The sequence below is a fragment of the Paenibacillus caseinilyticus genome, assembly GCF_027533645.1.
In the GTDB taxonomy this organism is placed as follows: domain Bacteria; phylum Bacillota; class Bacilli; order Paenibacillales; family NBRC-103111; genus Paenibacillus_G; species Paenibacillus_G caseinilyticus.
Window position 1 is genome coordinate 1 of sequence record NZ_JAQAGY010000036.1, and the last position, 55,567, is coordinate 55,567.

Here is a 55,567-nt window from a genome sequence, read left to right on the forward strand (position 1 = left end):
CTGAGCCAGGATCAAACTCTCCATTAAAGAAAAGCTGACTTGCTCATTTTGAAGCATGGCAGAAACTCATTGCTGAGCTTCTATATTTAACACTCACTCGATGTTCAGTTTTCAAAGGGCAATCTTTTTCGCCGCATTTCGACTTGTTTTTCGCATAAGCTCAAAAGCGACTTTTGTAATTTACCACAGATCCAATTCTAAATGCAAGCTTTTTTTTGAAATCTTTTTGTTTTTTCAATTCACATTTCCTGACCTCATTTGGCCGGAAGAACAATATAGCATGTACCAAGCTATATTGCAAGCATGGAAAATAAAAACACAAGCCGGCAAGCTTGTGTTTGTACATTGATATCAGAAGCCGGTAGCCGATGCTTCGACCAGTTCTTTTTGGAGCTCATCATGAATGTGCCCGTTAGATGCTATCACATGACGGACACCCAGATGATACGGATTCCCCAAAGTGTCCGTCACTTTGCCCCCGGACTCTTCTATTAGCAGCGCTCCTGCAGCCATATCCCATGAATTCAAGCCAATCTCATAGAATCCGCTTAACCGGCCAGAAGCAACATAGGCCATATGCAGAGCCGCAGACCCGGCCACCCGGATATTCCTTACTTTGGGGCTGAGTGCCTGCACGCCCCGGAGGTTAGCTGGAAGAGACCCAAGACGATCTGCCGGGAAACCAGTGGCAATTAAACTTTCGCTTAAATTCTTCTCTGAAGAAACTTCCATCCGCTTCCCTTTCAGGTAGGCGCCTTTGCCCTTCTCGGCTACATACAATTCGTTATGGATCGGATTATAAACGACCCCGACGATGACTTCACCTTTGTGAGCCAAGGCAATGGATACGGAGAAGAAAGGAAACCCGTGCACAAAATTCGTCGTACCGTCAAGCGGATCGACGATCCACAAATATTCGGCCTCGCTGAACTGCTCCAATGCTAATCGGGAAGCCTCCGGTCCAGGTTCGACTCCCTCTTCGCCCAGAATCGAGTGATGGGGGAAATGTGTGAGAATCAGGTTGCGGATCATCTTCTCAGCACCTTTGTCTACTTCCGTGACCAGGTCCTGTGCGGAAAACTTCGTATGTAGACTAGTAAAGTCCCCCACCTTGCTTTGGATCCACTCACCGGCTTTGGAGGCCGTATTAATCGCTACCGCGGTAAAGCTCTTACTGCCTACGGCAAATGCCGGAATATTGGATGTAGACATAACTGTATCATTCCTTTTGTGGAATTGAATCAAACCATACTCTCAACCATCTCTGGCGCAAATCTTCTGCTATATAACTAGTATATTGAATATACGAACGATTGGCTATGGCGTTTCATCCAAATTGGTGTAGCGTCAGTGACAAAACCAATAAAAAAGACCATCCTGGCTGCAATAGACAGGGACGGTCCGGGATATGGCTATACTCCAACGATGTGATAGCCGCTGTCGACGTGTATTACTTCTCCGGTTACGCCCCGCGAGAGTGGGCTCATCAAGAATAATGCCGTGTCTCCGACTTCCGCTGTCTCGGTCGTCCGGCGCAGCGGCGCCTTTTCTTCAACGTTTCGCAGAATCTGATTAAAATCCTTAATGCCCTTCGCTGCCAGAGTCCGGATCGGTCCGGCAGATATCGCATTCACTCTAATATTGAATTGGCCGAGGTCGTTCGCCAAGTAACGGACGCTGGATTCAAGTGCCGCCTTGGCGATCCCCATAACGTTATAGTTCTTGAGTACTCTTTCGGCACCCAGATAAGTCATTGTCATAATGCTTCCGCCCTCAGTCATCAGCGGATAAAGTTTTTGTGCTACGCCGACAAGAGAGTATGCACTGACATCATGCGCTAAAGCAAACCCGTCTCGGGATGTATTCACGAACATGCCTTCCAGCTCTTCCGTCCGGGCAAAGGCAATACTGTGTACAATTCCGTGAAGTGCGCCGAACTGCTCTTTCAAGCTCCCCGCAAGACGCTCCAGATCCTCATCCACAGTCACATTGCATGGAAGGATAACGGATCCCGGGATGGTATCGGCCAGTTTACGAACCCTCTCCTCCACCCGTTCATTCTCGTACGTGAAAACCAGTCTTGCCCCTTGAGCTGCCAATGACTGGGCGATGGCCCATGCGATGCTGCGGTCATTCGCGACGCCCATCACTACAATATTTTTGCCGGCAACCAAACCCATAGCATAACGTCCCCCTGTCTTAAAGGCTCGTACCCTAATCTTTCCTCACGGTACCGCATTTTGCCAGAAGTTTCAAGAGAAGTTTGGTCACCTCCTGTTCTACAGTTCAAATGAGGCTTGAGACAACTGTGTAACGCCCGGTTCCTGCCCAAGGTCCTCCATCAGCTTGAAGAGGGACCCGTCTTTGGCCTTGGCCTCTAGCATGATGTCGAGCCTCGGGGTAAGCGGTGCGATCGCACGTAAAAACGACAGCAGCCTCCCTTTTTCGATATAGTCGGCGTGCCCTCTCGGGTCACTCTCGCTTTTGGGACTGGAGACATGGATTTTGGGCGGCAAATCCTGGGGTACAATGCCCTCTTCACTCTGCTCCTTCTGTCCCTCCCAGGTCTTCCTGATTCTCGGCCATAAGTCAGCAGCCGAACTCTCACCGGGGTTAACCGCATCATGATGTATATCGAGCACCATCGGAACCCCTACTTCTTCGCAGATCTCAAGCGTCTCTAGCATGTTGAACGTCTTGTCGTCATTCTCCAATGTGATCCTCTCCCGGACCCGTAAGGGCAGCTCGCTAAAATTGTCGATGAACCGGGCACGGGCAGCCTCCTTGTTGCCGTAAGTCCCGCCGACGTGAATATTGCACTTCGCGGAGGCATCCAGGCCCATGGCTTCCAACATGCGGACATGACGCTCAAGATCAGCTCTCGAACTGCGAAGGACATCCTGCCGCGGTGTACTCAGCACGGTAAAATGATCCGGATGAAAGGAGAGCCTCATCCGATTCTTGCGGGCATATTCACCCAACGCAGTAAAGTCGGCGGCTAACCGTTCGATCGGATCCCAATCTCCTAGTGCTTCATGTCCCAGTAACGGAACAAGCTTCGAGGATATCCGATACATTTCGATGTCATGCGCCCGGTTATGCTTAAGCAGCCGCAGCGTGTTATGGATATTCTCTGCAGAGATGCGTTCCAGTTTCCGGATGGCGGCCTCCCGGTCTCCCAGCTTTTCAAAATGCGTGTACGTCATCGTTTTTGAAGGTGAAGCATTCTTCACCACAACGGACATGGCTACATAACCCAACCGGACGATCAATTTCCCCACGCTCCTTGGCCGTTTTTTTGGCCTTAGGATGCCCAAAAACAAAAAGCAGGCCTCTCCTATTAGTCAGGAAAGGCCTGCTGCAGGTCTTGCTATAAAACCGAGCTGAATCGGCGACTACTCCTGCTCTCCGAAAAACATTTCGTGAGCTAAGGCCGTCTGGACCCTCGCTTCTTCCTCCGTCAACTTGCGCACAAGCTCCATCTCCACCTGGGTCACTTCTTCGCCCTGGAAGTTAATTTCCGCAATGGACGCCAGAATCTTCACGATGGCAATCGCTTGATTCTGCGGTGTGTATGCGACTACCTTCTGACCGGCGGGAAATACCCGAAAGCCGCTTTTGACCATTTTGCCCCGGCCGTATTCGAGAAGCTCGTACAGCTCCTGCTCCGATTTAAACTTGCAAACGGAATTGAATTCGGTTTGGAATCCCATAGACCGACGCCTCCCTCAAAATGGCATACTTTGTATTCCTAGCATAAGGGATGGGATGAAACGAAGCAAGCCGCAGCATAGAAGCGGCGGCCTGCAGCAAAGCTTAGGTGATATCGAATGAATATTGAAGACGCTGCTTCTCTTGGTGACGCTCGATCGCCAGCCGAATCAAATCATCGAGAAGTTCGCTGTAGGGCTTGCCGGTTGCCTTCCACAACAGCGGGTACATACTGAAAGGCGTGAACCCCGGCATGGTGTTGATCTCATTAATGTAGATATCACCGTTATCCCGGCGCAGGAAGAAATCGACGCGGGAGAGCCCCGTTCCGTCGATCGCTTGGAACGCCCGGACCGCCAAATCGCGGATTCGCGTGGATACCTCGCTTGCGACTTCTGCCGGGATGATCATCGAGGACTTCCCGTCGATGTACTTCGCCTTGTAGTCGTAGAATTCGCCCGACGATACCACCTCGCCGACGACCGAAGCCTGCGGCTCATCGTTGCCGAGCACGGCCACTTCCAGCTCGCGGGCTTCGATGAACTCTTCCACGATCACCTTCCGGTCATAACGGAGCGCTTCGCCGATGGCGCTAAGAAGCTCTTCGCGGTTGCGGGCTTTGTTGATTCCGACACTCGAACCCAGGTTCGCCGGTTTGACGAAGCAAGGATAACCGACGGCAATCTCGATCTCCATAATGAAGAAAGCATTATCCTTCTCCCACTGGCTTTTCGTAAAGTGACGGAATACGCACTGCGGCAAGCCTTCCTGGGCGAATACTTTTTTCATCATGACCTTATCCATGCCTACGGAAGAAGCAAGGACGCCTGTTCCTACATAGGCAATGTTCGCCATCTCCAGCAATCCCTGAATCGTACCATCCTCGCCAAAGGTTCCGTGCAGCAAAGGAAGTACGACGTCAAGCGGTGCGGCGGCGGATGAAGAAGCGTCCACGGAAGAAATAGTCGCCTGCGTGGCGGAAGCTGCCGAGGAAGAAGCGAACAAAGGCTGCAGGGCAAAAGAGCCGGGATCCGCGGAAGCCGTATCCGATCCGAAAGTAAGGGCGGCCACGGATTCGGCAGGTGCCGTCAGCTGCGGGCCCGAGCGCCACTGGCCCTCCTTGGTTATGTAAAAAGGCTGAACCTCGTATTTGGTTAAGTCAAAGGCCTTCGTGACGGCGAGTGCGGTCTGGAGCGAGACCTCATGCTCTCCGGATTTGCCTCCGTAAATCAGGCCCACGCGTATTTTGCTCATATATACCCTCCGGTTAGTGAAGTCGATTCCAATAACATTAATCCATAAAAGAGTGCATGGGCCCGCCCTTAATAGCGAACCCTACCTACGGTAAAGGGATGCTGGCGCTTCGTCGTCATTATAATGAGTCGGAAATATGAATAAAGCGGTATTGTGTCCGCGCCGTCCATGCATGTGAATCGGTATAATCCCAGTACCGGTGCTTGCTGCTGACCGTGTGGGCGTTGACGAGCGGCATGCCGTTCGCGTCCTTGGCCGTGACGATCGTGCTGTGCTGGAATCTGCCGTCTCCATCCCAGTCATATGCAATGACATCGCCCGGTACAAGTTCGGCCGCGGAGGACACCTCTTGTCCCCGTAGTCCGCTGCGGCTTGTTCTCAGGTGAAACTGCAGGCTCTCCGCAACGGACCAGGAAAAGCTCCACAGCTCCTGGCCGCCGAGCCTGCCTTTATACCACCAGCCCGAATCCCTTTTATCAGTATAGTTCATCGGCGCCCCCCCTGCAAAGAGGCATTGGGAGATATAGCTGGTGCAGTCCACTTCAAAGGCAATATAAACCGGATTGCTCCCATCCCACCAGCGGTTGGCGTAGCGGACAGCCTCTTCCCGGTTGTAGGGCCGGCGTACGGCTCCTCCAGCGTATGGCAGTACTCCCGGGCTGAGCAAGGGTACCGAGGGGGCGCGCATCAGGCCGGCTCCCTCGAATTCATCCTCGGCTTCCAGGAGGGCCCCCGGAGCCGTCTGCTTCAAGCGGAGTCTCTGCTCCCCCTGTATCGGCTCGATCCTGCGGATGATCCACTCCTCCCCATCAGAGGCGGGGACCAAAAAAATCCGTTCATGCTCAACCCGCTGTTCTTCGTAAGCGTCGCTGCGGATTTGCCCCACAGTCACCCGTCTTAGGATGCAATCGGCGGCCAGACCGTTCTGATATGGCGCGGTCTGCCGGATGGAAAGGCGCGTTTCGCTTTTGACGGGAAGCAGGCCTCTCTCCTTGTCACTGTCGCAGCGGCGGGCAAGCCTGGACTGCTGGGCGGCCAAATAGGACTCATCGTTCACAAACGGCAGCATCGGCTCTACGGCATTCTCAATGTCCATCCGGTTACGGTGATGTACATAATCGTAGAGAGTCGTTTTCCAAGTCAAAGGATTGCAGCCCCTTTCTTACATTATAGGAAGCGCCCGATCGGACGAGCCGGGCAGAAGAGAACAGACGGGCGGCTGTAGTCCCAGCGTATGCGCGGAGAGTTACAAAAATGAACGAATTCGATCTTTACGGGAAGGGTCTCCCATTGTATACTGTTAGTAAAGCTAATTTTGAAATCGTGTTTCACGTAGTGGAACGGGAGCAAAGCGGCTGATTCATATCATGAAGGAGGAACAAGCTACCATGTCTAACCAAGACCAATTCTCGGTCCGCAAGCAGCTGGAAGTAGGCGGCAAGACTTACAACTACTACAGCCTCCAGGCGTTCCAGGAACAGGGCAGCGAAGTATCCAATCTGCCTTTTTCGATTAAAGTTCTTCTCGAGGCGGCTCTCCGCCAATTCGACGGCAAAGCGATCACGGAAGAGCACGTCAAGCAAATCGCTAACTGGGCTTCCGACCGCGATCCGAATAAAGAAATTCCGTTCATTCCGGCACGTATCGTGCTTCAGGATTTCACCGGCGTACCTGTAGTCGTTGACCTGGCGGCAATGAGAGACACCATGAAGCGCGCAGGCGGCGATCCAAAGCGGATCAACCCGCTCGTACCGGTCGACCTCGTTATCGACCACTCCGTCATGGTAGATGCGTTCGGCTCCAGCGACGCTCTCGAATTCAATGAAAAAATCGAGTTCGAACGCAACGAAGAGCGCTACCGCTTCCTGCGCTGGGCTCAAACCGCGTTCGACAACTTCCGTGCGGTTCCGCCGGATACGGGTATCGTTCACCAAGTAAATCTCGAGTACCTCGCGTCCGTTGCGGCTACCCGTACAATCAACGGCGAAGAATTCGTATTCCCGGATTCCCTCGTAGGTACGGATTCCCATACCACCATGATCAACGGTCTCGGCATCGTAGGCTGGGGTGTCGGCGGCATCGAGGCGGAAGCCGGTATGCTTGGACAGCCGCTCTATTTCGTAACGCCTGAAGTTGTCGGCTTCAAACTGACCGGAACGCTGTCCGAAGGCGCTACGGCGACAGACCTGGCCCTGACGGTTACGCAAACGCTCCGTAAAAAAGGCGTGGTCGGCAAATTCGTCGAGTTCTTCGGCCCTGGCCTCAGCAACATCTCTCTTGCAGACCGTGCCACGGTAGCTAACATGGCACCGGAATACGGCGCAACGATCGGCTTCTTCCCGGTTGATGAAGAGTCCCTGTACTTCCTCCGCAATACAGGCCGCAGCGAAGAGCAAATCGCTCTTGTCGAAGCCTACTATAAAGCGCAAGGCATGTTCCGCACGAACGATACGCCGGATCCGGTATTCAGCGACGTGCTCGAGCTTGACCTCGGTTCGGTCGTACCAAGCTTGGCGGGTCCGAAACGTCCTCAAGACCGCGTAGAGCTGACGAACATGAAGGAATCGTTCAACAGCATTCTCCGCACGCCGATCGACAAAGGCGGCTACGGCCTGTCCGACGAGAAGATCGCCGAAGTCGTAGATGTGCCGCATGCGAACGGTGAAGTAAGCAAAATGGGCACAGGCGCGGTCGTGATCGCGGCGATCACATCCTGTACCAATACATCCAACCCAAGCGTAATGCTCGGAGCAGGCCTCGTGGCGAAGAAAGCCGTAGCCCGCGGTCTGCGCAAGCCAGGCTACGTGAAGAGCTCCCTGACGCCAGGCTCCCTGGTCGTAACGGAGTATCTGCGCAAAGCCGGCCTCCTCGAGTCCCTCGAAGCCCTCGGCTTCCACGTGGCAGGCTACGGCTGCGCAACGTGCATCGGGAACTCGGGTCCGCTGCCGGACGAAGTATCCCGCGCTATCGCCGACAACGACATGACGGTCGCTGCCGTTCTGTCCGGTAACCGGAACTTCGAAGGCCGTGTGCATGCTCAGGTCAAAGCCAACTACCTGGCATCGCCTCCGCTTGTCGTAGCCTACGCCCTCGCCGGCACAGTAGACATCGACCTTGCGAACGAGCCGATCGGCTATGACCAGAAGAACGAGCCAGTCTACCTGAAAGACATCTGGCCAACGGCCCAAGAAATCGCCGAAGCGTTCACACAGGGCATGAGCGCAGACCTGTACCGCGAAAAATACGCGAATGTATTCCGTTCCAACGAGCGCTTCAACGCGATCAACGTACCGGAAGGCGAACTGTATGCATGGGACGATGCGTCCACTTATATCGCTAACCCGCCGTTCTTCGCGAACCTCGGTCCGGATCTGAACGACATTGCCGACATCCGCGGCGCCAAAACGCTGCTCCTGCTGGGCGACTCCGTCACGACGGATCACATCTCGCCTGCAGGTAACATCAAGCCGGATTCCCCAGGAGGTAAATTCCTGATGGAGCACGGCGTGAAGAAAGAAGACTTCAACTCCTACGGTTCCCGCCGCGGTAACCACGATGTGATGATGCGCGGTACCTTCGCGAACATTCGGATTCGTAACCAAGTGGCCCCGGGCACCGAAGGCGGCGTAACGACTTACCTGCCAACCGGCGAAGTCATGTCCGTCTACGATGCTTCCATGAAGTATCAAGAACAGGGCACGAACCTCGTTGTTATCGCAGGCAAAGAGTACGGCACCGGCTCCTCCCGTGACTGGGCTGCCAAAGGTACGTTCCTCCTCGGCGTCAAAGCCGTCATCGCCGAAAGCTTCGAGCGGATCCACCGCTCCAACCTCGTCGGCATGGGCGTACTTCCGCTGCAGTTCCAAGACGGCCAAGGCTGGAGCACACTCGGCCTGACCGGTACCGAAACGTTCGATATCGTCGGTCTGAGCAACGATGTACAGCCGGGTCAAAAAGTAACGGTCAACGTAACCCGCGAAGACGGCACAAGCTTCTCCTTCGAAGTCATTGCCCGTCTCGACAGCTACGTGGATGTGGACTACTACCGTAACGGCGGTATCCTCCAAACCGTACTTCGCCAGATCATGGCTTAAGCTTAAGTTAACCACGATGGACGCCATACCAAAAAGCCTTGGGCTTCTCTTCCGACAGGAGAGAGCTCAAGGCTTTTTTGGTAAGTTCCCTTTTTATTTAATACATTCATTCGATGCGTTCATTCGGGGGAGAAGGAAAGCAAGGAAGACGCCAGCCGTGCCCCGTCGGTGGAAAGCCTGCCCGAAGGCAAGCATACCGCTCGCACACCGAATGGCCAAGGCCGCTCAGCGCAGCATCTTGCCCATGCGCCGGGCGGCTTCCGTGAGCACCGGCGCATGCTCTTTCATGAGCTCCACCGTCAGCCGGTTGGAGGGGCCGGACACCGCGAGCGCGGCGACCAGCTTCTCTGCCCGGTCAAAGACCGGCGCAGAGACGGCGGCAGCGCCGGGTTCGCGCTCTTCCACGCTGGTCGCGTAGCCCAGCGCGCGTACTTCCGCCAGCTGCTGCGCATAGGCGGCGGGGTCTACGGCGCGGGGCCAAGCCGGATCCTCGAGCAGCGCCTGCTGCTCGGCCGCCCCGGCGAAGGCCACGAGCACTTTGCTCGAGGCGCCGACGTAGAGCGGCAGCCGGGCTCCGATCGGGGCGACGCGGCGGATGGCCTGATTGCTCTGTACGGCCTGAACGCGTACGCGTTCAAAGCCGTCCCGCACGTAGAGCGAGACCGTCTCGCCGAGCTGGTCCCGCAGACGCTCCAGCTCCGGCAGCAGGATGACAGCCGGGTCGTCACTGTGGGTGAGGTTCGCAGACAGCTCCCAGATCCGGAAGCCGAGACGGTACCGTTCCGAAGCAGGATGCCGAATAATAAAGCCTTTGCCTTCCAGCGAAGCCAGGAGCCGATGCACCGTACTCTTGTGAAGACCGACCCGGGCAGAGATTTCCGTCAGGCTGAGATCGTCTGCATCCGTGAAGCAAAGCAGAATATCAAGGGCTCGTTCGACCGCCCGGACCGTTAATTTGCCATCTTCCATACTCTTTCACTCCCCGAAATAACGTTTCACTAGTTGAAATCTATTATAGCCCATATTTGTTCATTTTCCTATATCGTTTCCACTGCTATCTCCCTATACCCAAACCCTTTTTGTTCCTAACATACAGAATATTACGGAAAGATTACAGGTCGTTTACAATTTTCGACGAACATTGACGGGAAGCCCCCGTCCTTATACTATAGAAATAGAAGTAAATTATCTGATTATTCAGCCTTTATGTGTTACAAATTCCACCTCCAACCGATATATAGGAAAAAGAATCCGCGCCCGCTGCTTGTTTCCCGCAGGCGTTGTCCGAGCTCCCTTATGTCGCTCTCGTGGGAATCAGGATGGAGTCCTCCAACTGTTATTATCATGGAATGTTCCCAGCCGATTGCAACAGCCTCTCCCTTCCGGCCTACCGGACTGAAAGCTGCCAGGATCGAAGTGGATCAGGGCCCTACCTGCGTCGTCCGCCGCACTCAGTCATCTCAGCTCACTTCTTGGGAGGGATCCGCTTATGGAATCCAATTCGTATTCACCCGTACCTCTTACACCCACCACCACCGTTGAAACCGCTGTCAGACGAACGACTTTTGTCCGCCGGCATAAAGGCCTGCTGATTGCCCTGCTGTCCGTTATCCTGCTCTTATTCAGCCTCCTGATGGCATTTCACGCTTATATCGCCTGGACGCTGGCGCGTCCGCATATCGATCCTCTGCGCTCCACTCCGGCATTGTCGATCGGTACTGCATATGAAGATGTAACCTTCCCGAGTCTGAACGGTTCCTCCACCCTCTCCGGCTGGTATATCCCTGCCGAGCTGCAGGCCGCGAACAGCCGCAAAACCGTAGTCTTCTCTCACGGATACGGCGGCAACCGCGAAGAAATCTGGGTCCCGATCTATGAACTCGCCAAAGCCGCCCACCGGATGGGCTTCAATGTCGTCATGTTCGATTACGGCTACGTCCAGCCCGACTGGAACGTAACCGGCGGTCTCCGCGAGTCCCAGGAACTGCTCGGTGCCGTCAAATATGCCAAAGACCGCGGGGCCGAACGGGTCTATGTCTGGGGCTTCTCCATGGGAGCCGGCACCGCCCTGCAGGCTGCCCTGCAGACCAAGGACATCGACGGGATGATTCTGGACAGCACGTTCATTCTTGAACCCGAAACCTTGTATCATAATATGAAACAGGTAGCGAATCTTCCGAAATTCTCCCAGCCGCTCGTTCATATGTTCTTCCCCCTCCTGAACGGGGTGAGCCTGAATCAAGTGCCCTATCAGACGGTGAAGGAAACCAAGTACGAGATGCCGATCTTCTTCATTCACGGGAAAGAGGACTTGAAGGCTCCATGGAACATGGTAGAGAGCATCTATCAGCAGCAAAAGGACGCTTCCGGCTCCCAGTTGTGGCTGCTCGAGAAAGACGGACACGAGCTGATCTACCGGGCCCACAAAAAAGAATATCTGCAAATGACCACAGGGTTTCTGCAGACGCTCTCGACCACGACAGAGGAAGTCGTAAAGTACGGCCACAGCCGCTAATCCATGCCCCAAAGCCTCCCCGATTACGATGTTCCTGGAACTGGGGACCGGCGTTTCTTCCGCTTCACTGCTACGGAACTTACGGGGAGGTTTTGAGGTTCATGCTGTCTGTGTGCGGGGGCCTCAGGACGCTCGGACTCCCGAAGGAGATACGGAGGCGGAAGTGGTGCCCGTTGGGAGTACCGCTCCGCAGCGGACAAGATAAACGGCTTTGCCGTCCTTTAAGGACGGTGCGCGTTTATAAGATATATAAGCTTACAGGATCGCAGCCCTGGCGAGAGATAAATTCAAAAAAAGCGCAGAACCGCTCCCCAAAGGGAATGGCTCTGCGCTTCTGCTATACATGCCTCTTGATTGCTTACGGCCGGGCTAATCCTTAATCAAGGACAAGAACTCCGCCCGGGACGACGGATCCCTGCGGAATACGCCGCGTACGGCCGAACTGACCGTCTTGCTGCCCGGCTTCTTGACGCCCCGCGCGCACATACAAAGATGCTCGCCCTCGACGACGACCATGCAGCCGTGCGGCTCCAGTTCGCTCTCGATGATATCCGCGAGTTCCGAAGTAATGCGCTCCTGAACCTGCAGGCGCCGGGTGACCGCTTCGACCAGCCTCGCGAATTTGCTTAATCCGGCGATCTTGCCGCTGGGAATATAACCGATATGGATCTTGCCGAAGAACGGTGCCATATGGTGTTCGCATTGGCTGTAATAGACGATATCCTTCACAATGACAAGCTCTTCGTGCTTCTCGTCGAATGCCACACCCAGAATATCTTTCACGTCGGCTTCATAGCCTGCAAAAATTTCCTCATACATGCGGGTTACCCGTGCCGGGGTGTCCACCAATCCTTCACGGTCCACATCTTCACCGACCAGCCGAAGAATCTCGCGGACATGATGTTCGATCTGTTCGCGGTTCTCGGCTACGCGGGTATTCCTGTATTCTTTGGCCGGCATGGCCTGTCCCTCCTCATTCGCCCTTAGGCAGGAGATCCCCTATGACAAAGCATACCTTCATTGCGGGGGAGCCTCAGCCCTTATTATGGACGAAACTTCTGTTTCTTCATCATTTGCTGCATCTTCACCATCTGCTGCTTGTTGAGGTTATACCCCATCTGCTTGGCCATCTGCTGGAGCATCTCCGGATTGCTCTGCATCTTCTCCATCTGCTTGCGGAGGTACATAACCCCAATGTAAAATCCGGCCGCACCCCCGACTAGAAGAGCGACTACCGCGGTAACGACATATCCCCACATGACTGCTTCCTTCACCTCTACCGTTAAATTTAGATTTCCTTATCATAGCATGCCTTCCGGGCAAGGACAAATGGGTTCTTACAAGAGGACCGACTCAATAAAAACGGTTGTCAGTTTAGCCAGATCGACTTCCTTGACTTCCAAATCGTCCCCGCTCCCCTTCACCACCCGGACTACCGGACGCCCCGGGAGCCCACGGTGCTGGCCGACCACAACCCCGGTCTCCCGCGTCGTAAGCTTGACCGAAATGCCGGTCGGATACACGGACACCGTACGAAGAAACTGGATGACGATCTCCCGGTCCAGCTTCTGGCCGGCGAGCACCATCATCCGTTCACAAGCATCGTGAGGCATCACGCGCTTGCCGCTGCGCGCATCGTACAGCAGGTTGTCATACGTATTGGCGACCGCCACGATCCGTGCATAGACATGGATCTCCTCTCCGGGGATCTGGCGCGGCACACCCTCGCCGTCCATCGTCTCATGATGCTGGAAAGCAACGTGGGCGATGAGCAGACTGAGCTCCCGCTTGTTCTTCAACACTTCGAACCCCCGCCAAGTATGATGGCGGCGCTTATCCCTGTTCTCGTCATCCGTAATCAGCTCGAGCTTGCCCACGTCATGCAGCAGCGCTCCGATCGCAAGTTCCCTCAACTGAGCCGCCGACAAGCCCATCTGAATGCCGATGAGCACCGACATCATACAAACGTTCAACGCATGGACATACATCGCGTTATCCTCGGTACGGATATCCGTGAGCTGAACCATCACCTCTTTGTTCTGCATAACTTCTTCCAGCAGGGAGTCGATGCTGAGGTTGATGTGTTTTGTATTAAAATCCTTGCCGGAGCGGATCGATTGGAACGTATCGGTCATCCGCTTCATCACGGCCCGCTTCGTTTCCTCCGAAACCAGTTCGTTCAGCTCGATATCGTTGAACTGCTCATCCTTGATGTAGATCATCGTGACGCCGATGCGGATGAGCTGGTTAATCATAAATACGGTAAGCTGCACCCCTTCGGACAGAAGCACGGACCCATTGGCCGTAAAGATGGTCCTCCCGAGGTATTGGCCTGCTTCTACGCTCTCGATATGTACGTATCTCATATCAGCTCTCCTCCCGCCTCCGGCGCAAAACCTTCCAGGCCAAGGAGGAAGGTCTTGATGTCCAATCCGCCTCCGTAGCCCACCATCGCTCCGGCCGCCCCGATGACACGGTGGCAGGGCACGACAACCGGCACGGGATTGCGGTTGTTCGCTCCGCCCACAGCCCGTACCGCCTTAGGCGATCCGATGGCTTCGGCTACCCGCTTATACGAATGCGCCGCGCCGTAGGGAATCCCGGTCAGAGCCTGCCACACTTGGAGCTGGAACGGAGTGCCGCGGAGATCCAGCTCCAGATCGAAGGTACGCAGCTCCCCGGCGAAATAACGCTGCAGCTGATCTTCCACAGCGGCCAGCGCCCCTGGTTCCCTGCGCCATGCTTCTGTGCCGAAATATCGCCGGGACCAACCCAGCAGACGGTGTTCCTGGTCCCCATAAGCGCCGAATTCAATCTGGCACAGTCCCTTCTCGCTGCAGCCCAGCGTCAGGATCCCGATGGGGGACTCCATTTCATGATACCGGATGACCGTCATGTGCCTCTGTCTCCCCCTTATGGTGTCCCTGCGCCTTCATGATCTCACGCCGAGCCGATTCGTCGTTCTCCCGCATCAGAGCCTCCGCCAAGGCTTGCTCCGCCTCTGGGCCGCCAATTCGGCCGACCGACCAGGCAGCCGTGGCCCGAATCTCCGGCCGCTCATCGGTCCGAAGAACCCGAAGCAGCTCCGGCAGGGCCTCCCGGTCCCGGAAGTTGCCGAGGGCCAGAATGGCGTTGCGCTGCATCGGCTTGCGGCCTCTCCAGGATGCGGCGCTTGAGCCGAACTTCTCCTTGAACTCCCGGTTCGTCATCTGCAGCAGCGGTACCAGCAGCGGCTTGACCTGTTCAGCGTCCGGCTGCAGTTCGGGATGATGATCTGCATCCATGCCTTTATTCTTCGGGCATACGATCTGGCAGGTATCGCAGCCGTACAGCCGGTTGCCGATTTTGCGTTTCAATTCATCATCTTCAATGATGCCCTTGGTCTGGGTCAGATAGGATACGCAGCGCTGCGCATTGAGTTGGCCCGGACCCACCAGCGCATCCGTCGGACAGGCATCGATGCACAGCGTACAATCCCCGCAGCTGTCCAACACCGGCTGATCCGCCGGAAACGGTACATTCGTCACAATCTCGCCGAGATATACCCAGGACCCCCACTCCGGCGTGATGACCGAGCAGTTCTTGCCGACCCAACCGATCCCGGCCCGCTCCGCGACGGCACGGTCGACAAGGACGCCGGTATCGACCATGGAGACCGTCTGCGCTCCCGGCACCTCCGAGCGGATCCAAGCCTCCAGCCGCTGCAGACGGTCTCGCAGGACATGATGATAGTCGGTTCCCCAGGCGGAGCGGGAGAGGATCCCCCGGTAACGCCCTGGCTCGGAACGCGGCGGGTTCTTCAGCTTCGAAGGATAGGCGACCGCGATTGAGATGATCGAGCGGGGCGACTCCATCGTCAGCGACGGGTTCACCCGCTTGTCAATATCCCGCTCTTCGAAGCCGGACTCGTACCCTTGTTCCCGGTGCCGGACCAGGATGTCCTTCAGCTCCGCGAACGGCTCCGCCGAAGCGAAGCCGATCTTGTCGATGCCGAGTCCGGGGGCGGCGCTTCGCAGCTTCTCCCTCAGCCTCTTCCACGGATCCGAACTGACGGCCGGCAGGGAGGCTGGGGCGGCATGCGGCAGGTCTCTATGCTGATCTTCTTGAGGCTTCATGCGCCTACCTCTCCCTTCCTATGTATAAACCACTCACAGACGATGCCACTTCTCCAGCGGCCATACGATCCATTCGGCTTTGCCCACTACCTCGGTGAGAGGCACCTGTCCGAAGCTGCGGCTGTCATTGCTGGCGTAACGGCCGCGGTTATCTCCCATGACGAACAAATACCCCTCATCCACCGTATACGGTTCGAATTCGCCATCCACAATCGGAGAGCGGGTATAGGGCTCCGGCAAGGCTTCTCCGTTCACCAGAAGCTTCCCTTCGCGGATATGCACTTCATCCCCTGCGACAGCAACCACACGCTTCACAAGGAAGGACGGCTGCCCGGCCTCAGACAGGCGGCGGATTACGATGACATCCCCGCGCTGCAGGGAGCCTCCGAACCGGAGCGTCTTATTAATGAAGAGCCATTCGCCTTCTTCCAGGGTTGGCTCCATGGAGATCCCCCGCACCGTGGAGAAATGAAAAAAATATTCGTGAATAAAGACAACGATGAACAGAACCGCAATGGTCAGCTTCATCCATTTCCATATTTCACGAAGGGAACTCTCGCCGGTCGAAACAGCAGCCCTCTGCCGCTCCGCCCGCTCCCCTTTCCCGTCCTCGGCAGGAAGCAGCCCCATGCTACCCCTCCGCCCCATATTCTTTCCATCGTTCATAGTAAAACATAACAAGGTCATCCCTGAACGGGGCTTCACCCGCCCGGACTCTCGCAAGCAGCGCGTTCAGTCCCTGCTTGACCTTCCCGTCTACAATGGAAGAATAATGGTACAGCGTCTTATGCTGCTCGTATTCATCCTGGTCGACCACATGAATATCACCCGCCGGCATCCGGATGACATCCAGGTCATAATCAATATACGTGATAATGCTGTTGTTCACATAAGGCGGAGACGCCACATTGCAGTAATACCGGACGCCATGCTCTTCGATCAGCGCCACCACATTAAACCACATCTTCGGTATAAAAAAAGAAATTCCGGGTATCCGGCTGACCCATTCCTTGCCGTCGGCCTCCACGATCTTCGTCTGGCTGTTGATCAGCACGAGCATCGACTCGGCCCGATGGGTATCGTGCAGGAGATCGTCCGGAACGAGCCAGTTCTTGAGCCACATCCGGTGCAGGTGCCCATCGTGCTTGAAGCTCTTGATCAAATATGGATGAAATGCTCCCATGAGTGCCTGCCCTTCTGCATCGGACCGCCTTGGTGGCGAGTACGCTCTGCGTATGCTGAAATTCTATCGTTTTCGTTGGTACATGTAAGAATCTTGCTACTAGCATAAACTTATGTTGTTCCGCTTTCAAGGGAGAAGAGGGGAGCCCTCCAATAAAAACGCATTTCTAATAGAATAACAACAAAAAAAGCATTCCCGAAACAGCCGCAGCCTTCCGGTTATGCTTATATCGTCACTTTCATTGAAGTTCCGCAGGTGGGGGTTCTATCCGTTTACTATACTGAGCCGGTGAGGCGTACGGGAAAAATCCCCGTCTTGATAGCCGGCCTTCTCATACACCGGCAGCACCATTTCGTTATGCACATCTACGGTAACGAGAATGCGGCGAACCTTCCGCCCGATAAAGCGCTGGCGCAGGGATTCGATCAAAGACTGCCCGATGCCCCGGCGTTGATGCTCCGCTTCTACGGCTATCCGGTAATAGTATCCGTTGTGGTTATCAATCGTACCGACGATGATGCCGACGATCGCCCCTTCTTGTTCTGCGACCAAAACCAATTCACTGTCCCAAGACAGTTGTCTCGCAAATGCTTCCATCGTTTCTTCGTAACATTCTTCCGTCAGCACACTTTCAAGAAGGCGAGTCACCGTTACATAATCGGACAATTGAAACGAACGAACCTGGTAGGAACCCACAAGCATAAGTCGAACTCTCCCCGCCACTGAGATTGGTATCATAGTAAAATACGACAAATCCGTCCAAATTCCTGCCTAATCTTTTAAAAAACGCAAAAAATCTTCACATTATTTTGAATATCTTCTGAAAACGCTTTATTTGAAGCGTTTTCACGAACATTATCACTTTTTGACGCTGTACTGAGAGTTCTAAAACGAGCTCTGCAGGTTAGGTTACCTTTCTGTACACCGGACAAAAAGCCGCTTACGGGACTCCGGTCCCGGCAAGCGGCCTGCTTCATCTCTTCTATGACACATCCGGATCCAGCAAACGGTACAGCACCGTAACGGCCTGTGCCCTGGAGGCATAGAAGCCCGGTCTGAACGAACCATCCGGCATGCCTTCCAATAGGCCCGCACTAGACGCCTTCCTCACCGCTTCCGACGCCCAGGGGCTGACTTCCCCCATATCGCTGAACGACACGGTCTCCACCCCCGCCAATACCGCTCCGTTCCCCGGACGATCCCGATAGGCCTGTGCATTCGCCAGCATGACCGCCATCTGCTCGCGGGTGATCCGGGCATCAGGGGCGAATGTGGTATCGCTCATCCCGCTGATGAGCCCGGCGGCCAAGGCCTTCTGCAGCGCCGCCTTGTACCATGCATCTGCCGGTACGTCTCCAAAGGGAAGCTCCGCCCCTCCGGATTCCGGCAGCTGAAGCGTACGGGCGAGGAGCGCCGTAAACTGGGCCCTCGTCACTTCGGCATCGGGAGCGAACTCCGTATCGGTCATCCCGTCCGCTACGCCTCGGGCTGCCATCCGTTCGACGGCAGTACGCGCCCAATGCCCCTCCAGGTCGGCAAACTGCCGGTTCCACTGCATAATGGCAAACCGGCCAAAGCGCTGGAGCTCGACCCGGAACTGGCCTTCTTCCGATCTTCCCCCCGTATACTCCCATACTCCGCTTTCCGGTTGGTAGCGGTACGCTCCCGAACGTTTTGGATCAGTGATCTTCTCTTCTTCGAAATCGGTGGTAACCAGTACCGGCTTCTCGAAGGAAGCCAGCTCCTCACCGTCCGCCTCCAGCCGAATATCATAGACCGGGGAAGCCAGTACGGCATGCCCGGGTTTGCCCGGAACCTCGGGAACCGAAACCACACGGAGTCTCACCTTGGATTCATCCTTGACAGCATAGGCCCCGGGAGGAAAAACAAAGGAAAAACCATTCCCTTGTAAGATAAGCTTGGTGCCTGTCTGCTTGGCCAGGTTCCATACTTCTCCAGCCAATTCAAACACCCATCCGCTGGTTCCCTTATCCAGCACATCGACCGTCACCGGTGCGCCCTTGGCCGAAAGAATACGCTCCTTCAACTCTTCCTTGGGCGGTGCAATCGTAACCGGCACCGGGACGGGGACGCTTCCTTCCCCAGAGGCCGGAGTTCTGCCTGCGCTGGAGGATGAGCGGTTGCTGCTGCCGTCCGACGTCGAGCCCTCTCCGTTAATCGTATATTTGTAGCTTCGGGGCTCGCTCGAGATCCCATTCTTGACGGCATAGGCAACCAGGGTACGGCTCTCGTCCAATGTGACCGGTCCGGTGTAATCATACAGGGCGGTACTGCCCGCAAACCCGTAGACGAGTCTGGCACCCGCCGCCGCCGTCTTCAGCACGACACTTTGCTTACCCGTATAACTGCCCGCAGCGGGGAAAGCTTCCGGGGCACCCGGCCGCTTCGTGAGGACGAGGGGCGCTGCAGGGACGTACCGGTCAGCCCATTCCTCCGGCAGCTTCGCCTGCAGTTCAAGCTGGTAGACCTCCTCATCGGCCATCGGCTCTTCCAGTGTCCGGCCAAGATAGACGTCCCGCGTCACGGTCTCTCCCGAAACGGAACGGCCGGTAAGCACTACGCGGACCGGCTCCTTGGAATCGCTACCGGCCTCCGGGACGATTGCGCGGCCCCTGTCGTCCTCTGCCCACAGCCTCACTTCCAGAAGCGACTGCCCGGGGCTGCTGCCCGAAGAACGGGTTGCCGACAACCGCAAACGCGGCTTCAAAAACGCATTCTTGCCGTTAAGGAGCCCGCCGCCGTAGTAGGCTGAAGCAGCGTATGTACTTCCCCCTTTGGACTCCGGCATCTCGACACTCTTGCCCGTGTGGGCGAGAATCCGCTCTACATCAGCGGAAGTCAGTTCCGGGTTCTGCATCTTGAGCAGAGCGGCGAGCCCGGAAGCAAGCGGCGCCGAAAAGGAGGTGCCGTCGCCGATACCTATCGCATCCGCAGCCGTATGTAAGGTCGAGTAGATCGACGTGCCGGGAGCGGTGATGGTGACCTTGCCGATATTCGAGAAGTCGGCGATCGTAAGCCGGCTTCCTTCCAAGCGTGTCACAGAGCCCACCGCCACCACGCCCGGCATACTCGCCGGAAACAGGGTACGGTAGACTTTGCGGGGCAGCTCGGCACCTTCTGCCGCCTCTTCCTCACTCAGTACATTCCCCGCTTCGTTACCGACCCAGTGGTTGCTGTCATTACCTGTCGCTGCTACGACAACGACCTTTTTGCCCAGCGCATACTGGACCGCATCCTTGACCGCCTGCACTTCGGCCGACATGCCCAGGCTCAGGTTGATCACGTCCGCCCCGTTGTCCGCAGCCCAGTAGATGCCTTCGGCCACATCCGAGCTCTCGATGTCCGAGCGTCCGCTCCCCCCTACCTTCACGGGCAGAATGCGAACGGGTCCCGGCCCGGCCGCCCCTGCAATGCCCAGACCGTTGTCCATAACCGCTGCCGCCAGACCCGCCACCATCGTGCCATGCCCGTTCTCGTCCTCGGGATTCCAATCCCGGTTCTTGACGTCATATCCCCGCAGCAGCACGCCGCTGAGATCTTTGTGATCCGCCCGGACACCGGAATCGATCACAGCGATGGTCACAGGCTCACGGGCGGTATTCTCCCGCACTCTCGACCATCCGTACGTCAGCTCGGTAACGGACAGCCCCCATTGATATTCGAGATAGGGATCATTGGAAGCCTTGGCTTCCGCCGCCGTGCTGCTGCCCTTCAGGGCACCGAGAAGCGACCGCATCTCTACCGGCTCGGCAGGACGGTAAGGCAGGTCCGTGTAATGAAACCGGTACACAGGCTCGGCGTACTCGACCTCCGGATCCTTCAAGAGCCTCTCCACAGCTTCGGAGACGTTCTCCCGCTCCTGCACAGGCACCGTTACCGTGCTGCTGCCCTGCGCCGCCGCTTTCAGCATACGAGCCCCGTGCGGGGCTTCGGCCGTTCTCTTGTATTTCACGAGCACCTTGCCCGGCACAATCTCCGGGGGAGCGGCAGGAATCTCCAGCTCTTTCGCCGTCGCCGGTTCCACTTCCGGAAGTACGGCTCCGGCCGCTGCGTCGGCTGTGCACGACAAAAAAGGCGACAACACGAGAGCCGCCGCCAATCCTGCGCAGGCGAGTCGTTGTTTGGGCCCGTCCATAGCGGTTCCCTCCTCCATCTATAACTGTAATACAGACATAAACTCTACTAAATGTTTCCATACAATAGTATAAATGGAGCGGCTACTTCTGGCAATGATCCCCTGATGATTTCAGGAAAGCTTTAGAAACCAGACGCCCGGGCACTTCGAAATTGTAAAATAAAGGAACTTTTTGGCAAGTCTGGCGTAGTATCTTCCTATCAGGCCATATCATCTACCAGAATGGGGCGATTCCTATGAAACCTGAACCTGCTTCCCTGTCCACGCGCCGCCATCCCAAACTGTTCACGCTGTTCGTAGCCGCCACGCTGACGGCCGGAGCCGGCTGTACCCCGGCCGCCTCTCCGGCCCGGCCCGCGCCTTCGCTTCCTGTCTCCCCTTCCACTTCCGGCGGTGCCCTGCCGTCCGCAACGTCCGGCGGATCATCCGCCGCACCCCCGGCACCGCCTGCCGATACCTGTCCCGATGCCGACCGGGACCTCAGCTGCGATGATGGCAGCGGATCGGTAGATTCATCCGGAAGCGCGCATTACTATGGAGGGGCTGGCCCGTATTACCGCCGCAGCCCGGGCACTCAAGCCGCGCCCGCCCCTTCATCGCCGTCTACGGCCGCCCCCTCCGCAGGCGCCGCCCCCGCTCCGGCCGTGCCTGCTCCCGATACAACGAAGCGTACCGGATCGTTCAACAAGAGCAGCCCTGCGGCGGACGGTGCTCCGTCCGGTACAGCAGCCGGGAAGGGCTCCCCTGCTGGGGGAACAACGGGGACAGCGGGAGGAGCACCGGCGTCACGGGCCGCAGACGCCGGTGCTGCCGGGGCAGCCGCAGGAGGTACCGACAGCTCCGGCTCCGCCACCGGGAACACCTCTGCAGGCAGCGGCGGTTCGTTACAGTCCGGCGCCCCATCCCGCCCCGCAGCATCCTCGGGCATCACCTCGGGCAGCTCCGGCTCCCATGGAGGCGTCGGCAGCTCCAGTTCCGGGTCCTCCGGCTGAAGCCGTCTTTTCTCAGAGGATGGAACCGGCCCGCCCTTTTGCATAAAAGAGAGCGGGCCGAGTTAGAATAATCCGGTAATGCGCAATGAGCCGACTACTTGGACGAAGGAGGGGCCTGACATGACGGAAGCCATCCGCCCGATCTACGAGCTGAACGACCAGAAGACGAAGGAGTGGACGAGCGAAGAGCTGCAGTATCATCAGCGCGTCATGAGCGACATGTCGCCCTGGCTGAATGCACAGGGTACAGCCATACTGGGGCAAATCATTCACGAGATTGAACGACGCAGCGGGTCATAGAGACATCCGCTGTACGCCTTTCTCCTAGTCACGAACACTTAACATACATACATGTTGATTTTATATGGAATATAGGCGATAATAAATCTTGGAAAACTTATACTTTGCGGGAGGTAGATTAGAAGATGGCACATCAATTACCGGCACTGCCTTATGCCAACAACGCACTTGAGCCCCACATTGACGAAATGACGATGATGATTCACCACGATCGTCACCATAACACTTATGTAACGAACCTGAACGCTGCGCTGGAAGCTCATGCCGATCTTCAATCCAAAAGCGTGGAAGAGCTGATCTCGAACCTCGACGCTCTGCCTGAAGGCATCCGTACTGCCGTACGCAACAACGGCGGCGGCCATGCGAACCACTCCCTCTTCTGGGAAACCATCGGACCGAACGGCGGCGGCGCACCAAGCGGCAAGCTGGCTGACGCGATCAACGCGGAACTCGGCGGTTTCGATAAGTTCAAGGAAGATTTCGCTAAAGCGGCTACAACACGTTTTGGCTCCGGCTGGTCCTTCCTGTCCGTAACCAAAGACGGCAAGCTCAAAGTAGCTTCCCTGCCTAACCAAGACAGCCCGATCATGGAAGGCGAAACGCCTGTCCTCGGTCTGGACGTATGGGAGCACGCTTACTACCTGAAATATCAGAACAAACGTCCTGATTACATCGCAGCTTTCTGGAACGTTGTCAACTGGGAAGAAGTCGGCAAACGTTACGAAGCAGCAGTGAAGTAATTCACGGAATCAGCGTATACACGAACGACAAAAGAAGACCCGCCGGAGCCATCCGGACGGGTCTTCTTTTGTCGTTCATATCTTGGATTTTGGAGCGGGGAAGCCCCTTTCCGCCTCTACGCTACCGCTGCGAGAATACGAGCCTCAGGCCAAGCGCCGCATACAGTATCGCCTTGGCCTTGTGAATCCACGGCGGCATGCCGCTGCCGCCGGTCAATTTGCGTGCCAGCCAGCCCGAACACAGGGCCACCAGCGTGAAGATGACCATCGCCTGCACCAGGAACAGGGCTCCGAGCACCAGCATCTGCATGGCGGGCTGTCCGCCGCCCGGGGTGACGAACTGCGGAAGCAGTGCCAGGAAGAAGAGCGAGACTTTGGGATTAAGCACATTCATCAGGATCCCCCGGCGGAACAACGCCCAGGCCGGCTGCACCGGAGGCCTGGCGAGCCCCGAAGCCTGCGTTCCCTCGCGCCAGGCCATCCACGCCAGATAAAGCAGATAAGCCGCCCCGGCGATCTTCACGAGCTGGAAGAGAACGACGGAATTATACAGCAGTGCCGAAAGGCCCAGAGCAGCGGCGAAGGTATGGGCCACGACTCCCGTACTGAGGCCAAGGCCTGTGGCTATGCCGGCCCTTCTCCCGTTCGCCAGGCTCTGCGCGATGACGAAGAGCAGGTCGGGGCCGGGAGCCAGAGTCAATAAGACGGCAACCGCCGTGAAAGATATCAGGTAACCAGGATCCAATGCAGTTCACTTCTTTCCTTGGTATGGAGATGGGAAGTATAAAGTTTTCTATAGAATTCGCGGCCATTCTAGCCGCCTGACAAGAAGACCGATATAATTATAGGTATTCTATCCTACACACAAGAAGACGACCGGAAAAGAGTGAACTCTATTTCATGAGCAAATTGATCCCGCTTCTGCAGAACGTCCCGCTGTTTCAGGATTTGTCCGCCGCCGAACTCGAGTCCGTCGCCCCCCTGTTTCAAGAGCGCAAGTTCAAGAAGGGCACCATCCTCTTTTTGGAGGGAGACCCCGGTGATGAATTTTATCTGATCGGCAGCGGTGTCGTCAAGATTTACCGGATCGACAACAACAAAGAGATCATCCTCTCCCTGTTCCGCCAAGGGGATTTCTTCGGAGAAATGTCGCTGATCCAAAAAGGGCTGCTGCGGTCCGCCGCGGCCGAGACGCTCGAGCCCTGTTCGATCTATACGCTGATGCGCTCGGACTTCGCAGGCTTCATGGAGCACAGTCCCAAGCTCTGCATGCGGCTGCTTGAAGTGACCATGGAGCGGCTGCGCAAAGCCAACGAACAAATCTATAATCTCACCTTCCTGGATGTACGCACGCGGACGATTAAGGTGATATCCAAGCTGGCGGAAGAACACGGCCTGCCCCGCTCCAGCGGAAGCCTGATTAATATGAAGCTGACCCACCAGCAGCTCGCCAACATGGTAGGCACGGTGCGCGAATCCGTAACGAAAGTGCTGCAGGAGCTGCAGGAGGACGATATCATCACGATCGACAAAAAGTATATTCTTGTAAAAGACCCCGAACGGATGGCAAAGCTTATCTACTGAGAACTGCGGCGCTGCCACCGGCAATCCGGTTTCCACCCGTCTCCTATATAGGCATTGCTCGCCTTCCGCTAAGCGTAGTCACTGCTGCCGAGAGGATGAGCCGCACTATGCAATCCACGAACGACGCTCCATCTCCGATTGACGATCCGTGCCAAGATTCTTTGCGGATTCGAACTCGCCTTGTTCTTCTCTCTGCTCTCTACCCTTACCAGCTACTCCTCGCTTCAACGCGTGGGGGCTATCATTCCAAACGTTTCGCCAAATAAGATAAGTACGTCTGCTGGGTATAGCCCACAAAGCCCGCTCCGAAGATCTGAAGCTCGCCTATGCAGTCAAATGACTCATGCACGGCTTAACGTCTACAGACTGCGCTGCTGCCTTGACGCTCTCATCGGGGAATATCCCCAACTCCGGGGACTATTCGCGGGTCTTCTCGAAGAATCCTGCACATCCGTTCCGAAGCATACACTCGAAATGACGGGCACGAGCCTTGAACCCATCCGTTCGGCCTCGCAGCTCGGACTCGGGGCCTTGGCGCTCGCATTCTACCGGCCCTTGCCATCGCATTCCCTGATGTCCAGGCTCATAGTGAACCGATCCGCCGCCATAGCCAATCTAACAAAACACCTCCTGACCCCTTACAGGGAGCCGGAGGTGTTTTGTTAGAAGCGCTATCTGCGGATGAAGCTCAAGAGGCATGGGGTCAGATCCCGGCTCCCCCTAGCCCCGCTGCTTCCTGCCGGTACAGACCGATCAGCCGCTGCAGCTTCGTATGCAGCTCTTGCAGCGATTCGGGCAGCTGCCTGGCTTCCACATCAACAGCACGGAGGAGCCTGGCCAAGCTCAGCAGGCGATGCAAGCGGTAGAACCAGGGGAGACGCGCGGACAGCCCCTCTTCGCGAAGCGCCGATTCCTGCCGGTACCCTTGGATGAAAGCCCCGTACAGGGGACCCTCTAGCGAACCCCCCGATTCCCCCAGATCCCGGAGGGCGTAAGCGATATCCGCCTCATACCAGAGCCGGCAGCAGTCGTCGAAATCGATGATCCCTACGACGGCCTCATCCTCCCATAATAGATTATCCGTCTCGAAGTCATAGTGGATGAGCCCGTACTGCTCCTGATCTTCCCCGAAGGTGTTCAGCTTCGCTCTCACGGCAGCGAGCTCCTGCCGCACATCAAGGGCTTCCCCCGCGAGAGTGAGCTCTGCCGTGCCGAGCAGCTCCCGCCAATCGGGACGGGCGTCCGCCACAACGCCGGGCAGGGCTTTCAGCGCCTGATGCAGCCGGCCAAGCGCAGCTCCCCAGGCCGTATACTCGGCGGGTGTCATCCTGCCGCTGTCCGGGTGCCGGCCTGGCAAGCCTTCGAAGGCGCACACGTGCCAGCTTCCCCAAGGCGTATCGCAGACCTCGACCATCCGCCCGGCTAAGGAAGGCACAGGCTGTGCTGCCCGCATAGACGCTCCATTTTCTTGCGCCGCCGCCAGTTGCTGTAGAACTTGAAGCTCAGCCTCCAGCACCTCTATGCTGCGGTCATCAGCATCCGTAAGGCGCAGGAAGCGCACCTTCCCTTCCTCGCGGTAACGGAAGACCGCATTGGCGCTCACCCGGATATTCACGGCGGTGCCCGGCTCATGCGGCCACAGGCTTACTGCCCTATCCGCAAGCGGGCTCTTCCACTTCCCGTCCAGCGTACGGACCACATCGGCGATTCGGCTTAATCTCATCAAAAAGGCATCTCTCCCTTGTCCAGCTGCTCGGCCTCTTTCCCGGCAGGGGGCTAGTCTCTCCCTTACCATAACACCCCTGTCGAGACCAGCACAGGGAAAGAACGCTTGCTACTAAAAAGATACTAAAAAACGGCCGCGGCCCGTATACGCACGGACCGCGGCCGAACCCAATTCCTCTCTAGCTGCTTACGCTTCGCGATCTTTGAAATAGGCTCTTAGGATACGCAGGAACACGTTCGGGAAAGCATACTGCTCCATCTCCCCCTCGGAAAGCCAACGGTAATGAGACGGCAGAGGAGCGGACGATTCAGGCCGCAGCGGGGAGGCCTCCACGCTGCCGAGGAATACGTCCAGATCCCAATGGATATGGCTGAACGTATGCTCCGCCGGCATCAGCCAGCGAAGCCGTCCAAGGCCGATTCCGTCTTCGGCGAGGTGCCCTGCCAGCGCTTCATGCGCTGCGGCAGGATCTTCACCGGGTCCGCCTGCGTATGCAGCTTGGCCCTCGGCGGGGACCGCCGCAGCAGCAGGCGCAAGCGAATGCGGCAGCTCCCACATCCGTGCGAGCAGCCCCTCCGCCGGCCGCTGGCGGATGAGCACCCGGCCCGCCTGTCCGCCGGTGCCCTCGAGCAGCGCGACATAGCGGTTCTCCGGCCGAGGCGGCTTCGCCTTCTTCTTGACGGGCAGCTCCGCTTCCATGCCCGCCGCCCGGCCCGAGCAGTGGAGCATCACGGGACAGGTGAGACAGTGCGGCGACTTCGGCGTACAGACCATCGCCCCGAGCTCCATCAGCGCCTGGTTGAAGTCGCCGGCCGCCCCCTCCGGGATCAGCTCCTTCGCCAGCTTTTCCATGAGCACCCGGGTGCTGCCCTTCATGATATCCTCCTCGATCAGGAAGTACCGCGACAGCACCCGCATGACGTTGCCGTCCACGGCAGGCTCGGGCTTGTTGTAGGCGATGCTGAGGATGGCTCCGGCCGTATACGGCCCGACGCCCTTCAGGGCGAATACTTCCTCCTTCGTGTCCGGAACGACGCTGCCGTACCGCTCCTTCACCTCACGGACAGCGCTCTGCAGGTTGCGGGCACGGGAATAGTAGCCAAGACCCTCCCAGGCCTTCAGCACCTCGTCTTCCGGCGCATCGGCCAAGGCCTCGACGGTCGGGAATTTGTCCACGAATCTATGAAAATACGGGATCACCGTCTCGACTCTCGTCTGCTGCAGCATAATCTCTGATATCCAGATATGATACGGATTGCGGCTGCGCCGCCAAGGCAGGTCTCGCTTGTGACGGCGGTACCACGACAGCAGCTCGGCCGAGAAATACGCTTTTTGTTCTGTATTGTACATGAGTTCTCCTTCGCTTAGCGCACGTTGTCAGGCTATAATGGAGAGAAAGAATCCGAAGCGAAAAGAGGACTGCCGATGCTGACTCCCGGAGAGCTGGCCGCGCGTCTCAACAAGCTGGTCGTGTCGATCCTGCTCGTCGGCCACCAGAAGTGCGAGAGCCACTGGCATCAGAAATCCCGCTCGATCAAATATCATTCCGTCTGGCTGATTATCAAAGGCAAAGGCACGTTCACCATCGGCGGCACCCATTACCCCGCGGAACCCGGCAAGCTGTTCTGCTTCGCGCCCGGCATGGTGGTGGAACGGACGACCGATCCCGAGCAGCCTCTCGAATACTACTTTCTCCGCTTTCATTATACGGAATGTTACGAGGAGAAGGAACAGTGGATTTACCGGGGCGCCGGCGAGTCCCGCTTCCCGCTCGAAGGCATGTATACCGTGACCAATACGCCGCAGCTCATCTACCAGATGGAACAGCTCCATCTCTTGTGGAAGCGCAGGGGGCATATGACGGCGATGCGCCGCAAACTCGTACTGCAGGATTTCTTCCTGACCCTGGTCGCCGACTTCCGGGCTCAGAAGATCACGGGAGATACGACGGCGGCCATCGAGCTCACGCAGGATTACATGGTCGGCCACTACCGGGAACCGCTCACGCTCGAAGCCCTGGCCCAGATGGCAGGCCTCAGCGTCAGCCACTACTCCCGCCTCTTCAAAAAATATATCGGCTACAGTCCCATCGATTATTTAACGCACCTGAGGGTCGACCGGGCCAAGGAGCTGCTCGTCCTCTCCGATTACCGGTTAAAGTCCATTGCCGGGAGCGTGGGCTATACCGACGAATTCTATTTCTCCCGGATCTTCAAAAAAGTGACCGGCGAATCCCCCCGGGAGTATGCCAAAAAGCACCGGTTCTCCCCTGCGCATTGAAGCTGCGCCGGTTTGACTTTCCCTCCGGGGACAGTGTACGCTACCTAATAATAGATGAAGCTCATGTAGCTGTGTAGGAATGAAGGGATGCCGAACATGAAACAAGGAGATCTGATCGCGGAGAGCCGCTCCGGCGAGAGGCTGCGGGCCGCGCTCCGGGACCGTCACCGGCTGGCTGCGGCGCCTTACGCCCTGTGGCTGGTCGTCTGGGGCGCAGAGAGAACCGCGAACGCGGCCCTGCGGTTCACCGAGCCGGCCCGGGACTGGGGAAGGCTGCCCGCAGGCCTGTTCCTCGCGGCGCTCGCCTTGTCGCTCGGACTGCTGCTGCATCGCAAAATCCGCTTCCGGCGGACGTCCGGGGCCTTTGCCCCGCTGCTGCCAGCCCCCCTGGCCCGGAGCCTCGCTGCCATCGGCGCAGCCGTCCTGATCCTTCTCGCGGCTGCGCGGAGCGGCTGGTGGGGGCTGACACCCTACGACAGCGCCCTGCTGCCCGGCTTCGTCTGGGGAACGGCCTATCTGGTACTAGGGCGCAGACTGGGCTGGCCGCTGACGCTTCTCGGAATCTGGATGCTGGCCCTTACGGCCGTCACCGCCTGGAAGTATCTCGGCTTCGCGCCGATTCTCATCTCCGGCCTCGGAGGCTTATCCCTGATCGCGGCCGGATGCCTGCTTCGCTTATGGACAAGGGGGATGCGATACCAATGAAGATGCCTGTGAACCAACGAAGGAACACCCTGCGTACAGTCTTGCTGCTCGGCGTCATCGCCGCGCTACTTGCGGCCTGCGGGCCCAAGAACAGCCCGGAGCCGTTCGGCGGCACCAAGGGGGCCGACTCGGCTGCGGCAGCCAAGGCGATGGAGGGTGCGGCCGAGCCCGTGCAGGCGCTCTATAAGCAGCGCTGTCTCTCCTGCCACGGCTCCGCCCTCGAAGGCAAGGTCGGGCCGAGCACCAACCTGCAGCAGGTGGGCGGCCGGCTAGGCAAGGACCAGATTGCCGCGCAGATTGCCCGGGGCGGCGGCGGCATGCCGGGCTTCCAGGACAAGCTGTCCGCCGAAGAAATCGACGGGCTCGCGGCCTGGCTGGCCGGCAAAAAATAAACTGGCCGGCAGCTGGCCGGGCCGAATACAAAGAAACCTCCTTAACCGCACAGCGGATAGGGAGGTTTCTTTGTATTCGGGGGCCGCGTAACGCCCTCGGAGACCGCGGAACTGCGGGACTGCCCCAAGGCAAGGCCGCCACCGCAGAGCTCCGGTATCTTGCGACCCTGGGCGCCGGACAACCAACCGGCTAGACCAGTGCGACTGGTGGTGGTTCCGGCACTGCCAGTCGGCGCCGCAACGCGTTACTCGGCGCCAAGGAGCGCTCTGCCGCTTACAAACCGGCCGTCGGCAATCCAGACATGGCGGCCAAGGGGTGCCCTGCTAACCTGCATTCGCCCCCTTGCCCGGCAGCCCGGGCTTCTCACCCGCGCCGCTCCGCCATCGCGTACGCCATGGCGGCGGTATCGCTGTGCGTGATGCTGAGATGCACGATCAGCCCGCGCACGTCGGTGCCGCCTTCCGCCAGCCGCTGCAGCGCAGCCTCGGACAGCCGGCAGTGGGGCTTGCCCTTGGCGTCCGGCAGCACCTCGATATCGTGCAGGCCCACTTCCTTGCCGATGCCGCAGCCGAGCGCCTTCACGACCGCCTCCTTGGCGGCGAAGCGGCCCGCCGTGAATTCAGCGAGCCTTCCCCTGCGGGCGGCGGCAAGCTCCCGCTCCGCGGGCGTCAGGACGCGCTGGAGGAAACGCTCGCCGGCCGGCTGCTCTAAGATGGAGCGTACGCGGGCAATGTCGAGCAGGTCCGTTCCGATGCCGATAATCATGGGAGGATGTCCTTTCTTTTCTCTCTTCTGGTACAATTAGGGATGCATTCATGGTATCGGATCTGAAGCGAGAGTTCAAGGAGGATGAACAATGGAACCAATGGAGCGCACGCGGCTGCTTGAGGCCGACCGCCGTTATGTCTGGCACCCCTTCACGCAGATGAAGGACTACGCCGAAAGGGATCCGGTCCTGATCGAGAGGGCCGAGGGCGTCTATCTCTACGATGCCGCCGGCAAGGCCTATTACGACACGAATTCATCGTGGTGGGTCAACGTTCACGGCCATGCCCACCCCCGCATCCGGGAGGCTGTGAACCGCCAGATGGCGCAGATGGACCATGTCATGTTCGCAGGCCTCACCCACGGGCCGGGCATCGAACTTGCCGAACGCCTGGCGGAGCTTACGCCGGACGGTCTGACCAAAGCCTTCTACTCCGACAACGGCTCCACCGCCGTCGAGGTGGCACTGAAGATGTCGTTCCAGTACTGGCAGCAGACCGGCTCTCGGGCCAAGACCCGATTCGCTTTCGTCCAGCACAGCTATCACGGCGATACGATCGGGGCGGTCAGCGTGGGCGGCGTGGACCAGTATCACTCCGTCTTCCGGCCGCTGCTCTTCGAAGCGTATCAAGTGCCCTCGCCTGACCCCCGCGGACGGGGGAAAGGGGGCGATGAGCAGGCCGCAACCGAGGCACTGGCGGCCGTACGAGCTCTATTCGATACCTCGGCGGATGAGATAGCAGCGCTTATTGTCGAGCCGATGATCCAAGCGGCCGGCGGCATGATCCTGCATAGCCCCTCTTACCTGCAGGGGCTGCGCGAGCTCTGTACGCAGTATGGAGTGCACCTGATCGCCGACGAGGTCGCCGTCGGTTTTGGCCGGACCGGACGGCTGTTCGCCTGCGAGCACGCCGGGATCGCACCGGACTTCATGTGCCTCTCCAAGGGGCTGACCGCCGGGATGCTGCCGCTCGCCGTGACGATGACGACGGCCGGGATCTATGATGCCTTCTATGACGATTACGAGAAGCTGAAGACGTTCACACACGGCCACAGCTTCACGGGCAACCCGCTGGCGTGTGCCGTGGCGCTGGAGTCCCTTCGTATCTTCGAGGAGGAAGCCGTCCTGGAGCAGGCCTGCTCCTCCGCCTCCCGCCTGCAGGCGGGCATAGGGCGCTTCGCCGCCTTCCCGGGCGTCGCCGACCTTCGCGGTCTCGGCATGGTGGCTGCCTTCGAGCTGTATCAGGACCGGGATGCCCGCCGGCGCTATCCGTTCGAAGAACGCATCGGCTTCCGGGTCTACCAAGAAGGGTTGGCGGAAGGGTTGTTCCTCCGCCCGCTGGGAGATACGATCTACTACTGGCTGCCGCTCTGCACGACGGCCGCACAGATCGACGATATTCTCTCCCGTACCGAACGTGTTCTGGGCCGGATGGGGTTATAGCCCGCCCCGCCCCGGCCCTGCACGCCTCCCACTCCCCTTGTCCGCAAAATGCGGCATCGGCTGTGCAGGAGCTGCTCGGAGGCAAATTCGGCGAGATATCGACGCTGACGCTGAATAATTATATGTTCCAATCGCACAACTTCCGCGGAAGAAAAAACTCGAGGCCCAGGAGGTGCCGGAAGAGTTCGCACCGGGCATCTCTGCCGAAGACTTCCTAGAGATTGCGAAGAGACTGCAAAGCAATGCCGGGATGAAGTAGCCGGGCGCAGCATGCCCCCTCCCCGAAGCTGGAATGGCCGCAGGCCGATGCCGGCAATTCACAGGCCACCCACCTTCCACAGACGCAGCGTGTACAAAAATAAGACCCTATTCCTTCGTAGGAGGAACAGGGTCTTTGGGGTGCGGCCCCACTCACGGGTCCACCGAACGCTGCTGCTTAAATGCCGGGAATGTCCGTACGCTTATGTTCTGTACGCGTATAATGCTTCTCGAGCTTCTCGCGGACCTCATCCGGGATCTGCTTGCCCTCGAGATAATCGCTGTTGTCCTCGTAGGAAATACCGAGCTCCTTCTCGTCCGTCTGGCCTTCCCACAGGCCGGCAGACGGCGCCTTGTCGAGCACGCTTGCCGGTACGCCGAGTTCGCGGGCCAGCGCCCGCACCTGGCGCTTGTTCAGTGTGCTGAGCGGTGTGATGTCGACTGCCCCGTCGCCCCACTTCGTGAAGAACCCGGTAATCGCCTCCGACGCATGGTCGGTGCCTACCACGAGCAGATTCAGGTCGAACGCCAGCGCATACTGCACGACCATCCGTGTACGGGCTTTGATGTTGCCTTTGCCGCCACGGCTGACATGCTGGTGGACGCCGATGGATTTGAGCGCATGCTCGGTCTCCAGGGCGATCTCGTTCACCGCTTCTTCGATGTTCGTCTCGACCTTGTACTTCAGGTTGAACGCTTCCGCGGTCGCATAGCTGTCGGCGATATCCTCCTGCGTGCCATACGGCTGGAACACACCCAAGGTTTTGTATTCGCGGCCCTTCTCTTCGGTGAGCTCATCGGTTGCAAGCTTGCATAGTCCGGCAGCCACCGCACTGTCGATCCCTCCGCTGATGGCGATCAGAAGCCCGTCGACACCCGCTTTCAGCACATACTCTTTCAGAAAATCGACGCGCTTGCGTATCTCGGCTTTCACATCAATCTCGGGCTTCACACCCAGCTTGGCAATGATCTCCTGCTGCAGACTCATCCGAGCACCACTCCTTCTCATATCTAAGGTGACGAGCGGGCCCTCTTGATGTTCATTTCGCGTGTATGTACTCCCGCTGTCAAGTTTGCTTACAGTATACCACGATCTCTACATTGGTTAAACTTGCCCGGCCGCTTCTGAATCAGGGAGGCAGGTACAAAAAAACTCCCGGGATCCGGGGAGCGGATCCAGCGGGAGCGGGCGGCGCTTACTTGCAGTATGTCTCGAAAGCACCGATCAAGTCATTGGCAATCATCTCGGCGGACCGGTCTTCGACCTGGTGGCGCTGGATGAAATGTACAAGCTCGCCGTCCTTCATCAGGGCGATCGACGGGGACGATGGAGGGTACGGCGCAAAATACTCACGCGCTTTGGCCGTGGCTTCCTTATCCTGGCCCGCAAATACGGTAAACAGGTGGTCCGGCTTCACTTCGTGCTGAAGCGCCTTGGCCACGCCCGGACGGCATTGCCCTGCTGCACAGCCGCAGACGGAGTTCACGACAACGAGTGCCGTGCCCTTCATATTGTCGAGCGCTTCCGCCACCTCTTCAGGGGTGCGAAGCTCCTGTACACCGATACGCGTGAGATCGTCTCTCATCGGCTGCACCATATCCTTCATGTATCTGTCAAATGACATCGACATTGTTCTGTTCACTCCTTCTATCCCATGTTCCGCAAGGGACATTAACGTTATGTCCTATTATACATCGGCTCATGGGGAAAGCAAAGTGCTGCAGGCTGAATAAGCCTGCAGCACTTTGCGGCAGCCGAAGACTCAAGCATCGCCTTCGGTACGCTGCCCATCCGCCTCTCCCGGCTGGAACGCATCATAAGCGACATCCTTGTCCGGATGCATGAAGCGGTCTCCTTTGGGCGGGACACCCCGCTCGAAGATATCCCGGTTCTCCGCTGTCTGAAAGCCGACGTCCTTATACGGATGCACCCACTCGTCGCCGGACATGATGGCCGGATCCGTATCCTCGGTCCACTGCTCCAGCGGGGAGTTCTCAGAGGTGTAATCATGGTCGCCGATGAGCACCCCGTGCTCATTGACGAAGGCTTCCCGGGGCCCGCGCCCCGATTGGTATTCCGGTTTAAACTCGATTTCGAAGGGATCGAGCTCCGGGTTATTTTTGGCATTATACTCTATGTCGGTGTTCGCATGGTTATAGCCCTCGGGATCATGTCCCTCAGGGCGGGATGGAGTGGTCACGGAAGCGTTCCTCCTATTCGGCCGGGCGGTTAGGCCCGCTCAGTCTCTTATCCTGAACTCCCGCCGCATTCGCCTGCCCGTTGCTGCTCTCGTGCAGCTCCTGTTCTTTGGAGTTGTTCGAGCGGTTCTTGTTCTTGGCCATGATAATCATCTCCCTTCTTGTTCCTAGTATGCGGTAGGCTGCCCCCAATCCATGCGGCATCCGCCCCCGCAGAAACTGGAAAAGGAGGCCGCATGGATGGGGCCCCTGACTCAAAGAAGCCGCTGCGCCAGTAACACGGTAAGCCCATCCGGGCCGGCCTGCGCCGTCGTTACCCTGCACCCCCGGGACTCTAGCTCCCGGCACAGCCGCTCCGGATCCGGATCATGCTCCGCCCAGAGCGCGGCCCGTGACCCTGAGCAAGCCGTCCGCGGTGCCGCTTCCCTGCGGACGGCCATCCAGTCCACCACGGCGATCCGGCCGCCAGGCTTCACTACGCGGAGCATCTCGGCTAGACCGAGCGGCTGCTGGGCTTCGGTCAAGTGATGCAGCGCGAAGCTGGAGACGGCCAGATCGAACATGCCGTCCCAGAACGGCAGCGCCAGCAGATTGCCGAGCCGCGTCCGGACCCCGGGAGCCCGCGTGCTGCAGCGCCGCAGCATGGCGCGGGACTGGTCGACGGCCGTCATGCTTACCCCAGCCTCCTGCAGGCGGAGAGCAAAACCGCCCGCACCGGCTCCCGCATCCAGACCAAGCTCGCCCGGTCTTGGCTCCAGCATCGCCGCGGCACAATCCAGCGCCTGCGAGTAGAACGGCTCGGAGGGGACATGCCGGGCAGACTGCAGCGCAGGCTCCGCCTCCCCGTCCTCCGGCAGCCCGTCAAAGTTCCATAGATCGGCCCAGCCCTCTCTCACCTCCCGGCCCTCCCGGGAGCGTTCCGCAAGCGCGTGCCAAGACTCGGGCAGCACCGGCTCCCGGCCGAGCCGTCCGATCATCTCCTCGAGCAGCAACAGCGTATCCCTCCCCCGCAGCCATTCGCGGAAGAGCACCGAATGCTGCATCTCGAGATATTCCCTGACCGCCTCCCCATCCGAAGCGTCAGCGGAGCGCAGCACGTGGCGTATGTCTTCTACCGCTACCCCGGCTTCACGCAGTGCCAGTATGGTCTGCAGCCGCCAAGCGTCATCATCGGTAAACCGGCGGTATCCGTTCTCCCGGTCCTTCGCCGGAGCGAGCAGCCCTTTCTCCTCGTAGAACCGGATGGCCCGGGGAGTCACCCCGAGCCGCTTGGCCAACTCGTTGATTTTCACGGGTACCGCCCCTCTCTGCTTCGTTTCATTATATGTAGACGGCAGCCGGCCGTCGGTCCATCGGTCAATCCATCGGTCCATAGGTACGACAAAAGCCCCAACCGGATGGCGTACGCCCCTGGTCAAGGCTCTTGGATGTGATGCATGTTCTGCTGGTATGGAACCTATATCGCGCCGTTCCTGCTTCGTAGGCGGCGTACCGAACCGTCAACCCCTGGTATTGCTTGGCGAATCTGTCATGATGCTGTGAAACTAAAACAATAGAAGCCCTGCCTCTCTTCCATCCTTGCGGCTCCGAAGACCGCGCCAGTGTGAATCAGTACAAACCACAGTGTTCATTCATGGGAATCCTTGAGAATTGTTGTTCTTCGATGTGCGGTCAATCTGATCGTTTGGGTTAAAAATTCGAGGGGATTCAAATTCGTAGGGGTTATTTGAGGTTCCTTCATATGCAAAGCATAACACCCACAATATCAGATATATCGGCGGAAGTCAAGTGAAAGTGTAGAGTAAGGTGCAGTTGAGGGGACCCCTATTATTCCCAAAACAACCGACTCCAGCTCCCTTGCCGGACGGGACACGCCTTCCGGATCGGATGGGTCCTACGTCCTGCGGCGCCAAACCGTGCGGGCATGCTAAAACGATACAATAGGGGGCTCCTCAGCCCCCGCCCTCTTCCCGGCGTTCCTCGAGATTCCAGGTTTGAATGCCGTTATCTTCAATGATGCCCAGCGTTACGTCGGCGATATCCAAATCGGCGAGCAGCTTGTCCCGTACGCGGAACTTGATATCGTCCGCTTCCGCAAGCGCCAGCCCGCGCCGCAGTTCGATATAGCCGTCCACATGGTAGAACCGTCCTTCTTGGATAATCCGCAGCGTACTGATGTCCCGGACATCGGGATCGCCGAGGATGAGCTCGGACACCTTCGTCTCCACTTCCACCGGTGCAGCGACTCCGATCAGCCCGGCCATGTTGTCGAAGCCTACCTTGAAAGCGACCATCAGCATCAGCCCGCCAATCAGCATGGTCGCCACACCGTCGAAGATTTTCAGCGGCGTCAGTTCGCCGATGAGGATGGCTGCAAGCGCCAGCGCGGCCCCGGTCGTCGCCACGATGTCTTCATAGAAAACAAGGCGGGTCGGCGGCGCTGCACGTCCTACATTTTTGAAAGCGGCAGGGATCACGCCGAATCCGCTCGCGGGGACACGGGCTTCTTTGACGATTTCATTCATCGCCTTGATCAGCACCCCGCCGTCTACGGCAATGCCTGCCAGAAGCACGACCAAGGAAAACCAGAATCCCCCTGAGGATTCGGCGGGATGCTGCAGGAGATGAACCCCTTCTTTGATCGTCTCATAAGCCATCACGGTCACCACGATCACGGCTATCATACAAAAAATGTTGATGACGCGCCCAAAGCCTGTGGGAAAGCGCTTCGTCGGTTTGCGCTCCGCCAGCACGCTGCCGGCGAAGACGAAGCCCTGATTCACCGCATCCGCCACGGAGTGCATCGCCGAAGCAAACATGGCGCCGCTGCCGCCGAAAAACGCCGCCGCTCCTTTCAATACGGCCAGTCCCGCATTTCCGAGCGCCGCAATGCCCGAAGACGTATTCCCTTTTTTGACTGCCTGCCACAAGTTCGGCATTCTGCTCAGCTCCTCTGCCCGGTTTTGTGCAGCAACTTCCGGCTGACGTTCGTTTCGTATGGAAAAGATCAGGGTAAATACCCTTAAACTAACATCTTGAAAAACATGATTTTGAACAAATTCGGTCAAATTAACAGCGTACGGGTGGAAAACAGCCATTCCCGGGAACAAACGAAGCCGCAGCCTCTTCTGCATACACCTCAAGCACTCCCACACCGTTTGAGCACCATTTGCCGATTCGGTATAATAATTTATAAACATTCTTTATGCTGGTCAAACTGGAACTGGCTCAAAAAAAATTGCTTTGCCCAAGGAGGTGTACCTATCCGCCTCACGCAGGGGATAGGGAATGATTGAGTAGTGACCCGTTACCTTTATTGCTTAACGTGGTTTTGATTGTGGTGCTTGTGCTCATGAACGGTTTCTTTGTCGCAGCTGAATTCGCTATGGTGAAAGTTAGGAACAGCCGCATCGACGTACTGGCCCAGTCGGGTAACCTCAGCGCTCGTCTCGTCCAAAAAATTATGGGCAACCTGAACGCTTATCTCTCAGCCTGCCAGCTCGGAATCACCCTTGCTTCGCTTGGTCTCGGCTGGGTCGGTGAACCGGTTATCGCCCGGACACTGGAGCCTCTGCTGAGCGGGTGGCTGGGCCTGAGCGAGACGGTCGTCCATACGGTCTCCTTCCTGATCGCCTTCTCCCTCATCACGACGCTGCATATTACGCTCGGCGAACAGTTCCCGAAGACGTACGCCATCCGCCAATCCGAGAACGTCACGTTGTGGACGGCCCTGCCTCTGATCGTGACGTACAGAGTGATGTATCCGTTCATCTGGATGCTCAACGGGATCTCGAATTGGATGCTGAAGCGCGTCGGGATCGAACCGGCCACCGAACATGACTCCGCCCATACGGAAGAGGAAATCCGGGTGCTCATGAAGGAGAGCCACAAGAGCGGGTTCATCGACAATACCGAATTGACGCTGTTTGATAATATATTCGATTTCTCCGAAACCAACGCCCGGGAGATCATGATCCCGAGGACGGAGATGGGCTGCCTGTACGCCAATCTCTCGTTCTCTGAGAACATGGACATCGCCCTGAACGAGATGCGCACTCGCTATCCGGTCTGCGATCCCGATAAGGACAATATCGTCGGTTTCGTCCATATCAAAGACCTGCTCAAGGCCCAGACGAAAGTGACCGACATCCGCTCGATTCTGCGTCCTATTACCAAGGTGCCGGAGTCGATGCCGATCTCCACGCTCCTGAAGCTGATGCAGAAAAAGAAAAGCCAAATCGCCCTCCTCATTGACGAGTACGGCGGCACTTCGGGCCTCGTCACGATCGAGGACATCCTCGAAGAGATTGTAGGCGATATTCAAGACGAGTTCGCCCCCGAGCAGCGCCCCAGCGTAGAGCTGAGGGAAGACAGCTCCTACTCGATCGACGGCCGGCTTCTGATCGACGAAGTCAATGATAAATTCGGAATGGAGATCGAGTCGGAGGATTACGACACGATCGGCGGATGGATATACTCGCAGGTCGAAATTCCGCCGAAGCAGGGCCAGAGCGTCCGTTATGGCGATACCTACGAATTCGTCATTGAGGAAACCGACGATCTGAGGATCTCGCGGCTGACGGTCAAGAGGCTTGAAGCGCAGAGCCAATCGGCCTAGCGGCATCACAGTCTCCCTCGCGGAACACACCAGCCGCTTGTCATAACAGTCCTCCGGGCTCCAAGGCCCGTACATCGATTCAGTGATGAACAGCCTGTGGGAGAGTCCGGAGGGCTGTTCATATCGAACCTAAGAAAAGGATAGCAAAATAAAACGGCCGCCCCCGGATGGAACACCGGAAGCGGCCGTTTTATTGCTGTACCTCGTAATGCTAAGCGTGTCACGCTCTTATTTATTCGTCTTGAATCGCGTGAGCACTACGTTCAGTTCTTCCGCCAAGTGCGCCAGCGATTGGGAAGATGCGCTGATCTCCTCCATCGAAGCAAGCTGCTCCTGGCTCGAAGCGGCATTGGTCTGGGACACGGTGGCAAGCTGCTCGGAAGCCGTGCTGACCGTCTCGATCGTTGCCGTCATTTCCTCGCTGGAAGCGGTCATGTCTTCGACCGAATGGGTTACCTCTTCGACTTTGACCGACACCGTCTGGATCGATTCCTTAATTTCCGTGAAGGCGTCTCTTACGTCTTCCGCCTTCCGGATTCCTTCATACACTTTATCCGTGCTCTTTTCTACCGAAAGAATTACTTTGTCCGTATCCCGCTGGATCGAATCAACCAGCGACGTAATCTGAGCGGCGGATTGGACGGACTGCTCGGCCAGCTTGCGCACCTCGCCTGCCACAACCGCGAACCCTTTGCCCTGCTCCCCTGCCCTGGCGGCCTCAATGGCGGCGTTCAACGCAAGGAGATTCGTCTGATTCGCAATGCCGGTAATCAGCGTCACGATATTGCCGATCTGCTTCGATTGTTCCCCGAGCATCCGGATCATCTGCGACGATTCTTCCGTGGTCCGGTTGATCTCGTTCATCTGGTCGGTAATCGCCTGAACCGCCTTCCCGCCGCGATCGGACAGTTCATTGGTTTCCCTCACCATCGTCAGCATCATCTCGCCGTTGCCCGAAATCTGCTGCATTCCTGCCGACACTTCGGACAGAGCGTTGAACAACTCTTCTACACCCTGCATCTGCTTCTCCGTGTAATCCGAAGCTTCCTGGGAGCTGTCCGCTACGGACTCCGCCGCCTTCGAGCTTTGTTCAGCCGAGGCCAGAAGCTCTTCTGCCGAAGCGGCCACCATCTCCGAAGATACTTTGATCTGGGAGACCATGCTGTTCATATCTTCCGTCATCCGGTTGAAGGATGCGGCCAGCTGCCCGACCTCGTCTTTGCTCTTCACGTTCAGCGGCTCTACCGTCAGATCCCCTTGGGCTACGCGGCCAAGGGCTTCCGAAGCCTGGATCAGCGGACGGGAGATGCTCCGGGAGATAACATAAGCGAGAAGGAGGCCGATCAGCAACGAGAGGCCTGTCGCTCCCCAGATGATCGAGCGGCCGCCGTTATTCGTGGCGTCCGACTCAAGAACCGCTTTGGCCGCCCCTTGTTCGTTATAGCTAGTGATCTTATCCAGAATTACTCCGGTCGCAGCCAGGCTATCGGTAATCTTGCCGATGATCCCGTTCACCTCATTGATCCGCGCGCCGGCCCCCGCTTCGAGATTAAGCTCGGTGCCCAGCTTTTTCCCTTCCTCTACGGCCGACTTCAGATTGGATAGTTCCTTTTTGAGCGCATCCGTATTCTGCCGATCTTCCGTGTCACCAGGCAAAATGGTTTTTTCATAATCTTGTACCTGGACATTAATGTCTGTAAACTGCGTATCAATCTGTTTGGACAGGTCCGCCAGCTTCTGCGGGTCGGATTCCACAGTCATCATCAGTGTTTTGGCTACAATCTCCTTGGTTACCGTTTCGATCTCCTTGCTCGCCGATATGCCGGGCATCCAGGAACCATTGATCAGCTTAGTCTGCTGATAGAGGCGGTTCATCTGATTGACTCCGAAGATCCCGACGGCAAGCAGCAGCACCAACAGGAGGGTGAAACCTCCAAATATCTTTTTCCCCACAGTGATTTTCACGATTAATTCCCCTTTCGGCTTATCTATATCCTTATGTTTCGGACGATCACTCCTTCTTTGTTAATGAAAATCATTGCCTTTCATCGTCTGCAGCATAAATACCGCCCCCCTCTCCTGAAGCTCCATCCGGGAAGAGAACGCGGTATGATACGCCTCTATGCTCACGGAAGGCAGCCGCCCGTGACTCCCAGTCTAAAAAAGGGTAAGATAGAGGGCATACCAGAGAGCGATAGCAAGGAGTCATACGTATATGAGTTACGATGTCATTATTATCGGCGGGGGGCCATCCGGCCTCATGGCTGCGATTGCAGCCTCCAGGCACGGCGCCCGGACCCTGCTCGTCGACAAAGGGGACAAACTGGGACGCAAACTCGGGATCTCCGGCGGCGGCCGCTGCAATGTGACCAATGCCAAAGAGCCCGACGAGATCATCAAGCATATTCCCGGCAATGGCCGGTTCCTCTACAGCGCCTTCGCGACATTCAGCAACCGTGACATCATGGCTTTCTTCGAAGACTTAGGCATTGCACTGAAGGAGGAAGACCGGGGCCGGATGTTCCCCGTCAGCGACCGGGCGAAGACGGTGGTCGACGCCCTCGTCGGCCAAGTACGCCGGCAGGGCGTCACGATCCGCGTCCACACGCCTGTACGGCAGGTGCTGTACCGGGACGGCGCGGCAGCCGGCGTGGAGCTGCGCGGCGGGGAGCGGGTGGAAGCGCGGGCGGTCATCATCGCGACCGGCGGCAAATCGGTGCCCCAGACCGGTTCGACGGGTGACGGGTACCCTTGGGCGGAGGAAGGCGGGCACACGATTACTGAGCTGTACCCGACCGAAGTGCCGCTGACCTCCCGCGAGGGCTTCATCAAGAGCCGTGAGCTGCAGGGACTGTCGCTGCGAGACATTACCCTGTCGGTATGGAATCCGAAAGGTAAGAAGATCATCGAGCATGAGGGCGACCTGCTCTTCACCCACTTCGGCCTCTCGGGCCCTACCGCGCTTCGCTGCAGCCAGTTCGTGGTGAAGGCGAAGAAGCAGTTCGGTGCGGGTACGATCCGCGTCACCATCGATCTGTTCCCGGACCGTACGGAGGGAGAACTTTATGCCGAGACGCTGAAGCTCTCGGAGACCGAGCCGAAGAAAGCGGTCAAGAATGTGCTCAAGGGCACGCTGCCCGAGCGGATGATTCCGCTCATTCTCTCGAAGTCCGGAATTAAGGAGGACACCACGTTCGACAACATTCCGAAGCAGCCTTGGCTCGAGATGGCGAAGCTGCTCAAGGCGTTCCCGGTCGAAGTGAACGGAACCCTGTCGCTCGAAGAAGCGTTCGTAACCGGCGGCGGCGTGAATCTCAAGGAAGTGGATCCGAGGACCATGGAGTCCAAAATCACGGCCGGACTGTATTTCTGCGGCGAAGTACTGGATATCCACGGCTACACCGGCGGGTACAACATTACGGCCGCCTTCACCACCGGCTATACCGCAGGCAAGAGCGCCGCGGAACATTACAGGAGCTAACGGCCGGCATCGGTATGCTCCCTGGCTCCTTTGGAAGCCCTGCCCTAACGGGATGGGCTTCCTTTGGCGTGTGTCCGTTGCGTCCGGCAGCGGCAAACAGCCGCCGGTTCGAAGAGCCAGCAGGCGGCTGTTTGCCGTATAGGCTGCATAGGGCACGCTTACGGCGCTTCATCCCCTATAGAGGCGCATCTCTCATCTCCGCGAAAGATCCCCCCCGCCCCTGGTACTACAGAAAGTTAGTACTACTGTTCCAGCCGAGAATCCATATACTTATATTTAGAACCAAGTACTAAGATCATCTAATAACCGCAGCAAGCTTCACGTCACTGTAGTCCGCTGCGATCCGGAAGCTGTCACATCAGCCCCGCTCGAATTTCAACCCGTCAACAGGAGGTTACCCTTATGATGATACTTATGTGGATGCTCAAATGGTGCCTTACCGCCCTCTTCCGCCTCCGGATCCAGGGCCTGCAACAACTCGACTTCACCGGCCCCGCGCTGCTAATGCCGAATCATCTCTCGCTGCTCGACGCCGTTCTGTTGGCCTTGTACCTGCCGAAGGAAGTCACGTTCGTCGTCAACACACGGATTGCGGCGCGGTTCGCCCCCTTCCTCAAACTGCGCAGCCATATAGCGGTCGATCCGGTCAACCCCTACTCGGTCCGCCGCATGGTCAAAGTGGTGAACAGCGGCACGCCGCTCCTTCTCTTTCCAGAAGGACGCATCACCATTACAGGCGGCCTCATGAAAATCTATAACGGCGTCGGTTACATCGCCCTGCGTACGGGCGCTTCCCTTTATCCCATCGCCTTGAACGGGCTGGAGCATTCCAAGGCCTCGTATCTGGGCCGCAAGCTCCGCACGGTCTGGTTCCCGGCCGTCACTATCAATATCGGCTCACCGATCCGGATCGAATGGGACCGGAGCCAGAGCATGCGCCGGCAAAAGGAGGCCGCAGCCGACCGGATCGGCCGCGCGCTGCAGGAGCAGCTGCTGCACAGCCGTCTGAAGCCTGAGGCGAACCTGTTCGACGAAGTGCTGGAGGCCGGCCGCCGGCACGGAATGAACACCGCCGCCTGCGAGGATCTATCCGGCGTGCTGTCCTACCGCAAGCTGCTCACCGGCGCCTATGCGCTCAGCCGCGGCCTCGAGCCCCTGCTGCGGGAGGAGCGGCACGCCGCCGTGCTGCTGCCGAATGCCTCGGCAGCCGTCGTCACCCTCCTCGCCCTGTTCCGGCTCCAGAAGACACCGGCGCTGCTGAACTTCTCGGCCGGCCGGCAGGCGGTCCTCGATGCCTGCGAGACCGCCGGCGTCCGGACTGTGCTGACCTCCCGGACCTTCATCGAGAAGGCCGGCCTGGAGGCCATGGCAGCCGACCTCTCCGCCAGAGCGCGCATGGTCTATCTGGAGGACTTGAGAGCTTCCCTCGGAGCCGGCGTGAAGCTCGGCGCCCTCATCGATCTGCTGCGTGGCAGGAGAGCCGACCGGTCTGGCGAACGGCCGACCGTGATCCTCTTCACTTCCGGCAGCGAAAGCAAACCCAAAGGCGTCGTGCTCAGCCACGGCAACCTGCAGGCCAATGTACAGCAGGCCCGGGCATCCATCGACTTCACACCGGCGGATGCCGTGTTCAACGCACTGCCGCTGTTCCACAGCTTCGGCCTTACAGCCGGCACCCTGCTGCCGCTGCTGACCGGCATGCGGGTGTACCTGTACCCGAGCCCGCTGCATTATAAGGCCATTCCGGAGCTGGTGTATGACCGTAATGCTACGATCCTGTTCGGCACCTCTACCTTCCTCGCCGCTTACGGGCGGACGGCCCACCCTTACGATTTTCATGCCGTACGTTATGTCGTTGCCGGTGCCGAGAAGCTCAAAGATGAAGTACGCGCCTTGTGGACGGACAAATTCGGCATCCGTATCCTCGAAGGGTATGGAGCGACCGAGACGGCTCCTGTGTTGTCGCTGAATACACCGCTGCATTACCGCAAGGGGACCGTCGGCCGTCTGCTGCCCGGTATTACGTACAAACTTGAAGAAGTACCGGGCGTAGCCGGAGGGAACCTCTTCGTCAAGGGGCCCAATGTGATGCAGGGCTATCTGCTGCATGGGGAAGGGTTCGTCCCTTGCCCCGAGTGGTACGACTGCGGCGATGTGGTCGAGATCGATGAGGACGGATTCGTCCGCATCACGGGCCGGCTCAAGCGCTTCGCGAAGATCGGCGGCGAGATGATCTCGCTGAACGCCGTAGAACAGACCGCCGCGGCCTGCTTCGGCAGCGATAGCGTAGCAGCCGTAGCCGTCCCCGATGCCCGTAAGGGAGAGCGGATTGTGCTCTTCCATACGGCTCCGGAGTACGAGCGCTCCCGTCTCAGCGCCTATGTGGCCAAGGAGGGAGTGACGCCGCTGCTGCTGCCCGAACGGCTCGTGCCTATCGTCAGCCTGCCCCTGCTCGGCAGCGGCAAGACCGATTATGCCTCGCTGCAGCGGCTTGTTTTGGAGCACCAGGGCGCCCCATCCACTACATTCCAATCACAGAAAGAAGCGTGAAGTCATGAACCGTCCTCCTTCTTCCGTCTCCCGTTCCCTGCGCTCCCTGTATGTGTCCCAGTTTCTCAGCGCTTTCGCCGATAATGCCGTGTTCTTCGTCATTCTGGGCGTCCTCTCCGCCCGGGGAGCGGCGAATCCGGAAGAAGGGATGCTGGGCGTGCAGATCGGCTTCCTGCTCGCCTACGTGATCTTGGCTCCGTTCGTCGGGACCTTCGCGGACAAGAACCGCAAATCCCGTGTACTGTTCATTGGCAATCTCCTCAAGACGGGCGGAACGCTGCTGCTGTTCACGCCGTTGCCTCCGGCAGCGGCCTATGCCTTGGTCGGCGTCGGCGCCGTCGTCTTCTCCCCCGCCAAGTATGGGGTGCTCTCCGACATTGTTGGCGATGACACCACGCAGCTGTACAAAGCCAACGGCAACCTCGAATCTTACACGATTCTTGCCATTCTGCTCGGCACCGTCGGCGGAGGCTGGCTCGCCTCCTTCGCGCCGGCCATCGGCATTGCAGCATGCGTGCTGCTGTATCTGGTCTCTTCCGTGCTGACCCCCCTCATCTCCTGCCGGGAGGGGAACTCGCATCTCCGTTACGGCGACTCGGCGAAGGCGTTCTTCCGCGAGGTACGCATCCTGTTCACCGAGCCGAAGTCCCGCTTCTCGCTCATCGGCACCAGCGCCTTCTGGATGACCTCCTCCGTGCTGCGCATCACCTTCCTGATCTGGATCGCCCAGTATCTCGGGGTGCAGAACCAGCTGCTGCAGTCCGGCATCATCGGGGCCACCGGCATCGGCATCGTGATCGGCGCCCTACTGACCCCGCGGCTTGTACGGATCGAGAAATTCTACCGCGCCTACTTATTCGGTTTCCTGATGCTGGCGGCGATCCTGCTCGCCCTGCTGCCCGTGCATCTCGTGCTCACCGTAATTCTGCTGCTGCTTATCGGCACCCTTGGCGGTTTGTTCATCATCCCGATGAACACCGTGCTGCAGGACGAAGGCAAGCACCTCGTCGGCTCCGGTAAGACGATCGCCATCCAGAACTTCAGCGAGAATCTCTTCATGATCGGCGGCGTCGGGCTGGCGAAGCTGCTCATCGCAGGCGGCGTGAACGTTTCGCTGACGACAGCCGGCATCGCCCTGATCTTCGGCAGCCTGGTCTGGTACCTGAAAGGCATGGTGCCGCGGCTGAAGCAGGCGGTGTAATATCAAAAAAGGCCCCGGGCTCGGCAGTAGTCACTGCTGAGCACGGGGCCTTCTTGTTTCCTTGCAATGCGATTACGCTAACAGTAACCCGTTATGCGGCTCTTCTTTGCGGAAGCACAGCCGCAGCTGCGAAGGCTTGGTACCTGTCTTCCGAAGGGGTCGGATTATTCTGATCGGAAGCCGAGTCTCCCCCAGTCATGAATCCGTACACCGATCCGCTGACACTGCCTCCACCGCCGTACACATTGCCTCCTACAGAGGAACCGGTGTACGGCAGCGTGATGTAGACGGCTTCGCTCACGGAGTAGTTGTTACGCATGGCTGTAAGGATCAGTTGGCTCCCATGAATCTGGTAGCCAGGTATATTCCATGAGAAGCTGCCGCTTGCGTTGTAGAACAGATCCAGGCCGTAGGCGTCACGAACCCGAAGTTGCGTTGGCTGATACACGTAGCCTGACAAGGTATACGTAGATCCATAGACACTTACGGATACGGAGGGCGCCGGTGTTTGCGGAGAAACAACCGGAACGACCAGCGGCTCGCTGACCAGCTTGCCGTACGTATCCGCCGTCACGGTAAGACTCAGGCTGCCGGAAAGCCAATTGTAACCATAATAGAGGTCAAAGTATCCATACTCTCCTGAGGATCCGGTAACGAACTGCCCGTCATCTCTCGTTGCCTTAATCTTCGAATAAGGCTCCGCATAGCCGCTAAGCCTGTAGCTGTCCATTTGATATACAGCACCACTTACGCTTGGCTTGGCTGTCGTTCCTTGAACCGGAAGCACACTCAGAAAAACCCTGTAACTCGGGTTAGAGCCGGAAACCTGCGCTTCCACGCTCAGACTCTCCCCCGCAGTAAACGAATATGATGTCAGATTGATCCGGTAACCGCCCCAGTAATCCGCGTACCCTGTAGTTACAATGGAGTTATCGGCTCTGTACACCCGGAGGTATGCATTGCTTGGCGCCGTTCCTGTAAGCACGCCGCCATCTTCATATACCGTGCCATAGACCGATGGGGTCACGGTTAAGGGTGCAGCTTGAACCGTATACACGACCGGCTCGCTTTCGAATTTGCCGAAAGCATCTCCCGTGATATAGACCTTCGTTCCAAGCCGCAGCGAAGGAGTCGAGACATAGCGGTCCCACCCGTAATAGTAGTCACCGGTCCATTCTGTAAATAGGGTCTGATCCTCCGTAACCACGCGAACCCATTGGCGCGGACCCGCTGCAATACGGAGGCTTCCTCCATTATCATAGACAGAGCCGGTGACTGTTGGCTTCACCGTCTGCCCATTGATGCTTCCCGTCACCGTGATGGGATACGATTCGCTGACGCTCTTACTCCAAACTTTGGCCGTAAGGGACAACGTTTCTCCCTTCGCCAGCTGCTGAGAAGGGGTTACCAGATTAAACGCCCCATCGGAGAAGGCAGAACCGCTCGCGATAACACTGCCGTCTGCGCGTTTCAATTCTAGGGCTGCGTAGGATTCCGTATAACCGCGAACCTCTCCCCCGTCCTCATAGACCGCCGCGGATACTGCATACGGCCGTGTGGTTGGAGGCACGGGCAGAACGTGAACCCATACGATCTCGCTTACCGAGCGGCCGATCATGTCGGCAGTAAGCCTAAGGTCCCGTTCCGAGTTGAAAGAGAATGGAAGATCGGCAATACCCTGCTTGTCTGCTTCCACCCGGGCTTCTTCCTTATTCAGCGACTGAAGGGTAACCACTGCACCAGGCAGCGTCTGAACTTTAATCCAATTCGAATTCTCGTAGACCGCTTCGATCACATGAGGAGCATCCGTATAGCCTTGGATCGGCTGAACTGCGAATTCGACTGGCAGACTGGTGGACTTAAAGGGCTCACGGCTTGTGACCTTGACCACATCACCCGATTGGAGCCTGCTGTATCCATTCCCGTTCCCGTACAACTCGAATTGTCCGTCATAGTAGTTCGCCTGGGTTTCATCCAGAACGGTTCCGTCCTTCATCAGTGTAAGACGTGACTGGGGAATGGAAGTGCCCTCAAGCCGGTAACCGTCAATATATACCGTACCTGTCACGCTAGGCGGTGAGCTTTGCCCTTTGGGCAGCATCTCAAGCACATACGGCAGGCTCTCTTCCATATAGAAGGATCGTGCAAAAATATACAGCTTGCTGCTGTCGGAAGAATACGGGCCTAATTCAATCTCCGTCTCGCCCGAATAATCCGTCATGGTCCATTGAAGCATGCTTCCCGTCTCATCCTTCACCCAAATTTCCGTATTCGGGTTAGATAAGATGTTTAGCTTGTTCACGACACCATTATAGAGAGATGTCGTTACGGAAGGGGTCGGCGTCCTCGGAGCGGAATAGACCTGAACGGCTGCCGAATCGCTCCTGATCTTCCCGGGCGCATCCGCTGTAACTTGAACGATTTCTCCCGAAGTAAGACCACCCTTGCGATCGAATATAGGAATAGAGAATGCTCCGGAGAGATTGGTAACCCCTGCAAATTCATTTCCGTTAGACTGGGTCAGCCAGACATAGGCGCCAGGCTCCGCCGTACCTTGAGCAGACCCTTGCTGGATATAGACACTCTCGATTACAGGCATGGAGGTCATGATATCAGAATTTTTCTCTACACGCAGGATCCGGGGAACACTCTCCTGATTATTTGAAGCACGTGCGGTTACATAAATCTCTTCACCGACCTGATAGCTTCCGCGGAAGCTTACAGATGATGAACCGTCAGAATTATGGGAGCTTACGGTCTCAATTAGCGTACCGTCTTTCTTCCATACCCGAAATTTCAAGTAGTCTCCCGTCTCCGCTTTCCCTGTAACGGTGCCTCCGTCTTCATCAACGTTTCCGACAAACGACTGAAGCTGCGTTCTTTCAGCCTGAAGTACCTTCAGAATGACCGGCTCGCTCTCACTTTTGCCGATCTCGTCAGCCGTTATCAGTACCTTGTCACCTGGGTTCAACAGGAAACCGCTGATATATATTCCATCGAACTCCACATATCCCTGCCAGAGGAGTCCGCCATTCTCCCGCTTCAATGAAATCAAAGCCCTAGAATTTCCTGGAGTGACGGTAATCGTACTCTCGGCATTCGTGATATCTCCGGACACCGCCGGGATGCTACTTTGTCCTTGAGCAGGCTTCACCGGGAACGTTTTGGGAATGCTTGCGCTGAAGCGCCACGACTTGATTCGGACCGTTACATGATCCGTCTTCTGCAACTGGGCAGTTTGCCAAGCCTTATCCAGCGTTAGAGTAGCATTATAATCGTAACCGGGAGAACTAACATACTCCTGTTCCAGGACACTGCCGTCTTCCGCAACTACCTGAATTACGCCTTCAAACCCTCTCGGAAGACGTATGATCCCACCGTCCTTGTAGAAGTCTGCATCCAGTTCCCGGGCATCGGTCTTGGGACCTGCTGCCAGAACAACGGGTACTTCCTGACTTTCTCTCCTGCCCGCACTTTTGCTGGATACATACAGCGTGGACCCTGCCGTACCTACGAACAAATTCGGAAGCTGAAGTAAAAAGAATCCGGAATCATCGGCTTGAGCGAAATTCAGTATACGGCGTTCGCTATCTTTGAGGTATACAGAAGCGTTCGGCTCCGTTCTTCCTTCCAGCAATCTGTTATCATAAAACTCGGGCCCTACTACAGGAGCTTCGGTCTGTATCCCGTCCGGGACGATAACTACGGCAGACGTGGCTTCTGTCGTCCCTTTTAAGGCCGAGATATAGATAAGATACTCTCCATGCTCCAACGCTTGACCAAGACTGTCTACTGTCGACTCGATTCCAGTCCATGTGTGGGTCGTATTATCACGGAATTCAGCCACGGGCTGGTGCTTGCTGCGGTCCAGTTCCGTAGCGGCCGGGAGAATAAAAATCTCTTGGCGCTCGGCACCTTCCCATAGGGAGGGAGTCCAGGTGACCGTAAAGTCACGTCCGTCGATCCCCGGGTGCTCGTCCCGATCCTCTGCCTTCAGACCCGTAGGTTCCAGGCCGATCTGGAACGTCTTTGATCCGGCAAGCTCACCTTGGGATGAAATCAGCTCCAGCCTGTATCTTTGTCCCGGGTTAACGGCCGGTATACGCCCGTAATTCAGCTGAGCATACAGCATATGCCGGTCAGCCTGCGGTGTCTCGTCAGAGAGATTGAGCGGCAGGCGGAATGAATTCTCACCTTCCTGCCACAGAACGAGCTGATACGCATCCCTTGCCAACATAATACCCTGCGGCGCATTCCACTTGTCCTCGACAGGCAGGGTAAATTCCACCTGCAGATCCGAAAGCTTCAACCCGTGCCCGGAGGACGAGTCGGCGACCGTGCCGGCTTGAACGGCACGGATCAGCCCGCTCGGCTGGGGATCCGGATGCGGCGCAGGAGCGGCCATCGCCTCTACCGTCAAGGCAAAATGACGAGCGGCCTCGGTGTTCCCTACTCGTATCGAAGCGGTTAACACAACCTGAGCATTCGCCTGGCCTGCCCCCGGCCGGTTGACCCGGCCGTCTGTGCCGACAATTTGCGGAGAGCTCGAGGTCCAGATGACTTCCGACGTTTTATCTTTGGATCCTTTATAACTAAGCTTGACGGATAGGGGCAGTGTTACGCTGCTCTTCACGCCTTGCTCATTCTCACCTGCCGCATAACCGACTGCGAGCGATGACAGGGCCCCATTCAAGACCTGGAGGCGCTTCTCGTTCAACTGCTTCTCAGCCTGCTCCAGCTTCTCAAGCGCGGCACTCCCCAGATCGGTTACTTCCGCTCCGAACAGCTGGGCCCCACGGTAGTAGGCTCTCGCAGAAGCGACAGCAGCCTCGAGTTCTTCGGAGTAATCCGTTACTTCCCCCAACGCTTCAATGGCCTTCCGGGCCACTGCTGCAGCAGACCCCCTCAAAGCTTGTCTCAGAAGCTCATCTTCCACCGCCAAGGTAACGCCTTCTTTGGCTTCGAAAACTACCTTCTTCAGCGTTTCGATATCGCCGGAAAGAGCTGCATTAGCGTTAAAAATCATCCTATGCACTCCCGCTCCGCTGCCAATAGCAAGCTTGCTGCCCGCAGCATGCTCGGTGACCGTAACGGATGCGATATTTCCGCTGCCTTGAAGCGAAACGGCCGTATTAGGCGCATCGACGTCCAGGCGTTCCAGAGAAGCGTCCGCACCGGCATGAAGCTGCAGGGGGCCGCGCGCCAAGATGCCTGTAGCGCGTGTTCCTCCCGCCAAGGTAAGGTTCGCAGCATCCCCCGCCACTGTAATCAAACCGGCAAAGGCACCGTCCAGAGTTACTGGATCACCCCCCTGAGCTACAGAAACTTCGATATCCCCCATGGCGGCTTCATTCCACTTGGATTCCAGGATAGCCTTCGATACAACCTTCGTCTTGCCAAAAGCGGATCCGGATTCAGCGACTACACGAACCGGATGACTCTGGCCGGCAGCATCGACCGTCAACGTCCCTTCGACCTTCACGCCTTTGAAATGAAGCGAATGCTCGGCTCCCGAGCGGATGGTCAGGTTCGAAGTTTTGACGTTCTGCAGATGCACATCCGAAGACGCCCCCGGATCCATTACAAGTGTCCCGTTAACAGTTGTTCCGGTACCTTCGGCCCGGCCGAAGGTGCCTTTCTCCGTAAGGGTAAGATCCCCCTGATAAGTCCAGCCGCTGTTCAGCACCGCTTCCACGCTCGGAGCCTGAAGGCGTACATTCGAATCCCCGCCCTTGTAGCTGAGAACGTAGATTTGGCCGGCTGTCAGCTGGCTTGTTGTAAGTACGACCGTGGTGGAGCTGCCGGCTTTCAGGGAAGCACCCGTTACGCTAAGACCGTTACTGAAAGTAAAATCACCGGCTTGTGGCCCGGAAACTTCATTGCTGAACTGAACTTCAATGGTTGTCAAATCCAAGTAACTTGCTTTGGTCGGCTTCGCCTTTGTACTGGAAGGAGCTCCCCCTCCTCCTCCTCCTCCGCCACCACCGGCAGCCGGAGCAGCAGGTGGAGCTTTCGGTTCTTCTTTATCCGCAGGCTTTACCGGAGCAAGCAATGCTTTGGCCTTCGCCAAATAGGCCTCTTTTCCATTCATATACTCATAAGCCAAGCGGGCTAATGCTTGCCTCTCGGCATTGGAGCGAGGGTCGAAGCGAAGCGTACCGTCCCCGTTGTCGACTCCACCGATGAATCCCATACCAGAAGCCATGTGAACATGCGGCAGCGCCCAGGGGGAAATCGTTCCCTCATCAGTGAAGATGCCTGCGCCTTCGTAGGAAGCCGCAGCTTCTTCCAAGCCAAAGGCCCGGATGAAGAAGACGACAAGCTCCTCACGGGTAACGGCACTGTCCGGACTGAAGGCCGAATCCGATGTGCCCTGCGTAATACCCGCTTTGGCCAATGCGCCGACATATCCTTTGTACCAGCTATCCGATGCCACATCCGTGAATTTGTCCGCATAAGCCGGGTCCTCGGAGATGCCCATAGCTTTTGAGATCATCTTAGCCATCTCGGCACGATTCATGCCCTTGGAAGGAGCGAACGTTCCGTCTTCGTAACCGGAAACCACACCGGCTTCGACAAGAGCCTCTATTTCCTTCTTTGCATAAGAGTCCTGCAAATCCTTCAGCGTGACCCGGGCACCACCGCTTCCGTACACTGCATTCCCCGCGGATGACTGGGCATCTGAAGCATAGGCCGAATCCATGCTTCCTAGAGCAGCCGACAGCATCGTAGTACCCAGCATACAGGTAACGATGGTCTTGCTGACCATGCTGCTGGATTCCCGGAAACTTCGGTACATCCAGGCCGCCATATCAACTTTAGTTGACTTGGTAAAATTAGTCATTCTGTCCTGTTTCTCCTCTATTCATATGATGTTATCAAGGAACATTGGCACCTTCTCGTTCCTGATACATGCAGGGCACGAATGACTTTAGTACCAACTTTTATGATTCAAACTGATTATATAATGAATTTCGGAGGCTGTATCCTACCTTCTGACAAAATATTCTAAGATTTTCTTTAGAATGAGGGGAAAAAAGTCGTAGTATGTCGATAAATAAAAAAACTGCCCCTTCCAGGACAGTTCACAAGTCGTTATTCAGATCTCCTGCTGATGCCGTTCCCGCTCATTCTCTGTATACGGCTCAATATGCACATGCACATTACTAATGTGATGCTCGTCCGCCATGCGTCTTTCGATCTCGTCGCTGATATCATGGCTCTCGCCTACGGACAATTCCGCGCTGACCTCCACCACTACATCGAGCAGCACATGACTGCCGTGGACGCGGGCACGGATATCCTTGATCCGTTTGACCCCCGGGGTCGACTTCACCGTCTCCTGGAACACCTCCAGCTTCTGATCGTCGAACCCATCGGTCAGCGCATGTGAAGCATCCGAGAAGACACTCCAGGCGGTCTTCAGGATGACGACACCGACGGCCAGCGCCGCAACGGCATCGAGAACCGGAAATCCGAGCCGCGCACCGATGATCCCTGCAGCCGCCCCCACACTGACCAAGGCGTCGGACCGGTTATCGTAAGCGGCCGCCATCAGCGACTGGTTGTTGATCCGCTGGGCCAGCCTTTTGTTATACAGGTATACGCCCCACATAATAACGGCGCAGGCCAGTGCAACCCAGGCTGCCATTAGGTTCGGCGCGGCATGCTCCCCTGCCAGGAAGCTGCGCCCCGCCTGGATGATGACCTGCAAACCAGCAAGCGCCATGATAAAAGAAGCCACGAGAGAGGCAATCGTCTCCGCACGCATATGTCCATAGCGGTGATCCTCATCCGGAGGCTTACGGGAAATGCGCAATCCCGCCAGTACGGCCACCGATACGATGATGTCCGTCGTATTGTTGATTCCATCCGCCGTGAGCGCCTCAGAACCGGTCATATAGCCCATGCTAATTTTGAAAATGGACAAGAGAATATAGGCGGCAATGCTGAGCCATGCCCCCCTCTCGCCTTCTTTCAAAGAATCATAGGTTTCCACAGCGGTGTCCCTCCATCATCCTGCGGCGTTCGTCCGCCTCAAAGTCCCACCCATCATAACAAACGCCGAGCGTGTGGGTCTAGAGAAACAGTGTTTTCCGCGTTAATAAATATAGGCCCTGTGCAACATTGTTCACCCGCTGAAATCTTGTAGGTCTTGTCCAATATTCATGATGTTGTAGGTCTTGTCCAATATTCGTCATGTGAACAAAAAAACAGCGGTTCCCCCTTACCCGCGGAGAGACCGCTGTCCTTAAGGCCAGAGCGGCGTCGAACCTAGAGATGGATGCCAGCGCCGAACCCGTTATAATCGTCTCCCGAAGGGTCGAAGCTGTCGTCTTCCGTACTGCTCGCTGCGGTTACATCATATTCATCCGCTCCCACGAGGTGGGCAGGGATAGGTATGCCCCCGTCCGGATCGTAGGCCAGCGCAAACACGGCCGGCTCGCTCGGAAAATTCGCCGTCTCGAGCAGACGGCCGCCGTGCGCCTCGGCGATCTCCAAGGCGGACGTCAGGTCCCCCCGGTCCACAATGACATGCAGCAGCGGTTTCTGCGGCTCATCATGCAGGGCGGTGCGGTAGCCCAGCTCCTCCAGTGTATCCATTGCCAGCAGGGCGGTTTTACGGGTTTCGAATTCGAAGGTGATCGGTGCGCTGTTCATGACTTTCCTTCCTTTCCGCCCGCTTGATCCGGGATCGTTTTCCATTATAGTTTGGCCCCGGAAGAGGAAGCTTATTCCTGCCCGGCGCACATACTCGCCTGCGAACAAACATATGATGTATCACTATCCCTTAAGCCCGAATTTGACGAAGAAGAGGTGATTCGAACATGAGCACCGATCCCGTGCCCCCTCCTAAGCCGGACGACGTCCAAGCGAACAAATGGATCGCCGCCGCTGCTTACCTCTTGTTCTTCCTGCCGCTGCTGGCGGCCAAAGAATCGCGATATGCCATGTACCATGCAAACCAAGGGCTGATTCTGCTGCTGACCGCCATTGCAGCCAATATCGTATTGGGTCTCATCCCGCTCCTTGGTCTGCTGCTGCTCCCTATAGCCAATCTGGCTCTGCTGGTGCTGATTCTGATCGGTATCCTCAATGCCGTCAATGGACTGATGAAGCCTTTGCCGCTGATCGGGAACCTGATCCTCCTCCGATTGCCATAGCCTGGCTGCACTGCTAACAATCGAGTAGGAGGGGGCGCCTAGCCCCCGTCCTCTCACACCACCGTACATGCGGGTCCGCATACGGCGGTTCCAAAAGGTTAACGAAGTTCCAGATATCGAGAAAGCAAACTCTTCAGCC

General features: G+C 57.4%; 45 protein-coding genes and 2 pseudogenes. 17 read left to right on the forward strand and 30 right to left on the reverse strand.

Annotation, left to right across the window (positions count from 1 at the left end; genetic code table 11):
• Positions 1-351: 351 nt before the first annotated feature.
• From O9H32_RS31005 to O9H32_RS31030, 6 genes are all read right to left on the reverse strand, one after another.
• Entirely contained in the window at positions 352-1,212 is an 861-nt protein-coding gene (locus tag O9H32_RS31005) for an inositol monophosphatase family protein (protein WP_269869957.1), read from the reverse strand.
• A 200-nt stretch (positions 1,213-1,412) separates the two neighbouring features.
• On the reverse strand, positions 1,413-2,180 hold the full coding sequence (gene fabI / locus O9H32_RS31010) for an enoyl-ACP reductase FabI (RefSeq protein ID WP_269869958.1): 768 nt from the start codon (positions 2,178-2,180) through the stop codon (positions 1,413-1,415).
• A 99-nt stretch (positions 2,181-2,279) separates the two neighbouring features.
• The gene (uvsE, locus tag O9H32_RS31015) at positions 2,280-3,272 is read right to left on the reverse strand and encodes a UV DNA damage repair endonuclease UvsE (protein WP_269869959.1); all 993 of its coding nucleotides are present in this window, start codon (positions 3,270-3,272) and stop codon (positions 2,280-2,282) included.
• A 123-nt stretch (positions 3,273-3,395) separates the two neighbouring features.
• Positions 3,396-3,713, reverse strand: a complete 318-nt coding sequence (locus tag O9H32_RS31020) for a hypothetical protein (RefSeq protein WP_269869960.1) — start codon at positions 3,711-3,713, stop codon at positions 3,396-3,398.
• Between the two features lie 103 nt (positions 3,714-3,816).
• Positions 3,817-4,965: a D-alanine--D-alanine ligase gene (locus tag O9H32_RS31025; RefSeq protein WP_269869961.1), complete on the reverse strand. Its 1,149-nt coding sequence runs from the start codon at positions 4,963-4,965 to the stop codon at positions 3,817-3,819.
• 118 nt (positions 4,966-5,083) lie between these two features.
• The gene (locus tag O9H32_RS31030) at positions 5,084-6,109 is read right to left on the reverse strand and encodes an amidase domain-containing protein (RefSeq protein WP_269869962.1); all 1,026 of its coding nucleotides are present in this window, start codon (positions 6,107-6,109) and stop codon (positions 5,084-5,086) included.
• Positions 6,110-6,353: 244 nt separating this feature from the next.
• On the opposite strand from O9H32_RS31030, the gene acnA reads away from it, so the two are divergent.
• Positions 6,354-9,059 (forward strand): aconitate hydratase AcnA, encoded by a 2,706-nt coding sequence (gene acnA, locus O9H32_RS31035; RefSeq protein ID WP_269869963.1) that lies wholly within the window; start codon positions 6,354-6,356, stop codon positions 9,057-9,059.
• A gap of 225 nt (positions 9,060-9,284) precedes the next feature.
• Here acnA and O9H32_RS31040 read toward each other — a convergent pair whose 3' ends face one another.
• Positions 9,285-10,028: an IclR family transcriptional regulator gene (locus O9H32_RS31040; protein WP_269869964.1), complete on the reverse strand. Its 744-nt coding sequence runs from the start codon at positions 10,026-10,028 to the stop codon at positions 9,285-9,287.
• Positions 10,029-10,548: 520 nt separating this feature from the next.
• Here O9H32_RS31040 and O9H32_RS31045 point away from each other — a divergent pair.
• A complete protein-coding gene (locus O9H32_RS31045; RefSeq protein ID WP_269869965.1) occupies positions 10,549-11,574 on the forward strand; it encodes an alpha/beta hydrolase in 1,026 nt (341 codons plus the stop codon).
• A gap of 369 nt (positions 11,575-11,943) precedes the next feature.
• Here the strand turns inward: O9H32_RS31045 and folE are convergent, their stop codons facing one another.
• The 9 genes from folE to O9H32_RS31090 all read right to left on the reverse strand — a co-directional run bounded on the left by folE (position 11,944) and on the right by O9H32_RS31090 (position 21,028).
• On the reverse strand, positions 11,944-12,534 hold the full coding sequence (folE, locus tag O9H32_RS31050; RefSeq protein ID WP_269869966.1) for a GTP cyclohydrolase I FolE: 591 nt from the start codon (positions 12,532-12,534) through the stop codon (positions 11,944-11,946).
• An 83-nt stretch (positions 12,535-12,617) separates the two neighbouring features.
• On the reverse strand, positions 12,618-12,833 hold the full coding sequence (locus tag O9H32_RS31055) for a YneF family protein (RefSeq protein ID WP_269869999.1): 216 nt from the start codon (positions 12,831-12,833) through the stop codon (positions 12,618-12,620).
• Positions 12,834-12,911: 78 nt separating this feature from the next.
• Positions 12,912-13,940 (reverse strand): HD-GYP domain-containing protein, encoded by a 1,029-nt coding sequence (locus tag O9H32_RS31060; protein ID WP_269869967.1) that lies wholly within the window; start codon positions 13,938-13,940, stop codon positions 12,912-12,914.
• Positions 13,937-14,470 (reverse strand): methylated-DNA--[protein]-cysteine S-methyltransferase, encoded by a 534-nt coding sequence (locus O9H32_RS31065; RefSeq protein WP_269869968.1) that lies wholly within the window; start codon positions 14,468-14,470, stop codon positions 13,937-13,939. The genes O9H32_RS31060 and O9H32_RS31065 overlap by 4 nt, the downstream gene beginning before the upstream one ends.
• Positions 14,448-15,689, reverse strand: coding sequence for a tRNA epoxyqueuosine(34) reductase QueG (gene queG / locus O9H32_RS31070; protein WP_269869969.1), 1,242 nt, complete (start codon positions 15,687-15,689; stop codon positions 14,448-14,450). The genes O9H32_RS31065 and queG overlap by 23 nt, the downstream gene beginning before the upstream one ends.
• Before the next feature lie 33 nt (positions 15,690-15,722).
• Positions 15,723-16,319, reverse strand: a complete 597-nt coding sequence (gene lepB / locus O9H32_RS31075; protein WP_269869970.1) for a signal peptidase I — start codon at positions 16,317-16,319, stop codon at positions 15,723-15,725.
• A 1-nt stretch (position 16,320) separates the two neighbouring features.
• Positions 16,321-16,872 (reverse strand): DUF402 domain-containing protein, encoded by a 552-nt coding sequence (locus O9H32_RS31080; RefSeq protein WP_269869971.1) that lies wholly within the window; start codon positions 16,870-16,872, stop codon positions 16,321-16,323.
• 264 nt (positions 16,873-17,136) lie between these two features.
• Positions 17,137-17,574, reverse strand: coding sequence for a GNAT family N-acetyltransferase (locus O9H32_RS31085; RefSeq protein ID WP_269869972.1), 438 nt, complete (start codon positions 17,572-17,574; stop codon positions 17,137-17,139).
• 280 nt (positions 17,575-17,854) lie between these two features.
• A complete protein-coding gene (locus tag O9H32_RS31090; RefSeq protein WP_269869973.1) occupies positions 17,855-21,028 on the reverse strand; it encodes a S8 family serine peptidase in 3,174 nt (1,057 codons plus the stop codon).
• Between the two features lie 236 nt (positions 21,029-21,264).
• On the opposite strand from O9H32_RS31090, the gene O9H32_RS31095 reads away from it, so the two are divergent.
• From O9H32_RS31095 to O9H32_RS31105, 3 genes are all read left to right on the forward strand, one after another.
• Positions 21,265-22,020, forward strand: a complete 756-nt coding sequence (locus tag O9H32_RS31095) for a hypothetical protein (RefSeq protein ID WP_269869974.1) — start codon at positions 21,265-21,267, stop codon at positions 22,018-22,020.
• A 120-nt stretch (positions 22,021-22,140) separates the two neighbouring features.
• Positions 22,141-22,320: a hypothetical protein gene (locus tag O9H32_RS31100; protein ID WP_269869975.1), complete on the forward strand. Its 180-nt coding sequence runs from the start codon at positions 22,141-22,143 to the stop codon at positions 22,318-22,320.
• Positions 22,321-22,445: 125 nt separating this feature from the next.
• Complete coding sequence (locus O9H32_RS31105) at positions 22,446-23,060, forward strand: superoxide dismutase (protein ID WP_269869976.1); 615 nt, start codon at positions 22,446-22,448, stop codon at positions 23,058-23,060.
• 121 nt (positions 23,061-23,181) lie between these two features.
• On the opposite strand, the gene O9H32_RS31110 is transcribed toward O9H32_RS31105, so the two are convergent.
• On the reverse strand, positions 23,182-23,805 hold the full coding sequence (locus O9H32_RS31110; protein ID WP_269869977.1) for a LysE family translocator: 624 nt from the start codon (positions 23,803-23,805) through the stop codon (positions 23,182-23,184).
• A gap of 155 nt (positions 23,806-23,960) precedes the next feature.
• Between O9H32_RS31110 and O9H32_RS31115 the strand changes: the two genes are divergently transcribed.
• Positions 23,961-24,644: a Crp/Fnr family transcriptional regulator gene (locus tag O9H32_RS31115; RefSeq protein ID WP_269869978.1), complete on the forward strand. Its 684-nt coding sequence runs from the start codon at positions 23,961-23,963 to the stop codon at positions 24,642-24,644.
• A gap of 703 nt (positions 24,645-25,347) precedes the next feature.
• Here O9H32_RS31115 and O9H32_RS31120 read toward each other — a convergent pair.
• Positions 25,348-26,367, reverse strand: a complete 1,020-nt coding sequence (locus O9H32_RS31120) for a phosphotransferase enzyme family protein (RefSeq protein WP_269869979.1) — start codon at positions 26,365-26,367, stop codon at positions 25,348-25,350.
• Positions 26,368-26,556: 189 nt separating this feature from the next.
• Entirely contained in the window at positions 26,557-27,720 is a 1,164-nt protein-coding gene (gene mutY / locus O9H32_RS31125; protein WP_269869980.1) for an A/G-specific adenine glycosylase, read from the reverse strand.
• A 75-nt stretch (positions 27,721-27,795) separates the two neighbouring features.
• On the opposite strand from mutY, the gene O9H32_RS31130 reads away from it, so the two are divergent.
• From O9H32_RS31130 to O9H32_RS31140, 3 genes are all read left to right on the forward strand, one after another.
• Positions 27,796-28,650, forward strand: coding sequence for a helix-turn-helix domain-containing protein (locus O9H32_RS31130; protein WP_269869981.1), 855 nt, complete (start codon positions 27,796-27,798; stop codon positions 28,648-28,650).
• 96 nt (positions 28,651-28,746) lie between these two features.
• On the forward strand, positions 28,747-29,355 hold the full coding sequence (locus O9H32_RS31135; RefSeq protein WP_269869982.1) for a hypothetical protein: 609 nt from the start codon (positions 28,747-28,749) through the stop codon (positions 29,353-29,355).
• A gap of 2 nt (positions 29,356-29,357) precedes the next feature.
• Entirely contained in the window at positions 29,358-29,747 is a 390-nt protein-coding gene (locus O9H32_RS31140; protein WP_269870000.1) for a c-type cytochrome, read from the forward strand.
• Positions 29,748-30,111: 364 nt separating this feature from the next.
• On the opposite strand, the gene acpS is transcribed toward O9H32_RS31140, so the two are convergent.
• Entirely contained in the window at positions 30,112-30,513 is a 402-nt protein-coding gene (gene acpS, locus O9H32_RS31145) for a holo-ACP synthase (RefSeq protein ID WP_269870001.1), read from the reverse strand.
• 91 nt (positions 30,514-30,604) lie between these two features.
• On the opposite strand from acpS, the gene bioA reads away from it, so the two are divergent.
• From bioA to O9H32_RS32970, 3 genes and pseudogenes are all read left to right on the forward strand, one after another.
• Positions 30,605-31,957: an adenosylmethionine--8-amino-7-oxononanoate transaminase gene (gene bioA, locus O9H32_RS31150; protein WP_269869983.1), complete on the forward strand. Its 1,353-nt coding sequence runs from the start codon at positions 30,605-30,607 to the stop codon at positions 31,955-31,957.
• Positions 31,954-32,124 (forward strand): annotated as a pseudogene (locus O9H32_RS31155) (manganese catalase family protein); the annotation flags it as partial. The gene bioA and the pseudogene O9H32_RS31155, both read left to right, overlap by 4 nt.
• Positions 32,118-32,216: pseudogene (locus O9H32_RS32970) on the forward strand (manganese catalase family protein); the annotation flags it as partial. The pseudogenes O9H32_RS31155 and O9H32_RS32970, both read left to right, overlap by 7 nt.
• Positions 32,217-32,393: 177 nt before the next feature.
• Here O9H32_RS32970 and nadE read toward each other — a convergent pair.
• The 6 genes from nadE to O9H32_RS31185 all read right to left on the reverse strand — a co-directional run bounded on the left by nadE (position 32,394) and on the right by O9H32_RS31185 (position 37,353).
• Positions 32,394-33,203, reverse strand: a complete 810-nt coding sequence (nadE, locus tag O9H32_RS31160) for an ammonia-dependent NAD(+) synthetase (protein WP_269869984.1) — start codon at positions 33,201-33,203, stop codon at positions 32,394-32,396.
• Between the two features lie 208 nt (positions 33,204-33,411).
• Positions 33,412-33,846 carry a BrxA/BrxB family bacilliredoxin gene (locus tag O9H32_RS31165; RefSeq protein ID WP_269869985.1) on the reverse strand — a complete coding sequence of 145 codons (435 nt, stop codon included), beginning with the start codon at positions 33,844-33,846 and terminating at the stop codon, positions 33,412-33,414.
• A 132-nt stretch (positions 33,847-33,978) separates the two neighbouring features.
• Positions 33,979-34,416 carry a DUF3905 domain-containing protein gene (locus tag O9H32_RS31170; protein WP_269869986.1) on the reverse strand — a complete coding sequence of 146 codons (438 nt, stop codon included), beginning with the start codon at positions 34,414-34,416 and terminating at the stop codon, positions 33,979-33,981.
• 13 nt (positions 34,417-34,429) lie between these two features.
• Positions 34,430-34,558, reverse strand: coding sequence for a hypothetical protein (locus tag O9H32_RS31175; protein WP_269869987.1), 129 nt, complete (start codon positions 34,556-34,558; stop codon positions 34,430-34,432).
• Between the two features lie 110 nt (positions 34,559-34,668).
• Entirely contained in the window at positions 34,669-35,787 is a 1,119-nt protein-coding gene (locus tag O9H32_RS31180; RefSeq protein ID WP_269869988.1) for a MerR family transcriptional regulator, read from the reverse strand.
• Between the two features lie 579 nt (positions 35,788-36,366).
• Complete coding sequence (locus O9H32_RS31185) at positions 36,367-37,353, reverse strand: cation diffusion facilitator family transporter (RefSeq protein WP_269869989.1); 987 nt, start codon at positions 37,351-37,353, stop codon at positions 36,367-36,369.
• 377 nt (positions 37,354-37,730) lie between these two features.
• Here O9H32_RS31185 and O9H32_RS31190 point away from each other — a divergent pair, with 377 nt between their 5' ends.
• The gene (locus tag O9H32_RS31190; protein WP_269869990.1) at positions 37,731-39,032 is read left to right on the forward strand and encodes a hemolysin family protein; all 1,302 of its coding nucleotides are present in this window, start codon (positions 37,731-37,733) and stop codon (positions 39,030-39,032) included.
• A 228-nt stretch (positions 39,033-39,260) separates the two neighbouring features.
• Here the strand turns inward: O9H32_RS31190 and O9H32_RS31195 are convergent, their stop codons facing one another.
• The gene (locus O9H32_RS31195) at positions 39,261-40,997 is read right to left on the reverse strand and encodes a methyl-accepting chemotaxis protein (RefSeq protein ID WP_269869991.1); all 1,737 of its coding nucleotides are present in this window, start codon (positions 40,995-40,997) and stop codon (positions 39,261-39,263) included.
• Positions 40,998-41,247: 250 nt separating this feature from the next.
• Here O9H32_RS31195 and O9H32_RS31200 point away from each other — a divergent pair, with 250 nt between their 5' ends.
• From O9H32_RS31200 to lplT, 3 genes are all read left to right on the forward strand, one after another.
• Positions 41,248-42,513, forward strand: a complete 1,266-nt coding sequence (locus tag O9H32_RS31200; RefSeq protein WP_269869992.1) for a BaiN/RdsA family NAD(P)/FAD-dependent oxidoreductase — start codon at positions 41,248-41,250, stop codon at positions 42,511-42,513.
• Positions 42,514-42,915: 402 nt separating this feature from the next.
• Positions 42,916-45,063 (forward strand): AMP-binding protein, encoded by a 2,148-nt coding sequence (locus O9H32_RS31205; protein WP_269869993.1) that lies wholly within the window; start codon positions 42,916-42,918, stop codon positions 45,061-45,063.
• Between the two features lie 4 nt (positions 45,064-45,067).
• The gene (lplT, locus tag O9H32_RS31210; RefSeq protein ID WP_269869994.1) at positions 45,068-46,264 is read left to right on the forward strand and encodes a lysophospholipid transporter LplT; all 1,197 of its coding nucleotides are present in this window, start codon (positions 45,068-45,070) and stop codon (positions 46,262-46,264) included.
• Positions 46,265-46,355: 91 nt separating this feature from the next.
• On the opposite strand, the gene O9H32_RS31215 is transcribed toward lplT, so the two are convergent.
• The 3 genes from O9H32_RS31215 to O9H32_RS31225 form a co-directional block, all read right to left on the reverse strand.
• Complete coding sequence (locus O9H32_RS31215; RefSeq protein ID WP_269869995.1) at positions 46,356-53,108, reverse strand: Ig-like domain-containing protein; 6,753 nt, start codon at positions 53,106-53,108, stop codon at positions 46,356-46,358.
• Positions 53,109-53,363: 255 nt separating this feature from the next.
• Positions 53,364-54,263, reverse strand: coding sequence for a cation diffusion facilitator family transporter (locus O9H32_RS31220; RefSeq protein ID WP_269869996.1), 900 nt, complete (start codon positions 54,261-54,263; stop codon positions 53,364-53,366).
• A 275-nt stretch (positions 54,264-54,538) separates the two neighbouring features.
• Positions 54,539-54,925, reverse strand: coding sequence for a hypothetical protein (locus O9H32_RS31225; RefSeq protein WP_269869997.1), 387 nt, complete (start codon positions 54,923-54,925; stop codon positions 54,539-54,541).
• 167 nt (positions 54,926-55,092) lie between these two features.
• Here O9H32_RS31225 and O9H32_RS31230 point away from each other — a divergent pair, with 167 nt between their 5' ends.
• Complete coding sequence (locus O9H32_RS31230; protein ID WP_269869998.1) at positions 55,093-55,428, forward strand: hypothetical protein; 336 nt, start codon at positions 55,093-55,095, stop codon at positions 55,426-55,428.
• The last annotated feature ends 139 nt before the right edge of the window (positions 55,429-55,567 follow it).

Bases quoted from the DNA above. Each gene is read 5' to 3' on its own strand.
- O9H32_RS31005 (WP_269869957.1), bottom strand. From the start codon at position 1,212: ATGTCTACATCCAATATTCCGGCATTTGCCGTAGGCAGTAAGAGCTTT.
- fabI (WP_269869958.1), bottom strand. From the start codon at position 2,180: ATGGGTTTGGTTGCCGGCAAAAATATTGTAGTGATGGGCGTCGCGAAT.
- O9H32_RS31020 (WP_269869960.1), bottom strand. From the start codon at position 3,713: ATGGGATTCCAAACCGAATTCAATTCCGTTTGCAAGTTTAAATCGGAG.
- O9H32_RS31025 (WP_269869961.1), bottom strand. From the start codon at position 4,965: ATGAGCAAAATACGCGTGGGCCTGATTTACGGAGGCAAATCCGGAGAG.
- acnA (WP_269869963.1), top strand. From the start codon at position 6,354: ATGTCTAACCAAGACCAATTCTCGGTCCGCAAGCAGCTGGAAGTAGGC.
- O9H32_RS31040 (WP_269869964.1), bottom strand. From the start codon at position 10,028: ATGGAAGATGGCAAATTAACGGTCCGGGCGGTCGAACGAGCCCTTGAT.
- O9H32_RS31045 (WP_269869965.1), top strand. From the start codon at position 10,549: ATGGAATCCAATTCGTATTCACCCGTACCTCTTACACCCACCACCACC.
- folE (WP_269869966.1), bottom strand. From the start codon at position 12,534: ATGCCGGCCAAAGAATACAGGAATACCCGCGTAGCCGAGAACCGCGAA.
- O9H32_RS31055 (WP_269869999.1), bottom strand. From the start codon at position 12,833: ATGTGGGGATATGTCGTTACCGCGGTAGTCGCTCTTCTAGTCGGGGGT.
- O9H32_RS31060 (WP_269869967.1), bottom strand. From the start codon at position 13,940: ATGAGATACGTACATATCGAGAGCGTAGAAGCAGGCCAATACCTCGGG.
- O9H32_RS31065 (WP_269869968.1), bottom strand. From the start codon at position 14,470: ATGACGGTCATCCGGTATCATGAAATGGAGTCCCCCATCGGGATCCTG.
- queG (WP_269869969.1), bottom strand. From the start codon at position 15,689: ATGAAGCCTCAAGAAGATCAGCATAGAGACCTGCCGCATGCCGCCCCA.
- lepB (WP_269869970.1), bottom strand. From the start codon at position 16,319: ATGGGGCTGCTTCCTGCCGAGGACGGGAAAGGGGAGCGGGCGGAGCGG.
- O9H32_RS31080 (WP_269869971.1), bottom strand. From the start codon at position 16,872: ATGGGAGCATTTCATCCATATTTGATCAAGAGCTTCAAGCACGATGGG.
- O9H32_RS31085 (WP_269869972.1), bottom strand. From the start codon at position 17,574: ATGCTTGTGGGTTCCTACCAGGTTCGTTCGTTTCAATTGTCCGATTAT.
- O9H32_RS31090 (WP_269869973.1), bottom strand. From the start codon at position 21,028: ATGGACGGGCCCAAACAACGACTCGCCTGCGCAGGATTGGCGGCGGCT.
- O9H32_RS31095 (WP_269869974.1), top strand. From the start codon at position 21,265: ATGAAACCTGAACCTGCTTCCCTGTCCACGCGCCGCCATCCCAAACTG.
- O9H32_RS31100 (WP_269869975.1), top strand. From the start codon at position 22,141: ATGACGGAAGCCATCCGCCCGATCTACGAGCTGAACGACCAGAAGACG.
- O9H32_RS31105 (WP_269869976.1), top strand. From the start codon at position 22,446: ATGGCACATCAATTACCGGCACTGCCTTATGCCAACAACGCACTTGAG.
- O9H32_RS31115 (WP_269869978.1), top strand. From the start codon at position 23,961: ATGAGCAAATTGATCCCGCTTCTGCAGAACGTCCCGCTGTTTCAGGAT.
- O9H32_RS31120 (WP_269869979.1), bottom strand. From the start codon at position 26,367: ATGAGATTAAGCCGAATCGCCGATGTGGTCCGTACGCTGGACGGGAAG.
- mutY (WP_269869980.1), bottom strand. From the start codon at position 27,720: ATGTACAATACAGAACAAAAAGCGTATTTCTCGGCCGAGCTGCTGTCG.
- O9H32_RS31130 (WP_269869981.1), top strand. From the start codon at position 27,796: ATGCTGACTCCCGGAGAGCTGGCCGCGCGTCTCAACAAGCTGGTCGTG.
- O9H32_RS31135 (WP_269869982.1), top strand. From the start codon at position 28,747: ATGAAACAAGGAGATCTGATCGCGGAGAGCCGCTCCGGCGAGAGGCTG.
- O9H32_RS31140 (WP_269870000.1), top strand. From the start codon at position 29,358: ATGCCTGTGAACCAACGAAGGAACACCCTGCGTACAGTCTTGCTGCTC.
- acpS (WP_269870001.1), bottom strand. From the start codon at position 30,513: ATGATTATCGGCATCGGAACGGACCTGCTCGACATTGCCCGCGTACGC.
- bioA (WP_269869983.1), top strand. From the start codon at position 30,605: ATGGAACCAATGGAGCGCACGCGGCTGCTTGAGGCCGACCGCCGTTAT.
- nadE (WP_269869984.1), bottom strand. From the start codon at position 33,203: ATGAGTCTGCAGCAGGAGATCATTGCCAAGCTGGGTGTGAAGCCCGAG.
- O9H32_RS31165 (WP_269869985.1), bottom strand. From the start codon at position 33,846: ATGTCGATGTCATTTGACAGATACATGAAGGATATGGTGCAGCCGATG.
- O9H32_RS31175 (WP_269869987.1), bottom strand. From the start codon at position 34,558: ATGGCCAAGAACAAGAACCGCTCGAACAACTCCAAAGAACAGGAGCTG.
- O9H32_RS31180 (WP_269869988.1), bottom strand. From the start codon at position 35,787: ATGGACCGATGGATTGACCGATGGACCGACGGCCGGCTGCCGTCTACA.
- O9H32_RS31185 (WP_269869989.1), bottom strand. From the start codon at position 37,353: ATGCCGAACTTGTGGCAGGCAGTCAAAAAAGGGAATACGTCTTCGGGC.
- O9H32_RS31200 (WP_269869992.1), top strand. From the start codon at position 41,248: ATGAGTTACGATGTCATTATTATCGGCGGGGGGCCATCCGGCCTCATG.
- O9H32_RS31205 (WP_269869993.1), top strand. From the start codon at position 42,916: ATGATGATACTTATGTGGATGCTCAAATGGTGCCTTACCGCCCTCTTC.
- lplT (WP_269869994.1), top strand. From the start codon at position 45,068: ATGAACCGTCCTCCTTCTTCCGTCTCCCGTTCCCTGCGCTCCCTGTAT.
- O9H32_RS31215 (WP_269869995.1), bottom strand. From the start codon at position 53,108: ATGACTAATTTTACCAAGTCAACTAAAGTTGATATGGCGGCCTGGATG.
- O9H32_RS31225 (WP_269869997.1), bottom strand. From the start codon at position 54,925: ATGAACAGCGCACCGATCACCTTCGAATTCGAAACCCGTAAAACCGCC.
- O9H32_RS31230 (WP_269869998.1), top strand. From the start codon at position 55,093: ATGAGCACCGATCCCGTGCCCCCTCCTAAGCCGGACGACGTCCAAGCG.